Source organism: Saccharothrix luteola, assembly GCF_020859565.1.
Classification (GTDB): Bacteria; Actinomycetota; Actinomycetes; order Mycobacteriales; family Pseudonocardiaceae; genus Actinosynnema; species Actinosynnema luteola.
Map to the genome: position 1 here is coordinate 1 of NZ_JAJHUO010000047.1, position 57,671 is coordinate 57,671.

General features: G+C 72.2%; 48 protein-coding genes (1 of these 48 running past the window's edge). 18 read left to right on the forward strand and 30 right to left on the reverse strand.

From position 1 onward, the window contains the following. Nucleotides 1-141 precede the first annotated feature (141 nt). Nucleotides 142-546, reverse strand: a complete 405-nt coding sequence (locus LNK82_RS43380) for an SdpI family protein (protein WP_230572648.1) — start codon at nt 544-546, stop codon at nt 142-144. A 283-nt stretch (nt 547-829) separates the two neighbouring features. Here LNK82_RS43380 and leuS point away from each other — a divergent pair, with 283 nt between their 5' ends. Then, nucleotides 830-3,631 carry a leucine--tRNA ligase gene (leuS, locus tag LNK82_RS43385; protein WP_230572649.1) on the forward strand — a complete coding sequence of 934 codons (2,802 nt, stop codon included), beginning with the start codon at nt 830-832 and terminating at the stop codon, nt 3,629-3,631. A 35-nt stretch (nt 3,632-3,666) separates the two neighbouring features. Here leuS and LNK82_RS43390 read toward each other — a convergent pair whose 3' ends face one another. The 3 genes from LNK82_RS43390 to LNK82_RS43400 form a co-directional block, all read right to left on the reverse strand. Beyond that, nucleotides 3,667-4,320 (reverse strand): hypothetical protein, encoded by a 654-nt coding sequence (locus LNK82_RS43390; protein ID WP_230572650.1) that lies wholly within the window; start codon nt 4,318-4,320, stop codon nt 3,667-3,669. A gap of 148 nt (nt 4,321-4,468) precedes the next feature. Next, on the reverse strand, nt 4,469-5,074 hold the full coding sequence (locus LNK82_RS43395; protein ID WP_230572651.1) for a hypothetical protein: 606 nt from the start codon (nt 5,072-5,074) through the stop codon (nt 4,469-4,471). A gap of 163 nt (nt 5,075-5,237) precedes the next feature. Next, the gene (locus LNK82_RS43400) at nt 5,238-5,987 is read right to left on the reverse strand and encodes a TetR/AcrR family transcriptional regulator (protein ID WP_230572652.1); all 750 of its coding nucleotides are present in this window, start codon (nt 5,985-5,987) and stop codon (nt 5,238-5,240) included. Between the two features lie 122 nt (nt 5,988-6,109). On the opposite strand from LNK82_RS43400, the gene LNK82_RS43405 reads away from it, so the two are divergent. Then, nucleotides 6,110-8,212, forward strand: a complete 2,103-nt coding sequence (locus LNK82_RS43405) for an MMPL family transporter (RefSeq protein ID WP_230572653.1) — start codon at nt 6,110-6,112, stop codon at nt 8,210-8,212. A gap of 12 nt (nt 8,213-8,224) precedes the next feature. Here the strand turns inward: LNK82_RS43405 and LNK82_RS43410 are convergent, their stop codons facing one another. Both LNK82_RS43410 and LNK82_RS43415 read right to left on the reverse strand, forming a co-directional pair. Next, the gene (locus tag LNK82_RS43410; protein ID WP_230572654.1) at nt 8,225-9,238 is read right to left on the reverse strand and encodes a YncE family protein; all 1,014 of its coding nucleotides are present in this window, start codon (nt 9,236-9,238) and stop codon (nt 8,225-8,227) included. 284 nt (nt 9,239-9,522) lie between these two features. Beyond that, entirely contained in the window at nt 9,523-11,508 is a 1,986-nt protein-coding gene (locus LNK82_RS43415; protein ID WP_230572655.1) for a DUF2339 domain-containing protein, read from the reverse strand. A 123-nt stretch (nt 11,509-11,631) separates the two neighbouring features. On the opposite strand from LNK82_RS43415, the gene LNK82_RS43420 reads away from it, so the two are divergent. Both LNK82_RS43420 and ptsP read left to right on the forward strand, forming a co-directional pair. Beyond that, nucleotides 11,632-12,492, forward strand: a complete 861-nt coding sequence (locus LNK82_RS43420) for a ribokinase (RefSeq protein WP_230572656.1) — start codon at nt 11,632-11,634, stop codon at nt 12,490-12,492. 268 nt (nt 12,493-12,760) lie between these two features. After that, nucleotides 12,761-14,392, forward strand: a complete 1,632-nt coding sequence (ptsP, locus tag LNK82_RS43425) for a phosphoenolpyruvate--protein phosphotransferase (RefSeq protein WP_230572657.1) — start codon at nt 12,761-12,763, stop codon at nt 14,390-14,392. Here ptsP and LNK82_RS43430 read toward each other — a convergent pair. Beyond that, complete coding sequence (locus tag LNK82_RS43430) at nt 14,386-15,258, reverse strand: LysR family transcriptional regulator (RefSeq protein WP_230572658.1); 873 nt, start codon at nt 15,256-15,258, stop codon at nt 14,386-14,388. The genes ptsP and LNK82_RS43430 overlap by 7 nt on opposite strands. A 51-nt stretch (nt 15,259-15,309) precedes the next feature. On the opposite strand from LNK82_RS43430, the gene LNK82_RS43435 reads away from it, so the two are divergent. Further along, complete coding sequence (locus LNK82_RS43435; protein ID WP_230572659.1) at nt 15,310-15,504, forward strand: hypothetical protein; 195 nt, start codon at nt 15,310-15,312, stop codon at nt 15,502-15,504. A 4-nt stretch (nt 15,505-15,508) separates the two neighbouring features. Here LNK82_RS43435 and LNK82_RS43440 read toward each other — a convergent pair whose 3' ends face one another. Genes LNK82_RS43440 through macS form a run of 6 tightly spaced genes read right to left on the reverse strand, consistent with a single transcriptional unit; the run spans nt 15,509 to nt 21,590 of the window. Further along, the gene (locus tag LNK82_RS43440; RefSeq protein ID WP_230572660.1) at nt 15,509-16,687 is read right to left on the reverse strand and encodes a glycine C-acetyltransferase; all 1,179 of its coding nucleotides are present in this window, start codon (nt 16,685-16,687) and stop codon (nt 15,509-15,511) included. Then, a complete protein-coding gene (gene tdh, locus LNK82_RS43445) occupies nt 16,687-17,721 on the reverse strand; it encodes an L-threonine 3-dehydrogenase (RefSeq protein WP_230572661.1) in 1,035 nt (344 codons plus the stop codon). Before tdh ends, LNK82_RS43440 begins: the two co-directional genes overlap by 1 nt. 36 nt (nt 17,722-17,757) lie before the next feature. Next, nucleotides 17,758-19,221: an SDR family oxidoreductase gene (locus LNK82_RS43450; RefSeq protein ID WP_230572662.1), complete on the reverse strand. Its 1,464-nt coding sequence runs from the start codon at nt 19,219-19,221 to the stop codon at nt 17,758-17,760. A gap of 42 nt (nt 19,222-19,263) precedes the next feature. Continuing rightward, nucleotides 19,264-19,833, reverse strand: coding sequence for a DUF1707 SHOCT-like domain-containing protein (locus LNK82_RS43455; RefSeq protein ID WP_230572663.1), 570 nt, complete (start codon nt 19,831-19,833; stop codon nt 19,264-19,266). 3 nt (nt 19,834-19,836) lie between these two features. Continuing rightward, a complete protein-coding gene (locus LNK82_RS43460) occupies nt 19,837-20,487 on the reverse strand; it encodes a response regulator (RefSeq protein ID WP_123744858.1) in 651 nt (216 codons plus the stop codon). Next, nucleotides 20,484-21,590, reverse strand: a complete 1,107-nt coding sequence (gene macS / locus LNK82_RS43465) for a MacS family sensor histidine kinase (RefSeq protein ID WP_230572699.1) — start codon at nt 21,588-21,590, stop codon at nt 20,484-20,486. Before macS ends, LNK82_RS43460 begins: the two co-directional genes overlap by 4 nt. A 178-nt stretch (nt 21,591-21,768) precedes the next feature. Between macS and LNK82_RS43470 the strand changes: the two genes are divergently transcribed. Then, the gene (locus LNK82_RS43470; protein ID WP_308257525.1) at nt 21,769-23,010 is read left to right on the forward strand and encodes a GGDEF domain-containing protein; all 1,242 of its coding nucleotides are present in this window, start codon (nt 21,769-21,771) and stop codon (nt 23,008-23,010) included. A gap of 3 nt (nt 23,011-23,013) precedes the next feature. Here LNK82_RS43470 and LNK82_RS43475 read toward each other — a convergent pair whose 3' ends face one another. After that, nucleotides 23,014-24,204, reverse strand: coding sequence for an AI-2E family transporter (locus LNK82_RS43475; RefSeq protein ID WP_230572664.1), 1,191 nt, complete (start codon nt 24,202-24,204; stop codon nt 23,014-23,016). A 131-nt stretch (nt 24,205-24,335) separates the two neighbouring features. Here LNK82_RS43475 and LNK82_RS43480 point away from each other — a divergent pair, with 131 nt between their 5' ends. From LNK82_RS43480 to LNK82_RS43490, 3 genes are all read left to right on the forward strand, one after another. Next, complete coding sequence (locus tag LNK82_RS43480; protein WP_230572665.1) at nt 24,336-26,531, forward strand: translocation/assembly module TamB domain-containing protein; 2,196 nt, start codon at nt 24,336-24,338, stop codon at nt 26,529-26,531. A 188-nt stretch (nt 26,532-26,719) separates the two neighbouring features. Next, nucleotides 26,720-27,517 carry a hypothetical protein gene (locus tag LNK82_RS43485; protein ID WP_230572666.1) on the forward strand — a complete coding sequence of 266 codons (798 nt, stop codon included), beginning with the start codon at nt 26,720-26,722 and terminating at the stop codon, nt 27,515-27,517. A gap of 199 nt (nt 27,518-27,716) precedes the next feature. Further along, the gene (locus LNK82_RS43490) at nt 27,717-31,151 is read left to right on the forward strand and encodes a hypothetical protein (RefSeq protein WP_230572667.1); all 3,435 of its coding nucleotides are present in this window, start codon (nt 27,717-27,719) and stop codon (nt 31,149-31,151) included. 78 nt (nt 31,152-31,229) lie between these two features. Here LNK82_RS43490 and LNK82_RS43495 read toward each other — a convergent pair whose 3' ends face one another. The 3 genes from LNK82_RS43495 to LNK82_RS43505 form a co-directional block, all read right to left on the reverse strand. After that, nucleotides 31,230-32,012 carry a sensor domain-containing diguanylate cyclase gene (locus LNK82_RS43495; protein WP_230572668.1) on the reverse strand — a complete coding sequence of 261 codons (783 nt, stop codon included), beginning with the start codon at nt 32,010-32,012 and terminating at the stop codon, nt 31,230-31,232. 66 nt (nt 32,013-32,078) lie between these two features. Further along, on the reverse strand, nt 32,079-32,963 hold the full coding sequence (locus LNK82_RS43500; protein ID WP_230572669.1) for an exonuclease domain-containing protein: 885 nt from the start codon (nt 32,961-32,963) through the stop codon (nt 32,079-32,081). 25 nt (nt 32,964-32,988) lie between these two features. Further along, nucleotides 32,989-33,546, reverse strand: a complete 558-nt coding sequence (locus tag LNK82_RS43505; RefSeq protein ID WP_230572670.1) for a TetR/AcrR family transcriptional regulator — start codon at nt 33,544-33,546, stop codon at nt 32,989-32,991. Nucleotides 33,547-33,740: 194 nt separating this feature from the next. Between LNK82_RS43505 and LNK82_RS43510 the strand changes: the two genes are divergently transcribed. Beyond that, the gene (locus LNK82_RS43510) at nt 33,741-35,132 is read left to right on the forward strand and encodes a hypothetical protein (RefSeq protein ID WP_230572671.1); all 1,392 of its coding nucleotides are present in this window, start codon (nt 33,741-33,743) and stop codon (nt 35,130-35,132) included. 262 nt (nt 35,133-35,394) lie between these two features. Here the strand turns inward: LNK82_RS43510 and LNK82_RS43520 are convergent, their stop codons facing one another. After that, nucleotides 35,395-35,814: a VOC family protein gene (locus tag LNK82_RS43520; RefSeq protein WP_230572701.1), complete on the reverse strand. Its 420-nt coding sequence runs from the start codon at nt 35,812-35,814 to the stop codon at nt 35,395-35,397. A 127-nt stretch (nt 35,815-35,941) separates the two neighbouring features. On the opposite strand from LNK82_RS43520, the gene LNK82_RS43525 reads away from it, so the two are divergent. Continuing rightward, complete coding sequence (locus tag LNK82_RS43525; protein WP_230572672.1) at nt 35,942-36,325, forward strand: hypothetical protein; 384 nt, start codon at nt 35,942-35,944, stop codon at nt 36,323-36,325. A gap of 31 nt (nt 36,326-36,356) precedes the next feature. Here LNK82_RS43525 and dnaB read toward each other — a convergent pair whose 3' ends face one another. The 6 genes from dnaB to LNK82_RS43555 form a co-directional block, all read right to left on the reverse strand. Continuing rightward, entirely contained in the window at nt 36,357-37,718 is a 1,362-nt protein-coding gene (gene dnaB, locus LNK82_RS43530; RefSeq protein ID WP_073897890.1) for a replicative DNA helicase, read from the reverse strand. Nucleotides 37,719-38,130: 412 nt separating this feature from the next. Beyond that, the gene (rplI, locus tag LNK82_RS43535; protein WP_230572702.1) at nt 38,131-38,589 is read right to left on the reverse strand and encodes a 50S ribosomal protein L9; all 459 of its coding nucleotides are present in this window, start codon (nt 38,587-38,589) and stop codon (nt 38,131-38,133) included. 13 nt (nt 38,590-38,602) lie between these two features. Continuing rightward, nucleotides 38,603-38,842 carry a 30S ribosomal protein S18 gene (gene rpsR / locus LNK82_RS43540; protein ID WP_015805710.1) on the reverse strand — a complete coding sequence of 80 codons (240 nt, stop codon included), beginning with the start codon at nt 38,840-38,842 and terminating at the stop codon, nt 38,603-38,605. 53 nt (nt 38,843-38,895) lie between these two features. Continuing rightward, entirely contained in the window at nt 38,896-39,393 is a 498-nt protein-coding gene (locus LNK82_RS43545) for a single-stranded DNA-binding protein (RefSeq protein WP_123744870.1), read from the reverse strand. A gap of 10 nt (nt 39,394-39,403) precedes the next feature. After that, complete coding sequence (gene rpsF / locus LNK82_RS43550) at nt 39,404-39,745, reverse strand: 30S ribosomal protein S6 (RefSeq protein WP_123748234.1); 342 nt, start codon at nt 39,743-39,745, stop codon at nt 39,404-39,406. 296 nt (nt 39,746-40,041) lie between these two features. Further along, entirely contained in the window at nt 40,042-41,046 is a 1,005-nt protein-coding gene (locus tag LNK82_RS43555; RefSeq protein WP_230572673.1) for a chromosomal replication initiator protein DnaA, read from the reverse strand. 156 nt (nt 41,047-41,202) lie between these two features. Between LNK82_RS43555 and LNK82_RS43560 the strand changes: the two genes are divergently transcribed. Both LNK82_RS43560 and LNK82_RS43565 read left to right on the forward strand, forming a co-directional pair. Then, complete coding sequence (locus tag LNK82_RS43560; protein ID WP_230572674.1) at nt 41,203-41,973, forward strand: deoxyribonuclease IV; 771 nt, start codon at nt 41,203-41,205, stop codon at nt 41,971-41,973. Between the two features lie 23 nt (nt 41,974-41,996). Further along, on the forward strand, nt 41,997-43,376 hold the full coding sequence (locus LNK82_RS43565; RefSeq protein ID WP_372470808.1) for a glycosyltransferase family 87 protein: 1,380 nt from the start codon (nt 41,997-41,999) through the stop codon (nt 43,374-43,376). Nucleotide 43,377: 1 nt separating this feature from the next. Here the strand turns inward: LNK82_RS43565 and LNK82_RS43570 are convergent, their stop codons facing one another. From LNK82_RS43570 to LNK82_RS43580, 3 genes are all read right to left on the reverse strand, one after another. Then, nucleotides 43,378-44,973, reverse strand: a complete 1,596-nt coding sequence (locus LNK82_RS43570; RefSeq protein WP_230572675.1) for a glycosyltransferase family 87 protein — start codon at nt 44,971-44,973, stop codon at nt 43,378-43,380. Nucleotides 44,974-45,122: 149 nt separating this feature from the next. Beyond that, complete coding sequence (locus LNK82_RS43575; RefSeq protein ID WP_230572704.1) at nt 45,123-47,408, reverse strand: transglycosylase domain-containing protein; 2,286 nt, start codon at nt 47,406-47,408, stop codon at nt 45,123-45,125. A gap of 664 nt (nt 47,409-48,072) precedes the next feature. Next, complete coding sequence (locus tag LNK82_RS43580) at nt 48,073-48,477, reverse strand: DUF5318 domain-containing protein (RefSeq protein ID WP_230572676.1); 405 nt, start codon at nt 48,475-48,477, stop codon at nt 48,073-48,075. Between the two features lie 167 nt (nt 48,478-48,644). Here LNK82_RS43580 and LNK82_RS43585 point away from each other — a divergent pair, with 167 nt between their 5' ends. Beyond that, complete coding sequence (locus LNK82_RS43585; RefSeq protein WP_230572677.1) at nt 48,645-49,190, forward strand: PadR family transcriptional regulator; 546 nt, start codon at nt 48,645-48,647, stop codon at nt 49,188-49,190. Between the two features lie 41 nt (nt 49,191-49,231). Next, on the forward strand, nt 49,232-50,323 hold the full coding sequence (locus LNK82_RS43590; RefSeq protein ID WP_230572678.1) for an inositol-3-phosphate synthase: 1,092 nt from the start codon (nt 49,232-49,234) through the stop codon (nt 50,321-50,323). A 53-nt stretch (nt 50,324-50,376) separates the two neighbouring features. Here LNK82_RS43590 and LNK82_RS43595 read toward each other — a convergent pair whose 3' ends face one another. Both LNK82_RS43595 and LNK82_RS43600 read right to left on the reverse strand, forming a co-directional pair. Then, nucleotides 50,377-51,105, reverse strand: coding sequence for an SDR family NAD(P)-dependent oxidoreductase (locus tag LNK82_RS43595; RefSeq protein ID WP_230572679.1), 729 nt, complete (start codon nt 51,103-51,105; stop codon nt 50,377-50,379). An 11-nt stretch (nt 51,106-51,116) separates the two neighbouring features. Then, nucleotides 51,117-51,758 (reverse strand): HAD family hydrolase, encoded by a 642-nt coding sequence (locus tag LNK82_RS43600; protein WP_230572680.1) that lies wholly within the window; start codon nt 51,756-51,758, stop codon nt 51,117-51,119. A 149-nt stretch (nt 51,759-51,907) separates the two neighbouring features. Between LNK82_RS43600 and LNK82_RS43605 the strand changes: the two genes are divergently transcribed. From LNK82_RS43605 to LNK82_RS43615, 3 genes are all read left to right on the forward strand, one after another. Beyond that, nucleotides 51,908-53,902 carry a PhoX family protein gene (locus LNK82_RS43605; protein WP_230572705.1) on the forward strand — a complete coding sequence of 665 codons (1,995 nt, stop codon included), beginning with the start codon at nt 51,908-51,910 and terminating at the stop codon, nt 53,900-53,902. A 145-nt stretch (nt 53,903-54,047) separates the two neighbouring features. Then, nucleotides 54,048-56,129, forward strand: coding sequence for a PhoX family protein (locus LNK82_RS43610; protein WP_230572681.1), 2,082 nt, complete (start codon nt 54,048-54,050; stop codon nt 56,127-56,129). Nucleotides 56,130-56,229: 100 nt separating this feature from the next. Beyond that, complete coding sequence (locus LNK82_RS43615; RefSeq protein ID WP_230572682.1) at nt 56,230-56,910, forward strand: SDR family oxidoreductase; 681 nt, start codon at nt 56,230-56,232, stop codon at nt 56,908-56,910. A 14-nt stretch (nt 56,911-56,924) separates the two neighbouring features. Here the strand turns inward: LNK82_RS43615 and LNK82_RS43620 are convergent, their stop codons facing one another. Continuing rightward, nucleotides 56,925-57,671 carry the 3' portion of an amidohydrolase family protein gene (locus tag LNK82_RS43620; protein ID WP_230572683.1) on the reverse strand. 555 nt of this gene lie beyond the right edge of the window, so 747 of the gene's 1,302 nt are visible here — the last part of the coding sequence; the start codon falls outside the window, past its right edge; it ends in the stop codon at nt 56,925-56,927.

A 57,671-nucleotide genomic window follows, 5' to 3' on the forward strand; every position in this document is an offset into this window, starting at 1 on the left:
TACGGTGGAGCACGGACGGGTCTTTCTGCTCGGCGGACGAGTTGGTCGCACTTCTCATCCTGCCGCCGAAAGACCCGTCCCTCGTCTCAGGCCCTACCAGCCGTCACCAACGTCATGACCCGCAACAACTAGTGCGGTGACCTAGGCACGGGTGAGGACGCTGCAGCCGCCGCCACCGCACGCGCAGCCGCCGCAACCGGCGGGCGCCGCGGGCTCCGGCACGGCCTCGGCGGCCCGGTGGCCGAGCACGCCGCCCGCGCTCGCGACCACGACGCTGCCGACCAGCCCGACCAGGCCGATGACCAGCGCCAACGCCGGGTTCACGGCCGCCGCGAAGGCCGCCGCGAGGGCGATCGCGCCCGCGGTCGCGGTCGGCACGCCGGCGATCTTGTTGGCCAGCGCGAAGGTCTCGTCGTCGCGCAGCGTGGCCTTGGTGCGCACACCGAAGAAGCGGTTGCGCCGCAGCCGGCCACGCACGCCGAGGAAGCCGATGGTCGCGAACGCGACACCGATCAGACCCAGCACCACAGGCAGCACGATGTTCACCCTGACGAGGGTAGGCCGGTCCTCCGATCTTGGTCGGGCCGGCCCCGGGTTCACCCGGTCGTGGCCGCACGGGTGATCGGGCCGGTCGGCGAGCCGGGGAGTTCACCCGGTGCAACGGGCTTGCGCTGCGCTGATACCGTTGACGACATGAGCAAGGCCCGCCTGCTCCTTAGCTAGCCGCGCAGACCTCGTCGACCGGGTCCGCGCGGCAACCCCTCATGCCCTTCCGGGCTGGGGGGTTTCGTCATGTCAGGGGCAGGTACCGATGGAGAGGGACATCCCGATGAGCACCGACGCGGCGGACGCGACGCCCGCCTACCGCTACACCGCCGAGCTGGCGGGCGAGATCGAGCGGCGCTGGCAGCAGCACTGGGAGGAGCACGGCACCTTCCACGCGCCGAACCCGGTCGGACCGCTCAAGGGCGACGTGCCCGCGGACAAGCTGTTCGTGCAGGACATGTTCCCCTACCCGTCGGGCGCGGGCCTGCACGTGGGCCACCCGCTGGGCTTCATCGGCACCGACGTGTTCGCCCGGTACCACCGGATGAACGGCCGCAACGTGCTGCACACGATGGGCTTCGACGCGTTCGGCCTGCCCGCCGAGCAGTACGCCGTGCAGACCGGGCAGCACCCGCGCAAGACCACCGAGGACAACATCCAGACCTACCTGCGGCAGATCCGCAGGCTGGGCCTGGGCCACGACGAGCGCCGCCGGATCTCGACCATCGACCCGGACTACTACAAGTGGACCCAGTGGATCTTCCTGCAGATCTTCAACTCCTGGTACGACCCGGCGGCGGGCCGGGCGAGGCCGATCGCCGAGCTGGAGGCGCAGTTCGCGTCGGGTGAGCGGGCCACCCCGGACAAGCCGTGGGACGGGATGACGCGCCCGGAGCGCGAGACGCTGCTGGGCCGGTACCGCCTGGTGTACCTGTCCGAGGCGCCGGTGAACTGGTGCCCCGGGCTGGGCACCGTGCTGGCGAACGAGGAGGTCACCGCGGACGGCCGCAGCGAGCGCGGCAACTTCCCGGTGTTCCGGCGCTCGCTGCGCCAGTGGATGATGCGGATCACCGCCTACTCCGACCGGCTGATCGACGACCTGGACCGGCTGGACTGGCCGGACAAGATCAAGGCGATGCAGCGCAACTGGATCGGGCGCTCGCACGGCGCCCGGGTCAAGTTCGCCGTGGCCGGGCACGACGGCGTGGACGTCGAGGTGTTCACCACCCGGCCGGACACGCTGTTCGGCGCGACGTACATGGTGCTGGCGCCCGAGCACCCGCTGGTGGACGTGATCGCGTCCGCCGAGCAGGCCGAGGTGATCGCCGCCTACCGCGCCGAGGTCTCCCGCAAGTCCGAGCTGGACCGGCAGGAGAACAAGGAGAAGACCGGCGTCTTCACCGGCGCGCACGCGACCAACCCGGTCAACGGCGCGCGGATCCCGGTGTACGTGGCGGACTACGTGCTGATGGGCTACGGCACCGGCGCGATCATGGCGGTGCCCGGCCAGGACCAGCGCGACTGGGACTTCGCCAAGGCGTTCGACCTGCCGATCATCCGGACCGTGCAGCCGCCGGCGGACTTCGAGGGCGAGGCGTACACGGGCGCGGGCCCCGCCGTGAACTCCAGCCACGAGAGCAGCGTCAGCCTGGACGGCCTGGACGTCGACGAGGCGAAGAAGAAGATCATCACGTGGCTGGAGGAGCAGGGCCGCGGCGAGGGCACCGTGCAGTTCAAGCTGCGGGACTGGCTGTTCTCCCGGCAGCGGTACTGGGGCGAGCCGTTCCCGATCGTGTACGACGAGGACGGCACGCCGATCGCCGTGCCGGAGTCGATGCTGCCGATCGAGCTGCCCGACGTGGACGACTACTCGCCGCGGACGTTCGAGCCGGACGACGCGGACTCCGAGCCGTCGCCGCCGCTGTCGCGCGCCGAGGACTGGGTCACCGTCGAGCTGGACCTGGGCGACGGGCCCAAGCGGTACCGGCGCGAGACCAACACGATGCCCAACTGGGCGGGTTCGTGCTGGTACCAGCTGCGGTACGTGGACCCGACTGAGCCCGAGCGGTTCGTCAACGCGGAGAACGAGCGGTACTGGCTGGGCCCGCGCACCGACGAGCACGGCCCGTCCGACCCGGGCGGCGTGGACCTGTACATCGGCGGCGTGGAGCACGCGGTGCTGCACCTGCTGTACGCGCGGTTCTGGCAGAAGGTGCTGTTCGACCTGGGCCACGTGTCCGGTGACGAGCCGTACCGGCGGCTGTTCAACCAGGGCTACATCGAGGCGTACGCCTACCGCGACTCGCGCGGCACCCCCGTGCCCGCCGAGGAGGTGGAGGAGCGCGACGGCAAGTACTTCTTCGAGGACGAGGAGGTGCGCCGCGAGTACGGCAAGATGGGCAAGAGCCTGAAGAACGTCGTCACGCCGGACGAGATGTGCGAGAAGTACGGCGCCGACACGTTCCGGCTGTACGAGATGTCGATGGGCCCGATGGACGTCTCGCGGCCGTGGGCGACCAAGGACGTCGTCGGCGCGCAGCGGTTCCTGCAGCGGCTGTGGCGCAACCTGGTCGACGAGACCACGGGTGAGCTGCGCGTGACCGACTCCGACCCGGGCGAGGACGCGCTGCGGCTGCTGCACAAGACGATCGCGGGCGTGCACGACGACTTCGCGAACCTGCGCTACAACACGGCGGGCGCGAAGCTGATCGAGCTGAACAACCACGTCACCAAGCACTTCCCGGGCGGCGCGCCGCGCGTGCTGGCCGAGTCGCTGGCGCTGATGCTGGCGCCGCTGAGCCCGCACGTCGCCGAGGAGCTGTGGGCCAAGCTGGGCCACACCGACTCGCTGGCGCACGGCCCGTTCCCGGTGGCGGACGAGAAGTACCTGGTCGAGGACACGGTGGAGTACCCGATCCAGGTCAACGGCAAGGTGAAGGCGCGCGTGGTGGTGGCGGCGTCGGCGTCGGCGGCCGAGGTCGAGGCGGCGGCGCTGGCCGAGGAGAAGGTGGCCGAGCTGCTGAACGGCGGCACGCCGCGCAAGGTGATCGTCGTGCCGGGCCGGCTGGTCAACGTGGTGCTGTAGCGGGGTTCACCGACGGCGGGTCCACGGACGGCGGTTCACGGACGGGGCAACTGGGCGGCCACTTCGGTCATCGCGTCGAGCAGGTCCGGCTCGACGTGCCCGGTTGCCGGTTCGGACTCGGCGATGGTGATCGTGTTGCCCCTGGTCTCGGACCAGTAGTGGGCGGCGGTGAAGCGGATGTCGGCCAGGTCGAGCAGCGCGGCGCCGAGCGGTCTCACGTCGCCGGTGCCGTAGACGTCGATGAGCCGTTCGAACCGCTTGGTGCGGGCACGGTCGCCGAAGGACACCCACACCACCGACACGACGGCGACGTTGCCCGCGCCGTCGTCGACCGCGAGGACCCAGCGGTCGAGCGCGGTGCACGGCGTGTGCAGGAAGAACTCGCGGACCTGGCCGAACGAGTTCGTCAGGCACTCCAGGTCCTGCTTGACCGCCTTCTTCCGGATCCGCATGCCCAGGCGGTTCAACGCGTTGTCGGCGTCACCGTCGCGCGCGTTCTTCTTGCTGTCCGCCTTGCGGGCCTGGAGACCGGGCGTCGACCCGCTCGTCGCCGTGCTCGCGGACAGCGCTGCTTCACCCCCGATGCCTGCCGCACCGGCGAGCGCCACCACGGCCGCCGCGACCACCGCGCCGCCCTTGCCCCCTGCCGGGTCCGAGCCTCCGCCGCGGCCACCGATCCTGCGCGCCATGCTGCCTCCTGGTCACCCCCGTCGTGGGAGATCGACCATGCAAGCGCGGATCGGCCCGAGGTGTCGTGGATACCGACGGGTACCGCTCGAAAGGTGCAGCGATCTTCCGCAATAGTGCTGGTCCGCCGCGCGGAGTCGCCGATCCGACCTACGGACGGGGCAACTGGGCGGCCACTTCGGTCATCGCGTCGAGCAGGTCAGGCTCGACGTGCCCGGTTGCCGGTTCGGACTCGGCGATGGTGATCGTGGTGTCCTTGATCTCCGACCAGTAGTGCGTGGCGGTGAACCGGACGTCCGGCATGCCGACCACTCCGCCGGCGAGCGGCTTCACGTCGCCGGAGCCCGCGACGTCGACGACCCGGTCGAACTGCCGGGCCTGGTTGCGGCCCGGGAACGTCACCCACACCACCGACACCACGGCCGCGTTGCCCGCCTGGTCGCCGACGGCGAGCAGGAGGCGGTCCAGCGACGTGCACGGGTTCTGGGCGAGGAAGTCGCGCACCTGGCCGAACGAGTTCTCCACGCAGTCGAGCTCCTGCTTGACCGCCTGCTTGCTGATCCCGACGCCGAGGTGGCTCATCGCGCCTTCGGCGTCACCACCGCGCGCCGCGCGCTTGGCGTCCCACTTGCGGACGCCGATGCTCTCCACCGGGGCCGCCGCCCCGCCACCGCCGCTCGCGCCGGAGTTCAGCGCCGCGCCACCGGCCCCGCCCGCGCCCGCGAGGACGACGAGCACCGCGGCCACTAACGCCACGCCGCCGGATCCCTTGTCCGAACTCTTCCCCGCCACCATCCCCCCGCCCCGAGACGTTCTCGCCGTGCGGCCACCACATGCAACCCCGCCCGGGTGCCCCTGGTTGCGCCGCGAACGCGAAAAGCCCTCGAACGGCCCAGCAGGTATGCCCGGAAGTCGCAGCTCACGGACGCGCCAGGTGACGAAAACCCATCTCTCCCAGGATCTGGGCCAGCATCGAGTCGAACATCGGCTCGGGGTTGGACACCGCGAACGGGAAGCGGCCGAAGACCTCCAGGGCCACGTGGCCGTAGATCCGCACCCACGACTGCGTGATGTGGTAGACCGCGCCGAGCGGCAGCACGCTCTCGTCCACCGCGACGCCGCGGTCGTTCACGGTGGCCAGCAGCACCCGCTGGAACGCCGCCAGGTCGGCGTGCAGGTTCTCCGGCGCGTCGTGGCCGAGGTCGTCCGGCAGCGGGTGGCTCGCGATCAACCTGCCCGCGACCTCCAGGAACACCCGGCCGAACTGGTCGCCGACCTGGCCGCGGTCGTCCGGGGCGCAGGAGCCGAGCGCGTCCTCGGTGGAGGCGAACACCAGCGTGAACTCCTGCGGGTGCGCGAGCGCCCAGCGCCGGAAGCCCCGGCACACCGCGTAGACCTGCGCGCTGACGTCGTCGGGGTCGATGCCGTCGAGGTCGGCGTCGAGCTCGGCGGCCAGGTCCGTGCAGATGTCCTCGGCGAGCCTGCGGAGGAGGTCCTCGCGCGAGTCGTAGTACCGGTACAGCGCGGGGGCGGTGATGCCGACCTCACGTGCGATCGCACGTAGAGTGACGGCGTCCCGGCCGTGCTCCACGAGCAGGGCACGGGCCTGTCGCCGGATGTCACGCTCGGTCTCAGCGCGTAGCCGCTCACGGCGAGTGGCCTCGGTCATAAGTCACCCAATCAGGTTGTAAACGCTGTTCACCCGGGTATAACTTCGGGATGGGTGAGTGAACAGTGTTCACGAAGTTGACGCCATTCACCCAACCGTAACCCATCTGCCTGGGAGGACGCGTGTTCGCGAAGTGGGGATCGCTGGCGTACCGCCGCAGATGGGTGGTGCTGATCGCGACGGTGGCCCTCGCGGTGGTCGGCGGCATCTGGGGGCTCGGCGTGTTCGACCGGCTCAGCCAGGGCGGCTACGAAGCGCCGACGAGCGAGGCCGCGCGGGCGAACCAGGTCGCGCAGGACGCGTTCGGCCGGCAGGGCGGCGACGTCCTGGTGGTCTACAACACCACCGACCCCGCCAAGCTCCAGCAGATCGCCGGCGAGCTGGCCGACCTCCCGACCGACGCCGTGCTGAAGGTGCAGCCGCCGTTCCCGTCGCCGCAGAGCGGCAAGTCGCTCGTCGTGATCACGCTGACCTCCGGTGACTCGAACACGCAGCTCAAGCAGTACGAGCAGATCGCCGACCGGCTCCAGGTCGACGGGCTGGACGCGCAGGTGGGCGGCCTGGTGCCGACCCAGAAGGCGATCAGCGACATGTCCGCCTCCGACCTCACCAAGGCCGAGGCCGTCTCGCTGCCGATCGTGCTCATCCTGCTGGTGATCATCTTCGGCGGCCTGGTCGCCGCGTCGCTGCCGGTGCTGGTGGGCGGGCTCGCGATCATGGGCTCGCTCGGCGTGCTGCACGCCGTCTCGCTGGTCGCCGACGTGAACTCGTTCGCGGTCAACGTGGCCAGCCTGCTCGGCCTCGGCATGGCGATCGACTACGGCCTGTTCATGGTCGGCCGGTTCCGGGAGGAGCTGGCCGCGGGCCGGAGCACGCCGGACGCCGTGCGCCGGACGGTCATGTCGGCGGGCCGCACCGTGGTGTTCTCGGCGACGTTGCTGGTGATCGCGCTCGCCGGGCTCCTGCTGTTCCCGCAGGGCTTCCTGAAGTCCTTGAGCTACGGCGGCATGTCGGCGGTCGCCATCGCGGCGATCGTGTCGCTCACCCTGCTCCCCGCGCTGCTGGCCGTCCTCGGCCACCGCGTGGACAAGCTCGCCATGCCGTGGCGCAAGAAGAAGGAGCCGTCCGAGGGCGGCTGGCGCAGGCTGGCCGGTCGGGTGATGAAGCGCCCCGTGCTGTTCGCGCTGCCGATCGTGCTGGTCCTGCTCGCGCTCGGCTCGCCGTTCCTCGGCGTGAAGTTCGGCGAGGTCACCGAGAAGGTGCTGCCCGAGGGCAACCCGGCGCGCGTCGCCGCCGAGACGGTCAACCACGACTTCGCCGCGCTGTCCAACTCCGGCTTCAAGATCGTGATCACCGGTGACCCGTCGCAGGCCGAGGTGCAGGAGTTCATCGGCGAAGTCGGCGCGGTGCCCGGTGTCGGCGAGGCGCAGATCGCGGCGGAGCCCGCGAACGGCGTGTGGCTGCTCAACGCCGGGCTGGACCAGGACGCGTTGAGCGACGAGTCCAAGCAGGCGCTGCGGGACGTGCGGGCGCTCGACGGGCCCGGCGACGAGGTGCTCGTCGGCGGCAGCACGGCGATGGTGACCGACAGCCTCGACGCGATCGGCGAGAAGCTGCCGCTGATGGTCCTGCTGCTGGTGGGCGCGACGTTCGTGCTGATGTTCCTGGCGTTCGGGTCCGTGCTGCTGCCGATCAAGGCCGTGGTGATGAGCGCGCTGAGCCTGTCGGCCACGTTCGGCGTGCTGGTGTGGGTGTTCCAGGACGGGCACGGGGCGTCGCTGCTCGGCGTCACGCCCGCGCCGCTGGAGTCCGGGATCGTGGTGCTGATGGCGGCCGTGGTCTTCGGGTTGTCCACGGACTACGAGGTGTTCCTGCTGTCCCGGATGGTCGAGGCGCGCGGTCGCGGCGCGTCGACCGAGGAGGCGGTGACCGCCGGTCTGGCGAAGACCGGCCGGGTGATCACGGCGGCGGCGCTGCTGCTGATCGTGGTGACGGGCGCGTTCGCGTTCTCGCAGATCACGATGATGCGGTTCGTCGGCGTCGGCATGATCCTGGCGCTCGCGCTGGACGCCACCGTGGTGCGGATGCTGCTGGTGCCCGCCGTGATGAAGATGCTCGGCGACGCCGCGTGGTGGGCGCCGGGCCCGCTGCGGCGGATCCAGGAGCGGATGGCGATCCACGAGGACGCGCCGGTGGAGGACGAGCGGCTGCCGCAGCCCGTCTAGCCGGTCGTCGTTTCAGGAGGGGTCGACGGGTTCGAACGCGATGACGGTGGCCGTGACGCCGCGGCCGCCGTCGTCCAAGCCGCTGAGCTGGAACGTGTTCAGCACCCGGTTGTCGGCGCTGTCCAGCACGGTCGCGGTGTTGCCGCTCGACAGGAACACGCGGCGGTCGCCGGGCGCGATGGCCAGCGCCTTCGCCCTGAGCCGCAACGTCTTCGCGGCGCGGGTGGCGGTGTCGACGACGACCACGCGGCGGTTGAGCGCCACGTAGACGCGGCGACCGTCCGGGGTGACCGCGATGCTGCCCGCGCCCTTGCCGACCGGCACCGACCAGCGCAGCTCGTCGGTGCGCGCGTCGATCACGGAGACCGTGCCGGTGCCCTCGCCGACGTCGACCGAGCTGACGTAGACCGCATTGCCGTCCGGGCTGACCGCGACGTGCTGCGGCATGCCCTCGACGTCGATCGTGGTCCGGGGGCTCGCGGTCTCGGTGTCGAGCACGCTCACCGTGCCGTCCTGGGCATTGGCGACGTACAGCCGGCGGCCGTCCGGGGTGACCGCGATGCCCTGCGGCTGACCGCCCGCCCTGATCGCCGCGACCAGGCGGAACGTCACCGGGTCCACCACCGCGACCGCGCCGCTGCCGGTGACGTAGAGGCGCCGGCCGTCCGGGCGCAGCACCGCCTGCGCCAGCTGCGCGCGGGCGTCGATGCGGCCGACGACCTTGCCCGCCACCGGGTCGACCGCCGTGATCACGCCCGCCCAGCCGTTGACCACGTACACCCGCCGGCCACCCGGCCCGACCGCCGCGCCCGTGGTCCACGCGCCGGTGTTGGCGGTCGCCACGAGCCGGCCGTCGGTGGTGTCGAGCACCTGCACCCGGCCGTTGTGGGTGATCACGTACGCCTTGGGCGCGGGCGTGCCGGCGGCGGTGACGACGTGCGACCGCTCCTGGCCGGCGGCGGAGAGCGCGGCGGCGAGGAGGACGGCTGCGGTGCCCAGGGCTGCGGTGCTTCGTCGTCCCCACATGGCTGGATGGGAACACCGCCGCGCGGTCGGGTTCCACCCTCGTCCTACGGACGTGTGCCTTTTGGTGCCGGACCGGGTGATGGGTCTGGCTGCCGCCCGCGGCGGCGGGACGGGCGGCAACGGCGGCGGCGCCCTCGGCGGCGGTGCGCCCGGCGCCGGTCGCTCGGGGGGCGAAACGACCGACGCCGGACCCCTGCCGGTGCCGGAGCACCGGTGGTCCTACCCCGACGACGTAGACCTCTACACCAGGTTGACGCAGTCCGGGCCGTTTTGGATCCCGAGAGCTACGAATCAGCCGAAATTCGTCGAGTTGCCACCAGCTTGGCGTAACGCGTGCCCGCCGTCAGGAGGACGAGGCCGGCGCCGATGAACGCGAGCACGCGGGCGATGCCGTCCAACGCGGACATGTCGAACAGCAGCAACTTCGCCACCGCCGCGCCGACCAGCACCAACCCGGCCACCCGCAGGGACTTCCGGTCGATGCCGCGCACCAGCAGCACCAGCGCGGCGACCGTCCACGACACCGTCACGATCGAGTGACCGAAGAGGAATCCGGTCACGTCCTGCGACACCAGCAGCGCACCGCACAGCACGACACCGGCCGCCGCGTACAGCAGCACGAGACCCGTGACGATCCACGGGAACGGGTGCCTGCCCAGGACACCCAGGCCCGACGCGACCCACGGCAGCACGACCACGAGCACGCCGAGGACCAGCGCGGTGAGCATGCCGGACGCCAGGAACCCCGTGGTGTCCACGCGCCACGGTTCGTCCAGCAGCAGGCGCGGCGGCACGGCGTGCGCGGTGGTGAGCAGGAAACCGATGGCGCCGAACACGAGCGAGCCGAGCAGCGGGCCGCGCGACTCGAGGACCTTGGCCAGGAACGCCAGCGCCAGGGCCTCGGCCAGCACCACCGCGGCCCGCGTGCTGCCGTCCAGGGCGATCGTCGTGGCCTGGAACAACGCGAACACGCCGACCGCGCCGACCGCCGCGGTGAAGTTCTTCGGCAACGAGCGCCGACCGGCCGCCCACAACGCGAGCATCAGCACCGCGACCACGCCCGCGACCCCCGCGCCGAGGGTGCGGTCCAGGACAGCGGTGGTGAGCAGGGCCGGCAGCGGTGAGCCGACGGCGAGGGCGAGCGCGGTGACGTCGCCGGGTCGGGCGTGGATCGTGAGCACGGCGGCGGCCACGCCGATCACGGCGGCCAGCAGGGAGATGCCGGCCAGCGCGAACTCGTCCGTGCGGCCGATCACCAGGACCGAGGCGAGCAGCGGCGGCACGCCCGCGGTGACCGCGAGCCAGGGCCAGTCGCGCTTGAGGTGCACCGGGCTCGCCGCGATCTTCAGGACCAGCAGGAACGCCACGAGCAGCGGCGTGAACCCCTGCGTGAGGACGGGCGCGCACACGGCGCAGGCCGCGACCACGCCGATGGCGAGGGCGGCCGAGTCCCAGCGCAGGGCCAGCAGCAGCCCGCCGCCCGCGATGAGCAGGCCCGCGGCCAGGCCGCCGCCTTCGGGCAGGTACTCGTAGATCGAGGTGGCGGCGATGACGTCCAGGTAGAGCACGGCGATGCCGGTGGCGGCGAGGGCGAACGCGCCGGTGCGGCCGGCCGGGGTGCGGTGCAGCCACAGGCCGAGGCCGACCAGCACGCCGCCGAGCGCGGCGCCGCCGAGGACGCGGGGCAGGGGGCCGAGGTAGCCGCGTTGGACGGCCAGGACCAGGAGGAGGACGACGCCGAGCAGCGTGACCGCGCCGCCGACCCAGGCGAGTAGCTTGCTGCCCGCGCCGTCCTTGGCGAGGCGGTCGAAGAGGGTCGGGCCGGGTGGCGGCGGAGGGGTCGGCGGCCAGTACGGGGCTGGTCGGCCCCAGCCCGGGGCGCCCGGCGGCGGGCCCTGTGGTGGCGCGTAGCCGGGATGGGGCGCGGTGTAGGCCGCCGGGCCGTTCGGGTGGGCGGTCGGACGGGGTGCGGTCGGGTAGGGCGGCGGGGTCGGGGCTTGCACGGTATGGGCCGCCGCGGCAACGGGCTGGGCGAGTGCGGGCCGAGGGGCGACGGGTTGGGCGGGGACCGGCTGGGCAGGCTCGGTCTGCCGTGCGGCGGGCGCGATCGGCTCACTCGCGGGTGTTCCGGCTGTCGCTTCGGCCGCCGTGCCGGTGGCGGGCGGTGCGGTCGACGTCGCCACCGCCTGGGTGCTGCCGACCCGGTGCAGCTCCTGACCCACCGCCTCCAGGCGGCGGCCGAGGTGCCCGAGTTCGTCAGCGAGCCTCATCAGGGGGTCCAGCCCAGTACCGGTCATGTGACCAGCGTCGCCCGGATCGGGTGTATCCGGAATCCGTACCACTACTCAACCCGGTACCGAACCGGTCACGCCGGGACCTGGCACAGTGCCACCGTGACTGTTCTCGTGCTCGGTTCGGCCAACGCGGACCTCGTCGTCTCGGTGCCACGCCGACCCGCCGGCGGTGAGACGGTGCTCGGCGGTGACACCGTCGTCCTGCCCGGCGGCAAGGGCGCGAACACCGCCGTGGCCGCCGCTCGGCTGGGCGCGTCGGTGGCGCTCGTCGGCGCGGTGGGCGCGGACCAGTACGGGGAGCTGCTGTTGGCCTCCCTGTCGTCGTCGGGTGTGCGGACCGATTTCGTGCGCACGTCGTCCCGGCCGACGGGGTTGGCTTACATCACCGTGACGCCGGACGGTGAGAACTCGATCGTCGTCGCCCCGGGCGCGAACTCCGACCTGGGTGTGTCCGATGTGGACGCGCTGACCTGGGACGACGTGCCGGTGCTGGTGTGCTCGCTCGAGGTGCCCGTGCCGACGGTGTCGCACGCGGTGCGGGTGGCGGCGTCCCGCGGCGTCCGGCCGGTGCTGAACCTGTCCCCGGTGGTCGAGGTGCCCGCGGAGACGATGGCCCTGCTGGACCCGCTGATCGTGAACGAGCACGAGGCGGCGTCGCTGGCGGCGTCGTTCGACGGTCTGCTGGCGCTGGGCCCGAAGTCCGCCGTGGTCACGTTGGGCGCACGCGGCGCGGCCGTCGTCACGCCGTCCGGTGTGGTCGAGGTGGGTGCTCCCGAAGTGTCCGTTGTGGACACCACCGGCGCCGGTGACGCCTTCGCCGGCGCGCTGGCGGTCGCCCTGTCGTCCGGCTCGCCACTGCCGGCCGCCGCCGCCTTCGCCGCCCGCGTGGCCGCCGTGTCCGTGACATCGGCGGGCGCCCAACCGTCCTACCCGACCCTGGCGCAGGTGCCGCCCGGCTGAACCCGCACCGCCGACCACCCGGAATTGTCGGACCTCGCCGGCAGAATAAAAGCAAGGGATCCCCTTGGCGGGGACCCCTGCACAGCCTTTCCGGGCCGCCGGGTGGGAGCAGGGGCGTGTGCCGAGGCGACTCGGCACTGCTGCGTCCACGCGTCGGTGGGCCGCCACGGCCACGGGCTGCCGATGTCGCCGGCCGGGTAGCGGGTTCGAGGCCGGTGGCGTTGGCTTGTCCTTCACGTCCCGTCGACCTGAGGGTATGGTCTAGACCATGTCGAGTGCGCGGCTGAGTGGTGTCGGGGTGAGTTCCGGGCGGGCTTCGGGGCCCGTGGTCCGGGTCGCCGAGCCCCTGGGTGAACCGCCGGCCGGGCCCGCGCCGGCGGATCCGGCGGCCGAGGCGGCGCGGATCAGGCCCGCGGCGGACGTCGTCGTGGCCCGCTTGCGGGAACGGGCCGCCGCGGCGAGCGGTGACGCGAGGGACGTGTTGGAGACGACCGCGGCGATGGCGGCCGACCCCGCGTTGTTGTCCCAGGCCGAGAAGCTGGTGACGTCGGACTCCCTGCCCGCGGCGCGGGCCGTGCACCAGGCCGCCGGCGGCTTCATCACCGCGCTCGAAGCGGCGGGCGGGTACATGGCCGAACGGGCCCGCGACGTCCGCGACGTCCGCGACCGGCTGGTCGCCGAACTGCTCGGCGTGGCCGCGCCCGGTGTGCCGCCGCTCGCCTCGCCGTCCGTGCTCGTGGCCCGCGACCTGGCGCCCGCCGACACCGCCGGGCTGGACCCGGCCAAGGTGTTGGCGCTGGTCACCGAGGAGGGCGGACCCACCTCGCACACCGCGATCCTGGCCCGGTCGCTCGGCATCCCGGCCGTGGTGGCGTGCCGCGGCGTCCTCGACCTCGACGTGCCCGCCCTGCTCGTGGACGGCGACACCGGCGTGGTGCAGGCGTCGGACGGCACGGTCCGCGCGGCGCACGTCGCGGGCCGGGCGGAGTGGAACGGCGTCGGCGCGCTGCGCGACGGGTACCGGGTGAAGGTGCTCGGCAACGTCGGCTCGCCCGCCGACGCGGTCGCGGCGGCGGCGGGCGGCGCGGAGGGCGTCGGCCTGTTCCGGACCGAGTTCTGCTTCCTGTCCGCCGCGACCGAGCCGTCCGTCGCCGAGCAGCGCGAGGCGTACGCGGCGGTGCTCGCGCCGTTCGCGGGCAAGCCCGTGGTGGTCCGCACGCTGGACGCGGGCGCGGACAAGCCCTTGCCGTTCCTGGCACCCGAGCCGGAGCCGAACCCGGCGCTGGGCGTGCGCGGCCTCCGCGTCGCCTTCGACCGCCCCGACGTGCTGGAACGCCAACTCGAAGCGATCGCGCTCGCCGCCGCGGACACCGACGCCGACGTGTCGGTGATGGCGCCGATGGTCGCCACCGCCGCCGAGGCCGCGTGGTTCGCGGAACGGGCGCGTGCGGCCGGCATCCGGCGCGCGGGCGTGATGATCGAGGTGCCGGCGGCGGCCCTGAGCGCCCACGAGGTGCTGGCCGCGGTCGACTTCGTCTCCATCGGCACCAACGACCTGGCCCAGTACGTGTTCGCGGCGGACCGGCAGGTCGGCGCGGTGGCCGCGCTCAACGACCCGTGGCAGCCGGCGCTGCTGCGGCTGATCAAGCTGGTCGGCGACGCGGGCACGGCCGCGGGCAAGCCGGTGGGCGTCTGCGGTGAGGCCGCCGCCGACCCGCTGCTGGCGTGCGTGCTGACGGGGTTGGGCGTCACGAGCCTGTCGATGAACCACACGGCGCTCGCGGGTGTCGGCGCGAAGCTCGCCTCGACCAGCTTCGACCTGTGCCAGCTGGCGGCCCGCGGCGCGGTGGCGGCGGCGGACCCGGCCTCGGCGAAGCTGGCGGCCCGCGCCCCTCACTGACCGACGGCGTCCAGCAGCGCGTCCCGGACCAGCTCGATCAACGGGTGGCCCTCGCTGCCCGCGCGCACCGCCGCGACCACCCGCCGCAACGGCGCCGTGCCGCGCACGGGCACACCGCGCACGGCGTTGCGGGGCACCAGGGCCACCCCCGCGCCCGCCCGCACCAACGCGCCGATGGCCCGGAAGTCGTCGGACGTGTGCGTGATCCGGGGCGCGAAACCGGCGTGCTCGCACGCCAGCTGCACGACGTCGCGCACCGGGTTGCCGGGCAGCGTCACGACCCAGTCGTCGTCCGCGAGGTCGGCCAGGTCCACCTCCGCCCGACCGGCCAACGGGTGCGCGGGCGGCAGCACCACGTCGAACGGCTCGGTGTAGAGCGGGAACCGGGTCAGCCGCCGGTCGTCGGTGCGCAGCCGGTACTCCTCGGTGATCGCCAGGTCGATCTCGCCGTCGAGCAGCAACGGCACGCTGGCGTGCCCCTCGACGTCGCGCACCCGCAGCGTCACGTCCGGCGCGGACACCCGCAGCGCGGCCAGCGCGGGCGCGACGACCTGCGTGATCGCCGACGCGAAGCTGCCGACCTCGACCCGACCGGTCGCGCCGGAGGTGAACGCGGCCAGCGTCGCCTGCGCCCGCTCCAGCTCCGCGGCCACCGCGTTGGCGTGCCGGACCAGCAGCTCGCCGGCGGCGGTCAACGACACCCGCCGCCCTCGCCGCCGCAGCAGCTCGTGCCCCACCTCGGACTCCAGGGCGGCCAGCTGCTGCGACACCGCGGACGGCGTGAGGTGCAGGGCCTGCGCCGCCGCCGTCACGGTGCCGTGGTCGGCGAGCGCGCGCAGCACCCGCAGCCGTCGGGGGTCGATCACGGGCCCGTCGTCACGACGTGCACGCCCGGCCCGCGTGCGGTAACAAGAGCCATGCGTTCGCTCCGCGCCACCGAATCGGTCATCGCCGGTCTCGGCCTGCTCGTGCTGGTCGTCTTCGGCTTCGTCGTGCCCAGCGCCCGAGCGGGCGAGTTGGAGATGAACGGCGTCGTGGTGACCCTCTCGATCCTGGTGTCCGCGATCCTGCTCGTGTTCGCCGGCATCTGGGGCCCCGGCGGCAAGAGGTGAGGTCTCACATCCGGTCGCGGGCCGCGATGAACGCGTCCACGGCGCGGTTCACGTCGTCGGTCGAGTGCGCCGCCGACATCTGGGTCCGGATCCGCGCCTTGCCGTGCGGCACGACGGGGTAGGAGAAGCCGATCACGTAGATGCCCTGCTCCAGCAGCAGGTCGGCCATCCGGGACGCCTCCGCCGCGTCGCCGATCATCACCGGGATGATCGGGTGCTCGCCGGGCAGCAGGTCGAAGCCCGCCTCGGTCATCCGCGAGCGGAACAGCGCGGTGTTCTCGCGCAGCCTGGTCAGCAGCTCGCCTGACGAGGTGAGCAGGTCGAGCGCGGCGATGGCGGCGGCGGTGATCGACGGCGCCAGCGAGTTGGAGAACAGGTACGGCCGCGACCGCTGCCGCAGCATCTCCACGATCTCCGCCCGCCCGGACGTGTAGCCGCCGGACGCGCCGCCCAGCGCCTTGCCGAGCGTGCCGGTGACGATGTCCACCCGGTCCCGCACGCCGAACAGCTCGGGCGTGCCGCGACCGTTCGGGCCGGTGAAGCCGACCGCGTGCGAGTCGTCGACCATCACCAGCGCGTCGTACCGCTCGGCCAGGTCGCAGATGTCGTCCAGCGGCGCGAGGTAGCCGTCCATGGAGAACACGCCGTCGGTCGCGATCAGCCGGTAGCGGGCGTCGGCGGAGTCCTTGAGCTGCCGCTCCAGGTCGTCCATGTCGCGGTTCTTGTAGCGGTACCTGCGGGCCTTCGACAGGCGCACGCCGTCGATGATCGACGCGTGGTTCAGCTCGTCGGAGATGATCGCGTCGTCCGCGCCGAGCAGGGTCTCGAACAGGCCGCCGTTGGCGTCGAAGCACGAGCTGTAGAGGATCGTGTCCTCGGTGCCCAGGAACTGTGAGAGCCGCAGCTCCAGCTCCTTGTGCGGTTCCTGCGTGCCGCAGATGAACCGCACCGACGCCATGCCGAAGCCCCACCGGTCCAACGCCTCGTGCGCGGCCTCGACCAGCCGCGGGTGGTCGGCCAGGCCCAGGTAGTTGTTGGCGCAGAAGTTCAGCACCTCGGCGCCGGAGCCGACGCGCACGGCGGCGTTCTGCGGTGTGCCGATCACCCGTTCCGCCTTGTAGAGCCCGGCCGCGCGGATCTCGTCCAAGCCGGTCCGCAGGTCCTCGCGCATCGCGCCGTACATCAGTGAGCTCCCGTCCAGTCGAGGATGACCTTGCCGCACTTGCCCTCGCGCGCCGTCGCGAACGCCTCGCCGAAGTCCGCGTGGTCGAACCGGTGCGTGATCACCGGCGTCAGGTCGAGGCCGCGTTGCAGCAGCACGGACATCGAGTACCAGGTCTCGAACATCTCCCGGCCGTAGATGCCCTTGATCTGCAGCATCTTCAGCACGACGCTGCTCCAGTCGACCGCGAACCCCTCGGCGGGCAGGCCGAGGATCGCGACCCGGCCGCCGTGCGCCATGTTGCCGATCATCTCCTGCAACGCGACGGGCTTGCCGGACATCTCCATGCCGACGTCGAAGCCCTCGGACATGCCCAGCTCGGCCTGCGCGTCGGCGATCGTGCGCTCGGTGACGTCCAGGGCGAGGTCGACGCCGACCTTGCGGGCCAGGTCCAGCCGGTGCGCGCTCACGTCGGTGATGACCACGTTGCGCGCGCCCGCGTGCTTGGCCACGGCCGCCGCCATGATCCCGATCGGGCCGGCGCCGGTGATCAGCACGTCCTCGCCGATGACCGGGAACGACAGCGCGGTGTGCACGGCGTTGCCGAAGGGGTCGAAGATCGCCGCCACGTCCAGGTCGACGGGCGCGCGGTGCACCCAGGCGTTCTGCTCGGGCAGCACCACGTACTGCGCGAACGCGCCGTCGCTGTGCACGCCGAGGCCGCGGGTGTTGGCGCACAGGTGCCGGCGGCCGGCCTTGCAGTTGCGGCACGTGCCGCAGACCAGGTGGCCCTCGCCGCTGACCAGGTCGCCGACCTCGACCCCGGTCACCGCCGCGCCGGTCTCCACCACCTCGCCGACGAACTCGTGCCCGAGCACGAGCGGCGCGCTGATGTTGTGCGCGGCCCACTCGTCCCACGAGTCGATGTGCAGGTCCGTGCCGCAGATGCCGGTGCGCAGGACCCGGACCACCACGTCACCGGGGCCGGGGGTGGGGTCCGGGACGTCGGTCAACGACAACCCCGGCCCGGCGGTCGCCTTGACCAGTGCCTTCATGCGGGCGAGTGTGCTCCCACCCCCTTGTGCAGTCCATCAGGACTTTCTGAATTCACTCGTAAGTTCAGCTTCATTGGCGATGTTGCGCACCATGCCGCCGAACACCAGCCCGTGGAACGGCCACACCAGCCACCAGTACACGTGCCCGGCCAGCCCGCGCGGCACGAACACCGCCCGTTGCCGGTACGTCGACCCGCCGCCGTCCGCCTCCGAGACCCGCAGCTCCAACCAGGCCAGGCCCGGCACCCGCATCTCCGCGCGCAGCCGCAGCAGCCGGCCGCGGTCGAGCTCCTCCACCCGCCAGAAGTCCAGCGCCTCGCCGACGTGCAGCCGCCGGGGATCACGCCGCCCGCGCCGCAGCCCGACACCTCCGACCAGCCGGTCCAGCCACCCGCGCACCGCCCAGGCCAGGGGGCACGAGTACCAGCCGTGCTCGCCGCCGATGCCCTCCACGACCTGCCACAGCCGTTCCGGCGAGGCGGCGGTCCACCGTTCCCGCACGTCGACGTACGACGAGCCGCCGGACCAGTCTGGGTCGGACGGCAGCGGTTCGGCGGGCGCGCCCGGCACCGACGCGCCCGACCAGCGGGTCTCCACGTCCGCGTCGCGGACCTTCGCCAGGGCGAGCGCCACCGCCCGGTCGTAGCCGGTGTTCTCGCCGGGCAGGCACGCCTCGACGTCGTGCTCCCGGCACACCACCTCGTGCACCAGCGACTCGATCAGCGGCGAGGCGATCGACCGCGGCACGGGCGTGACCAGGTCGACCCAGTGCGCGGACAGGCGTGGCGTCAGCACCGGAACGGGCAGCACGCGCCGCCGGCGCAGCCCGGCCACCTCCGCGTACCGGAGCATCATCTCCAGGTAGGTCAGCACGTCCGGGCCGCCGATGTCGAACGTCCGGTTCACCTCGGCCGGCAGCCCCACCGCGTCGACCAGGTACCGCAGCACGTCCCGCACCGCGATCGGCTGGACCCGGTTGCGCACCCAGCGCGGCGTCACCATGACCGGCAGCCGTTCGGCGAGGTAGCGCAGCATCTCGAAGCTCGCCGAGCCGGACCCGATGACCACCGCCGCCTGGAGCACCACCGCGGGCACCGGGCCGCGCAGGAACACGTCCCCGACCTCCTTGCGCGAGGCCAGGTGGGGTGACAGCACCGCACCCGGTGGGTGCAGTCCGCCCAGGTAGACGATCCGCCGCACGCCCGCGTCCGCCGCGGCGCGCGCGGTGTTCTCCGCGGCGCGCCGGTCCGCGTCGACGAAGTCCGGATCGCTCAACGAGTGCACGAGGTAGTGCACGACGTCGACATCGCGCATCGCCGCGTCGAGGGAGGCCGGGTCGAGCACGTCGCCGCGCACGACCTCGACCTGCCCGGCCCACGGCACGTCCCGCAGCTTGCGCGGGTCGCGGACCAGGCACCTGACCCGGTGGCCCGCCGCGACCAACCGGGGCACGAGCCGTCCGCCGAGGTAGCCGGTCGCGCCGGTGACGAGGCAGTGCACACCACGATCCTCACCGTGCGACGGCGGGACCGCACGACGGGATCAGGCGTGCCGGAACCAGCGGGACTTCTTCTTGATCTCCACGTTGCCCGCGCGCACGAGGCCGTGCACGACGAAGTGCGGTCGGCCGTTCACGCCCGTGCCCACCTTGTCCTTCAGGTTGCTCGCGGCCAGCTCGACGCCGTCGGCGTTGACCGTCGCGCCCTCCGGCAGCACCAGCTTCACCGAACCGGCGGTCACGTCCAGCTCGATGTCCACCACCGCGTGCGGGATGGACGCCTCGCGGAAGTCCAGGTCCGTCGTCCCCATCCGGCTGCGCACGACGAGCTGCCGCGGCACCGTCCAGTTGCCCTTGCGGTTGACCGTCGACATGGTGGCCTTCAGCTCCTGCCGGTCGGCCGGCATGGCGAGCACCTGCTCGTTGTGCACCATGCCGGGCAGGTCCAGCAGCACGGCGTTCAGCTCGCCGCGGGTCCGCGCGGCCAACGCCGTGTCGGTGCGCTCGGTGAACTCGTCCAACGTGATCAGGCCGCGGCCGATCGCCTTCTGCAACAGGCCGACGACGTGCTCCCGCTCGGCGTCGGACACCCGGAAGTCCTTGGGGTCGGTCATGGGTCAGCCCTCCGGCTCGACGTCGAGCCCGTGCTCGATCGCGTACCGCGCCAGCTCGACGCGGTTGTGCAGTTGCAGCTTGCGCAGGGTGGACTGCACGTGGTTCTCCACCGTGCGGTGCGAGATGACCAGCCGGTTCGCGATCTGCCGCGCCGTCAGCCCCTTGGCCACCAGCCGCAGCACCTCGGTTTCGCGCTCGGTGAGCTGCGGCTTGTCGTCGTCCGGCGTGGCGGCCATCCGCCGGTACTCGCCGAGCACCAGCCCCGCGAGCCCCGCGGTGAACACCGCGTCACCGGCCGCGGTCCGGTTCACCGCCTCCACCAGCTCCTCGGCCGACGCCGACTTCACCAGGTAACCGGACGCGCCCGCCTTCACCGCCTCCAGCACGTCGCTGTGCTCGCCGCTCGCGGACAGCACCAGCACCCGGGTGCCCTCCAGCGACCCGGTGATCAACGTGGTCGCCTCCACCCCCGTCGTCTCACCGAGGTTGAGGTCCATCAGCACCACGTCGGGCCGCACCGCGCGGGCGATCCGCACCGCCGACGCGGCGTCGCCCGCGGTCGCGACCACCTCGAAACCGCGTTCGGCCAGGTCGCGCGCCACGCCGTCGCGCCACAGCGGGTGGTCGTCCACCACCATCACGGAAACGCTCATCTGTAGACCCGCACCTCCCACTCGGCGCCCTCCCCCGGCCCCGTCTGCAGCTCAAGGGTGCCACGCAGCGCCTCCACCCGGCCCCGGATGGACTGGGCGACGCCCATCCGCCCCTCCGCCTCGGCGGAGGCCAGCCGCCCCTCGGGGATGCCGGGGCCGTCGTCGCGGACGCTGATCACGACCTCGTCGCCGAGGTCCTCCAGCAGCACCCACGCCCGCGCGTCCGGGCCGGCGTGCTTGTCCACGTTGGACAGCGCCTCGCGCACCACGGCGGTCAGCTCGAACGCCGTCGCGGCCGGCACCATCACCTGCGTGGCCGGTGTGGACACCTGGAACCGGGACGTGGCCAGCAGCTGCAACGCCGGCCGCAGGTCCGCGTCGCCGTCCACGGTGGACTCGGTCGGCGCGGCGGCCACCAGGGACCGCAGCGCGACTTCCTGCTCACCGGCCAGCTCCGCCAGTTCCGCCGCCTCGCCGCCGAGCTCCGTGCCGCGCTTGCGCACGCGCGCCAGCACTTGCAACACACCGTCGTGAATGGACCGCGCCAGCCGCTCGCGCTCCGCCGTGGCGGCCTCGGTCCGCAACGCCTGCGCCAGCCGCACCGCCGAGCGGCGCGCCGTGGACGACGCCATGCCGACCACGAAACCGGCGCCCGCCAACAGGACCACGTCCCGCACCAGGTCCACGGTGAGCCCGCCCCGGTTGAGGTAGGTGCTCAGCCCGACCACGAAGCCGGACACCGCGCCCGCGACCTGCCCGCCGAGCGCGCCCGCCGCCACCGGCGGTCCGGCCGCCCAGATCGTGGTGATCAGCGGGACGTCGAACAGGAACTGAGCATCCGTCATGATCAGTGGCGACAGTGACATCAGGCCGCACGTGATCGCGACGTCCGCCACCACGATCCACGGCCGGCGCCCGTCCTCCCGGCTGTACGCCTGGATGGTGAACACCGACCAGAGGGCCATCGCCGCGATCGTCGCCCACGCCAGCCACTGCCGCTCGTAGTAGTTGTGCTGGACGATCGCGTTGCCCAAAGCGAACAGGAACGTCACTACGCGTAGCGCTACCGTTCCCCGCCAGAGGTGCGCGACCGGGTCCTCCATGGCCGCTGTCCCCTGGTCGGATGGCTTTGTGTGCACGGTGTGCTCCCTTCACGCCCAATCTTGCCGTGTCGGAGTGGCGCAGCTAACCCCCAGGTGGCCGTCTGTTCCGATACCGACACCTGTGGAAGGCTGACGGGAGTCACCGAGCGTGATCTCACGGGGCTCGTCGCCTCCGGGGGTGAAGATCACGTCCGTGGACGGCTGCGGCGAGGGAGGGCCGAGCGTGCGCCACTGGCCATTGTGGACGCTGAAGCGCCCCGCGCTGGCCTACTGGCTGCTCGTGGACCTGCTCGCGCTGGCCGTCGTGGTCTGCGCGATCGTCACGTCGCCGCAGCCCACGCCCGGTGAGATCGGCCGGTTCGCGGCCATCGCGGGCACCGCCGGCGCGGTGATCATCGGCAGCTCGATCCACAGCCACCGGGTGGGCGAGGCCGCGCGCAACCCGTGGGCCGCCCACCTGTGCTACCTCACCGCGGGCCTGGTCGCCCTGCCGTGCAACCTGCTCGTCCTGCTGCTCTTCGGCCCCGCCCTGCACGGCGTGCTGACCCAGCGCCCCGAGTCGCACCGCTGGGTGTTCACCCTGTCCGCGACCACGCTGGCCGTGTTCACCACCCGCTACGTCATCGGCTGGGCCGAGCCGCGCACGGACCTCGTCGTCATGGTGCTCGGCGCGACTGTGCTGCTGGTGCTCCGCGCCGGCGTGATCGCGATCGGCCTGAAGCTGCGCAGCCCGCGCGCCCGCGGCGAGGAGGTCATCGGCGAGCCGATCGACGTGGTGCTCGGCATCGTCGCGGTGAGCATCGGCGGCCTGATGGGCTTCGTCGCCCTCACCACCCCGGTGCACGCGCTGATGGCCGGACCGCCGCTGGCCCTGCTGGAACGGGCGGCGCAGCTGCCGCAGTGGCGGCGTTCCGCCCAGCGCGACGCGAAGACCGGCCTGGCCAACGCCGTGCACTGGGACGGCCGGGCCAGGTATGAGCTGTCCAAGGCGCGGGTGCGCGAGCGGCCGATGGCCGTGATGCTGCTCGACCTCGACCACTTCAAGCGCGTCAACGACGAGGTCGGCCACCTGGCGGGCGACTCGGCGCTCAGCGCGGTCGCCCTGCTGCTGACCGGCACGGTCCGGCGCGGCGACCTGGTCGGCCGCTTCGGCGGCGAGGAGTTCGTCGTGCTCCTGCCGGACGCGGAGCCCGCCGTCGCCCGGTCCGTCGCCCAACGCGTGCGGCACGCCGTCGCCGGCCTGGCCGTGCCCACCGTCGGCACGGACGGCCGGGAGCACCTGCTCACCGGCCTCACCGTGAGCATCGGCGTGGCGACCACCCAGCGGTTCGGCTACGAGCTGCCGGACCTGCTGGTGGCCGCCGACGCCGCGCTGCTCGCGGCCAAGGGCTACGGCCGCAACCTGGTCGAGATGGCCTGACCGCTACTGCCTGCCGCTGTGCTCCGCGGTCGGGTCCTCGCGGTCGTCGATGTCCTCCACCCGATCCCCACCGGTGTCCACCGGACCGCTCTCCTGCGGTTCCAGCACGTCGACCTGGCGCGGCTCCACGTCGCGGTCCGACTCCGACAGCAACGACCTGATCCCCGAGTTCAGCACCGCCAGCAGCGGCACGGACAGCAGCGCGCCCGCGATGCCGCCCACGACGAGACCGGTGGTGATCGCCAGCACCACGGCCAGCGGGTGCAGCTTCACCGCGCGCCCCAGCAGCAGCGGCTGGAGCACGTGGCTCTCCAGCTGCATCACGCCGATCAGCACGGCCAGGATGATCAGCGCCTCGATCGGTCCGTTGGCCACCAGCGCCACCAGCACCGCCACCGCGCCGGTGATCACCGCGCCCACGATCGGGATGAACGCGCCCAGGAACACCAGCGCCGACAGCGGCACCACCAGCGGCACGTCCACGATCCACAGGCCGATGCCGACGCCGACCGCGTCCACGACCGCCACCAGCGCGGTCGCCCGCACGTAGGACACGAGCGAGGCGAATCCGCGCCGGCCCGCCACGTCGGCCCGACCGCGCACGTCGCGCGGCACGATCCGGATCAGGAACCGCCAGATCGCGTCGCCGTCGTGCAGGAAGAAGATGAGCGTGAACAGGGCGAGGATCAGCCCGGTCAGCAGCTCGCCGACGGTGGCCGCCGTGGTGAGCGCCCCCGAGGTGATCTCGGTCTGGTTCTCCTTGACCGTCTCCACCACCCGGTCCAGGTACTGCTGGAGCTGGACGTCGCTCAGGTGCAGCGGCCCGTCCTTGAGCCAGCCGCGGATGGTGTCCAGGCTCGCGCTGACCTGCTCCTGCAACTGCGGCAGGCCCTTGGAGAACTCGGTGATCACGAACGTCAGCACGCCGCCGACGACCGCGATGCCGCCGACGAGCACCACGCCGGTGGCCAGGCCGCGCGGGATGCCCGCCCGGTTCAGCTGCGACACCGCGGGCGACAGCAGCGCGGCCAGCAGCAGCGCCACCCCGGTCGGGATGACGATCGTGGCCATGAACCCGACCACGTGGAACACCACGTAGAGCGCCGCGACCACGGCCACGAACCGCCAACTCAGGGCAGCCGAGACGCGCAGCAGCCGCGGCACCCTCTCGCTGATCTCATCACTCCGCGTCACGCCGATCACGGTAGCCCGGCCGGCAGCCGGGAGTGGGCCGGTCGGAGACGGCGGCGGGCATGTCGAACCCCACGTTTCGGATTGCGGCAAACCCTGGCGGAACCGGCACGGCGGGTGATCGGATCGCACGCGTGACCGCCGAGGAGACCGTCGAGGACGCCGTCCGCGCCGCGTTCGCCGCCGGACGCCCGCTGCGGTTCGACCCGAGGACGCCCAAGCGCGAGCGCACGGTCCGCGGCGAGCTGCTGTCCGCGCTGCTCACCGACGGCGCCACGCGGACCGCCGCGCTGAGGCTGGTCGGCGCGAACGTCGTCGGCTCGTTCGCGCTGGAGGGCGCGCGGGTCGACCACGTGGTCGACTTCCTGGACTGCACCTTCGAACGGCCGCCGGACCTGCGCATGGCCCGCCTGGTCGGCCTGCGGATGCGCGGCTGCAAGGTGCCCGGCCTGTGGGGCCGCAACCTGCGCGTCGGCAGCGACCTGGTGCTGGAGGCGGGCTTCACCAGCGACGGCGTGGTCGACCTGACCGACGCCTCGGTCGACGGTACGTTCCGGCTGGCGGGCGCCGTGCTGCGGAACAAGGGCGGCGACCACGCCCTGCTCGCCGCGCGCATCCGCCTGTCCGGCTCGTTGCAGGCCGTCGCGCTGCGCGCGGGCGGCGAGGTGCGGCTGCGCGGCGCGGACGTCGGCGGCAACGTGCACCTCGGCGGCGCGCGCCTGCTCAACGCGGGCCGGAACGCCCTGGACGCCACCGGCGTCGCCATCGCGGGCACCCTGTTCTGCGACGCCGAGGGCGGTCGGTTCACCGCCGAGGGCCGCATCCTGCTCGACGGCGCGCGGATCGGCGGCAGCGCCGTGTTCTCCGGCGCCCGCCTGCACGCCAGCGTGGTCGACCGACCGGTCCTGGTGATCCCGCGCGGCACCGCCGACGAGGCCGCCGCGCTCGTCGCCGACCGGATGCGGGTGGAGGGCAACGTCGAGCTGGACGACGGCTTCACCTCCTCGGGCACGGTCCGCCTGCCCAACGCCCACATCGGCGGCTACCTGCGGCTGTCCGGCGCGGTGATCGGCCGCCGGGACGCCGTGGAGGACCCGGCGGAGCACGCCGGCGAGGCCGTCCAGCGCATCCCGGTCGCCCTGCACGCGGACGGCATCCAGGTGCGCGGCGACCTCGAAGCGCGCGGCGCGGTCAACGGCGGCTTCCACGGCGACGGCGAACGCGACGCCGCGTTGAAGGCCTACGGCCAGGTGCGCCTGGTGGACGCGCACGTGCGGGGCAGCGCGTCCCTGTCCGGCGTCGAGCTGCACGGGCCGGGCATCGACGTCCTGTTCGCCGACCGGCTGCGCGTCGGCGGCACGCTGTTCCTCCGCGACCTGCGCGCCAGGGGCTCGCTGCGCCTGCAGAACGCCGAGATCGGCTCCACCCTCGACTGCTCCGGCGCGTCCCTGCTCTCGCCGCGCCGCCGTCCCGACGGCACGGTGAAGCCGTCGCTGGACGCCCGCGTGGCCACCGTCGGCAAGGACTTCCTGTGCAGCCACGGCTTCACCGCCGCGGGCGGCGTGCGGATCCGGCTCGCCGAGGTCGGCAAGATGGCCACGTTCGCGGGCGCGCGCCTGGGCGGTCCCGGCAGCGACATCGCGTTGAACGCCTACGGGCTCACGGTGAGCCAGCTCGTGCTGCGGCTCTCGGAGGACCGGATCCCGGTGGGCCGGGTCGTGCTGACGCGGGTCGGCGCGACGACCGTGATGGACGGGCCGGGGCTGTGGGCCGCCACCGGCGGTGTCGACGTGGAGGACTTCACCTTCAGCTCGATCTCGTCCACGCCGCACGTGGACGTGCGCACCCGGCTGCGCTGGCTGCGCGAGGTGCAGCCGGACTTCGCGCCCGGGCCCTACGAGCAGCTGGCGGCGGTGTACCGCGACGGCGGCGAGGAGGAGCTGGCGCAGCTCGTGCAGCTGGAGAAGCAGCACCGGCGCTACTCCGAGCTCGGCGTCGCCGGCCGGGTCTGGGGCTTCCTGCAGCGCTGGACGGTCGGCTACGGCTACCGGCCGTGGCTCGCGATCGCCTGGCTGACCGCGTTCTGGCTGGCGGGCGCGGGCTGGTTCCTCGGGCACGAGATGCCGAAGCTCAACGAGGACGAGTCGCCGTCCTGGAACGCCTGGCTGCTGTCGATGGACCTGCTGATCCCGATCGTGGACCTCGGCCAGGACGGCAAGTGGAAGTTCAGCGGCGCCTCGCAGTGGATCTCCAGCACCCTGATCGCGGTCGGCTGGATCCTGGCGTCCACGGCCGCCGCCGGCGCGGCCAGGGTGCTCAAGCGCGTCTGATCACCCACCGTCACGCCTGGAAGCACAGAGTGTTCGTCACACGATCCGGCGAACCAGGTGTGAATGGAGTGCGCCCGCGCCCCGCCTGCTGGCAGTCTCTCGTCGTCGGCTTGATCACCTCGATCACGTCGCCGGCGAATCCCAGTGCTCTTCGGCAATCCCAGTGCTCTTCGGCGGAGGTTCCAGCGATGTCGTGCGTTGACCAGCGAGTGGGAACGGGGGCGGGCCGCGTTCGGCGGCTGCTCTCCCGCGCCCTGCTGGTCGTCGGCGGCACGCTGGCGGGCACCGCCGCGGCCTGGGCGTTGTCCGCCACGGCGGCGTCGGCGCAGATCCCGGTCGTCGACCCGGTCACCGGGATCGCGCACGACTCGCTGCCGCCCCGTGCGGCGGAGGGCCCGGTCGAGGCCGCGTTGGCCCCGGTCGGCCGGGCCGTGCACGACCTCGACACCGCGCTGAGCACCCCGCGGGTGCCCGAGCCGAGCCCGCCCGACCTGCGTCGGGTCGCGGAGGACATCCGCGGCGCCGTCGAGGGCGTGCGCGACTGGTTCCGGCACCCCGCGTCCGAGCAGGCGCCCGTCGACGTGGTCGTCGACGGCGCCGTGACGCGGCACGTCACCGAGACCACCCCGGCCGCCACCGCCGTGCCGGTTCCCGCCGGCACCCCGGTGGTGCACGGGGTGTTCGGCAAGCTCAGCCGGTCCTGGCTGGACGCGCCGCGGCCGCAGGTCGTCGCGCCGTCCGGCGACGACGGGCCCTCCCTGCCGGGAGACCCGTCCGGACTGCCGTCGATGCCGTTCGCGCCGCTCGGCGCGCCGGCCCACTGCTCCTGCGGTGGCGACGGCTCCGGCTCCTCCGGCGGCGGCAACGGCCCGTTCACGGCCGTCTCCGCCGACCGCATCGACTCCGCGGTGGCCCGGGCTCTGTTCCCCGCCACCGAGCGGAACACCGTGACGCCGGGCAAGCAGCCCGGCATCACGCCCGACTGACCACAGCGCGCGGTCCGCGGCAGCTCATCGACGAGCTGACCCGGTACTCGACCGTCGCGCCGCTCGCGTGCGCTCCCACACCGGTCGAGATGCCGCGCTCCCCCTGAAGAAGAGACCCGGGTGGTCGTCGTCCCCGACGCGGTCGCCGCGTCCGACCACCCCTCACCTCCCGCAAGGGACACCGGAAGAAGGAGAACCCATGCAAACCTGGGCCAAGCGCGGTCTCCAGACCGCACTTGTCACTGGTGGTTTGCTGATGCTCGGCACGGGCATCGCTTCAGCCCAGGAGAACGTCAACCCCGACGCGAAACCGAACCCGCTCGACGCGAAGGTGCGCGTGCCGGTCGACGTCGACCACAACAACCTGGGCACCCTGGTCGGCAACCACGACCTGCCGAGGATCCACGAGGAGATCGGCACGCCGAGCGCGGCCGACCTACCCGTCCGCGACGTCGCCGTCCCGGCCAACCCCCTGGTCCGCACCGCGCAGGAGAGGGCGGCCGGCGTCGAGGCCACGGGCCTGACCCGCGGCAACACCGCCGACGCCGACGTGGTCGTGCCGGTCAGCGTCTGCGGCAACGCGATCGCCGCCGGGGGCAACGCCTACAGCGACGGCGTGTGCACCCAGTCGGCCACCAGCGCCGGCGAGATCAGGACCGACGGCTCCCGCGGCACGCTGGCCGGCAACGTGGCGCACGCCGCCGCCGCCGTCTCGCCCCAGGCCAACGGCAACGCCGTCGCGGTCCTGGCCAACGCCGAGTCCCACGCCGCGTCCTACCAGCGCGCGGTCGCGGGCGACAGCGTCCGGACCTCGGGCGAGGACGGCTCGCTGTCGGGCAACATCGCCGCCGTGCAGGGCGCGGTGCCCGCGCAGGTCACCAACAACGCGGTCGCGGCGGGCGGCAACGCCTTCAGCGCGGCCTCGTCGTCGAACGACGCCCAGGCCACCGGCTCGCTGAGCACCACCGGCGAGCGCGGCACCGCCACGGGCAACGTCCTCGGCGCACCGGTCGCACCGGTCCTCGCGGTCACCGGCAACGGCATCGGCGCCGCGGGCAACGCGGACACCGCCACCGAGAACCGGGCGTCCGCCGACGCGGGCACCACCCAGCGCGACCGGACCGACCTCCCGATGTGGTCGTCCACCTCGGGCAACGACGGCACCCTCGCGGGCAACGTGGTCCAGCCCGCGTTCGCCGGCCCCGTCGCCGCGGGCGACAACGCCCTGACCGGCGGCGGCAACGCGCAGGTCGCCAACGCGATGGCGCACGACGCCGAAGCCGGCGGCCACAGCTACACCTCCGGCCAGGACGCGGTGCTGTCCGGCACGTTCGCCGACGCGCCCGTCGCCCTGCCGGTCTCCGGCGCGGGCAACGCGCTGTCCGGCGTGGGCACCACGTCGGCCCGGCACGCGAACGAGGCCACCGCGGTCTCCGGCGGCGACACCTACACCAACGGCGACCGCTCCGTGCTGTCGGCCAACTCGGCGAACCTGCCGCCGGCCGGCGCGGCCGACCTGTGCGGCAACGGCGTCGCCGGCGGCGGCATCGCCGACGCGGACTGCCACAACGACGTCGTCGCGGACTCGGGCGGCTACAACGGCACGACCGGCAACGACGCGGTCGGCTCGGGCAACGTCGGCCAGGTGCCGCTCGGCGCGCCCGCCGAGGCGTTCGGCAACGGCGTCGGCGCGGCGGGCACGCCCACCGGCCGGGCCACCGAGAACAAGACCCTGCGCTCCGGCAAGGTCGCGACCAGCGTCGACGACAACGGCACCGGCTCCAGCAACGTGGTGTCCACGCCGACCGCGCTGGGCGGCCAGGTGTTCGGCAACTCGGGCGGCGCGGTCGCCAACCCGACGTCGAAGACCGACAGCGACACCGAGATCGACCTCGGCAACGCGCCGACGGCCAACGGCAAGCACGGCTCCGTCTCGGGCAACATCGTGCACGTCCCCACCTCGAACCCGGCCCAGGTCTTCGGCGACTCCGCGGTCGTGGTCGGCAACGGCTCGTCCGAGACCGACAGCAAGCTCGACTCCCGCTCCGGCGGCGCCGCCACCACCACCGGTGACGAGGGCTCCCTGTCGGGCAACGTGCTGTCGCTGCCCGAGGCGTCCTCGCCGCAGGTGTTCGGCAGCGCGATCGGCGCGGGCAGCAACGTCGAGTCGGAGAGCCGCAACCAGTTCGGCTCGCACTCGGGCGGCGACGTGCAGACCTCCGGCGACGACGCGTCGTTCTCGGGCAACGGCATCGGCGCGCAGCCGTCGATCCCGCTGCAGGTGTTCGGCGACGCCGTCACCGCCGCGGGCAACGGCGAGTCCCGGACGGACAACCGGACCGGCCTGATCGCCGGTGGCGGGCACCTGACCTCCGCCGAGGACAGCGCGTGGTCGGGCAACCTGCTCACCGCGCCCGCCGCGGTCACGCCGTCGGTGCACGGTGACGCCGTGACCGTCGCCGGTCTCGCGGACGCCGCGACCGCCAGCCGGTCGAGCAGCAAGTCCGGTGGCGTGACCACCACGAAGGGCAGCGGCTCGGTCACCTCCTACGACGTCGAGGCGCCGACCGAGGCGTTCGCCCGCCTGTTCGGCATCCCGGTGGACGTGCTCGGCACCGCCACCACGAACGCGCAGGACAGCAACGACGTGCGCACCGGCGACGACCGGGGCGACACCAAGCCGGTCGCCGACGCGAACCGGGGCATCCAGCTCCCGGCGAGCCTCGACAGCCTGCTGCGGGTCACCGAGCTGCCGACGCTGGACCTCGTGAGCGGGCTGGCCGGGTACACGGTGCCGGTGGGCCTGCCGGGGATCGGCGAGCTGCGCGGCCTGCCGCTCGACCGCCTCCACCAGGTCCAGCTGCCGGGCAGCGGCCTGCTGGCCAGGGCGGTCCCGAAGCCGGACGCGCCCAACCTGGACGCGCCCGACCTGGACGCGCCCGAGGTGGGCCTGCCGAAGCCCGCGCTGGGCAAGCGGGAGCTGTCGAGGGCCGGCGCCCCGGTCGCCGCGCTGTCGCAGGCCGAGCTGCCCGAGGCGAGCGCACCGATCGGCGCGCTGTCCCAGGCCCGGCTGCCCGAGGCCGCCAGGCCGCTCGGCGCGCTGTCACAGGCCGAGCTGCCGACCCAGCAGCTGCCGCGGCTCGACAACATCGTGCAGGCGCTGCACTACGGCCTGCCCCCGGTCGCCGAGGCGACCCGCGCCGCCCTCGAAGCGGCACCCCTCGCGGGTGTGCTGACCCGGTCGGTGCAGCCGGAGTCGGACGAGCGCTCGTTCGGCGGCAGCCTGCCGCTGGTCGGTGACCTCACCGCGACCCAGGGCCTCCCGGTCGTGGAGAGCCTGCCCGTGCACGAGGTGCCCGCCGGTCTCACCCCGGACGGTCGCGCCGTGTCGTCGCTGCCGATCGCGGCGCCGGCCGGGTTGCCGTTCGTGCTGCCCGTGCCCGGTGTGGCGCAGCCCCGCAGCGCGTCCCCGGCGGTGCCGCCGCTGGCGCTGAGCGGCCTGAACGTCAACCCGGTGCAGGGTGGCGTCGGTCCGACGCGGTTCACCGAGGCCCAGGCGCCCGCCCTGGCCGGCATCGACGCGCAGAGCGTCTTCAGCCCGCTCGAGGACACCACCGTGATGCCGCGGATCTGATCCACCGATCCGCACCTCCCGCGACCGGGCCCCTGGCACCTCAGTGCCGGGGGCCCGGTCCCGTTCGCGGGGGGCGGCTCACCGCCGCAGGCGTTCCTCGACGTGCGCGATCACCGAGTGCAGCGGCGCTTCGCCGTCGCTGGTCACCCAGCACACCCGGACCCCGGTGCGCACGCGTTCGCCGCCGAGCCGCACCGCACGCCCGGTCAGCTCGCGCACCCGTGCCGCGACCGCCTCGCCGCTGCCGTTCGGGTGCTCCGCGACCACGGCGAACGAGTCGCCGCCGTACCGCGCGACCGTGTAGTCGGCCCGTAAACCCTGGCGCAGCCGTTTCGCCAGCACGGCCAGCAGCTCGTCGCCGCGCTTGAAGCCGTGGGCCGCGTTCACCGCCGCCATCCGGTGCACGTCCGCCAGCACCAGGGACGCCAGCGTGCCCTGGGTGCGCGCCCGGATCAACGCCTGGTCCAGCCGGTCGAGCAGCAGCACCCGTCCCGGCAGCCCGGTCAGCGCGTCGAGCAGCCCGGCGCTGTGCGGCACGTCCGCCTGCACCGGCCGCAGCAGCACCAACACCTGCCCGCGCGCGCCGATCGGGTAGTACTCGGCCCACACCTTGGCGTGCGGCAGCACCACCGGGATGGTCAGCGGTGATCCGGTGCGCAGCACCTGCGCGGCCAGTTCGGCGCAGCTGGGCAGCGGGGCGCCGGAGTCGTCGCGGGCGCAGGCGTCACCGAGCAGCGACGACGCCATCGGGTTCGCGGCGAGCACCACGCCGTTCTCGTCCTGGAGCAGTACCCCGACCGGCAGTTCCGAGACGAACTCGTCCCACACCGCACGGGAAGCCGTTGTCTGCACGGTACTCATAGGACTCGTGCCTTCCGCTGAGGCATGGCCTGTCCGTGAAGAGCCTCCCCGCAGGTAGCGGGCTTTTCAATAGGCTCGACGCCACCCGGTCCGGTGATCTTTGACCGGCGGTGTAACACCGAGCAGGTCCAGCATCCCGGCGAAGTCCTCTTCGGACACGATCGGCACCCGGTACGCCCGCGCCCGCCGCGCCTTGCTCGACAGCGTGAACGGGTCGGCGGCCACGACCAGGCGGGTCGCCTTGGTCACGTGCCCCTGGCTGACCAGCCCCGCCGACGCGGCGCGGTCGACCCACTCCTCGCGCGGCGCGTGCATCCGACCCGTGAACACGACCCGGTCACCGCGCACCAACGTCACCAGTTCCGGCCGCCGCGACACCGGAGCCGCCGTGCCACGACGCACCTCGACCACGTCGCCGGCGAGCGGCACGCGCGGCACGGGCTCGGCCTCCGGCACGCCGGACCTCAGGTAGTGGGCGAACAACCGGGCCGTGGCGCGGGCGTCGTGCAACGCGGAGTGCGCCGAGTCGAGCACCACGCCGACCGCCTCGCAGCACGCCGCCAGCGATCGACCGGCCCGGCCCGGCAGGTACCGGTCGGCCAGGCGCATCGTGCACAGGCCCGTCACCGGCAGGTCCACCCCGGCGCGGGCGAACTCGGCGGTCAGGAACCGGGCGTCGAACGACAGGTTGTGCGCGACCACGACCCGTTCGGCGAGGCGTGCCGCCAGCGCGCCCGCGGCCTGCGCGAACGTCGGCGCGTGCCACACGTCGGCCGCGCGGATCCGGTGCACGTGCTGCGGCCCGAGGTCGCGCCCGGGGTTGAGCAGGGTGCACCACTCGTCGGTCACCCGGCCCGCGTCGTCCAGCCCGACGACGGCCACCTCGACCACCCGGTCCGCACCGCGCGCGGCGAACCCGGTCGTCTCCACGTCGACCACCGCGTACCCCATGATCGACGAACCCTACCGATCATGGTCACGTGCGCAGCGCGCGGAGCACGAGATCGACGACCGCGTCGGCGAAGTCCTCGGTCAACGGCGCCGTCCGCAAGAACCACCGCTGGTAGACGGGTCCCAACAACAACTCCACCGCCGCCGACAGGTCGACGTCGGGCCGTACGTCCCCCAACCGCCGGGCCGCGTGTAATCGCTCTTCGAGCGCCATCCGGCGCGGCATCAGCAGCAACGTCACCAGGTCCGTGCGGGACTCGTGCACCAACAGCCGGCACACCTGGTCGAACCGCCGTTCGGCCAGCTCCTCGGCCGCGGCCCGCAACTCCCGCTTGAGGTCGACGGCCAGCACGCCGCTGGGCAACTCGTCCGTGCCGGCCGGCCCGAACTCCAGGAAGGCGTCGAACAGCAACGGCCCCTTCGAAGGCCACCACCGGTAGATCGTCTGCTTGCCGACCCCGGCCCGGGCCGCCACCGCCTCGATGGTCAACCGGGAGTGGCCGAGCGCCTCGACCAACTCCAGTGCGGCCAGGAGGATCGCCCGCCTCGAACGGTCGCTGCGCCGCGCCGCGTCGGGTGGCATCCCTCGATCGTATGCGCAGTTCGATGGTGGGGGAATGACTCACCACGGGCGCAACCGGTGGCCTCGGAGCACCCGGAACGCCGACCGCGGTGTCGGTAGTTCGCCTGACATCGCGGCCGTCGCGGAGATCGTATGGTGCCGAAGTCGCCCGGCTGCCCTACCCGCACGCCGTGAATCCCAGGGGGATCGCAGCTTTGTCCTACCAGCCTCAACGTCCTCAGCACCGCCCGCAACCGCCGTACCCGCAACCGCAGTTCCCGCCACCGCACCACCCGCAGCCGCCGGCGCAGTGGACCGGGGCGCCGACCGGCCCGCCGAAGAAGCGCACGGGCCGGTTGGTCGCCGTGATCATCGTCGTGCTGGTGGTGCTCGGTGGCGCCGGCGGCGTGTGGTTCCGGCAGTCGGGTGGGGGCTCGTCGGCGGTGGGCGAGGACCTCCCGAAGAACTCGGCGCTGGGACAGCTGGCGTTCCCCGACCTGGGCGCCCTCCGGCACGGCGAGGGGGTCGACGCGCTGTGCGGCGCGCTGGAGGGGGCGATGACCGGCCGCGGCTACCGGCCGATCTCCCGGGCGGAGACGGAAGGCGGGATCAACTGCCGCTTCATCACGCCCGGCCTGTCCTTGTTGACCGACGGCGCGATCATGATGAGCTCCGACATCGCCAGTTGGCGAGGCGACGCGGACGACCGCTACCGGCGCTTCTTCGACCTGGCCGTGCGGCAGCGGGACGCGCAGCTGAAGAACCCCGGCTACGCGTCGAGCAAGATCGAGCACTTCCCCGCCGGCGACGGCGGGTACGTCTTCCACCGGGTGACGAAGGCGGTCGGCGCCAACGGCGCGCGGACCGACACAGAGGCGGTGTTCCGGTCGGGCGAGGACCTCATGTGGGTCGCGCTGTGGGGCAACGTCCACCGTGCCGCGAAGGACGGCGAGCGCGTGCCGGCCGACCCGCTCACCGAGGAGGTCACCTACGGGGAGATCTCCGACATCGTCAAGTCGCTCAGCGGCGACGGGCAGCCGGGCGAGCCGCGGATCACCAAGCCGGAACTGGCGCAGCACCCGACCCTGGCCGCGACGAAGGCGAACCCGGTTGCCGGTGGGACCACGACCGGGGACGTGTGCGGGAAGTTCGACGCGGCGGCCGGCCGACTGGGTGTCGCCCCCGTGCCCAAACGCGGTGGTTGTGCGTACGACCCGCCGGAGGGTGCGTCCTACGGCGAAGGTTCCGTGCACCGCACCGTCGAGATCGCCGTCGGAGTGGAGGAGGAGGACTCCAACACCCCCGCCGAGGAAGAGCTGGCGAGGGAGCTGAGGAGCCTGCTGGGACGGACGTCCGACGGGACGTACACCTTCGGGAAGGTGTACGACCTCCCGGTGGGCGACACCGGTTACGCCGTCTACTACACCGTGAAAGGTGGCGGGGGCAGCAGCTCGGGTTACGTGCAGGCCGGTTACGCGGTCGACGGCACGACGCACGTCCTGGTCAAGCTCGCCGGCAGGGTCAAGAAGGGCCGTGACCTGGTCGCACCGTCCGAGGAGGCCTTGGTCGCGGACCTGGTGACCGTCCTGACCGCGATGGGCGGCTGACGCGGAGCGGTTCGCGCCCGCTCGGCGCGCCGCGCCACCAGGTAGGAGTACGGGGACATGCCGTAGGCGTCGCGGAACTCGCGGCTGAGGAGTCCGGCGGGCAGGTCCACGGCGCGGGCGAGCGCGAGGACGTCCAACGGCCGCGCGTGCTCGCGGTCGATCCGGTCGCGCACGCGGCGCAACCGCGCGAGGTCTTCGAGTCGCTTCGCCTCGGCGCGTGCGCGCGCCCACGCGGGGTGGCACATGGCGTGGACCTCCCCGTTCAGCGGAGCTCTTGGATGCGGATCAGGTTGCCCGCGGGGTCGCGGAAGGCGCAGTCGCGGACGCCGTACGGCTGCACGGTGGGCTCCTGGACCACCTCGGCGTCGCCGGCCTGCACCTTCTCGAACGTCGCGTCGAGGTCCCGGGTGGCCAGCAGGATCCAGCCGTAGGTGCCCTTGGCCATCATCTCGGTGATGGTGCGGCGCTCGTCGTCGGTGACGTTGGGGTCGGCGGCGGGCGGCGCGAGCAGGATGGACGTGTCGGGCCGGCCGACCGGACCGACCGTGATCCAGCGCATCCTGCCCTGGCCGACGTCGCTGCGGACCTCGAAGCCGAGGGTGTCGCGGTAGAAGGCGAGGGACGCCTCGGGGTCGTCGTGCGGGAGGAAGCTCGTGTTGATCGTGAGGTCCATGGCGGTCAGCCTAAGCACGCCTGTTGACCTGCGCTTCTCGATTCGTGATCGCCTCGCGTGCACGGCGGCGCCTGACATGATCACCAGCCGGCCTCGGGCCGACCGACGGCTTCTTCGACCGGAAGGGGACGGTGCCGTGCAGACCGGCATCCTGTCGCTCGGGCTGCACCCGGGCGCGATCGACTACAGCCGGTACCCCGGCCTCGACGAGGACACGCTGACGGCCCGGATCGCCGCGGGCGAGGCGGCGCTGCGCGCGGAGGGGTTCGACATCGTGCCGTGCCAGGTCACCGCCGACCCGGACGAGGCCGAGCGCGAGGTCCGCGCGTGCGTGGCCGACCACCCGGTCGGGGTCGTGATGATCGGCGCGGGCGTGCGGATGGCGCCGGAGCACACCGTGCTGTTCGAACGCCTGGTGAACCTGCTCAACCACCTCGTGCCCGGCATCGTGTTCTGCTTCAACACCTCACCGGAGACCACGGTCGACGCCCTGCGCCGTGCGGTCCGCCCCACCCGCTGACCGTGGCCGCCGAGCTCCTGGACGGGCGCCGTCAGCCCTGGGCCAGGTCGGCGAAGCGGCTGTAGTGCAGCTGGTGGGCGACGGTGATGGTGGCCGTCGGGCCGGCGCGGTGCTTGGCGATGATCAGGTCCGCCTCGCCCGCGCGCGGGTCGTCCCGTTCCCAGGCGTCCGGGCGGTTGATCAGGATCACCATGTCCGCGTCCTGCTCCAGCGAGCCGGACTCACGCAGGTCGGACAGCTGCGGGCGCTTGTCGGTCCGCTGTTCGGGGCCTCGGTTGAGCTGGCTGATCGCGATCACCGGCACCTCGAGCTCCTTGGCGATCAGCTTCAGGTTCCGGGAGAACTCGGAGACCTCCTGCTGGCGGGACTCGGTGCGCTTGCCCGACGACATCAGCTGGAGGTAGTCGACCACCACCAGCCGCAGGTCGTGGCGCTGCTTCAACCGCCGCGCCTTGGCCCGGATCTCCATCATGGTCAGGTTCGGCGAGTCGTCGACGAACAGCGGCGCCTCGCTGATCTCGCTCATCCGCCGCGCCAACCGGGTCCAGTCGTCGTCGCTCATCCGGCCACCGCGCATGTCGCCGAGCCGGATGCGGGCCTCGGCGGAGAGCATGCGCATGACGATCTCCGTGCGCGACATCTCCAGCGAGAAGATCGCGCTGGTCAGCCCGTGCTTCACCGAGCAGGACCTGGCGAAGTCCAGTCCCAGGGTCGACTTGCCGACACCGGGCCGGGCCGCGACGATGATCATCTGACCCGGGTGCAGCCCGTTGGTCAGCTCGTCGAGGTCCGCGAAACCGGTCGGGATGCCGAGCGACGAGCCGCCGCGCGAGGCGATGGCGTCGATCTCGTCCATGGTCGGCTGGAGCAGCTCCTCCAGCACCACGTAGTCCTCGGTGGTGCGGCGCTCGGTGACCTCGTAGATCGCCGCCTGCGCCCGGTCGACCACCTCGTCCACGTCCGCGCCCTCGGCGCCGTTGTAGCCGAGCTGCACGATCCTCGTGCCCGCCTCCACCAACCGCCGCAGCACGGCCTTCTCCGCCACGATCTCGGCGTAGTAGGAGGCGTTGGCCGCCGTCGGCACGGTGGCGATCAGCGTGTGCAGGTACGGCGCGCCGCCGACGCGCAGCAGCTCGCCCCGGCGCTCCAGCTCGGCGGACACCGTGATCGGGTCGGCCGGCTCGCCGCGCCCGTACAGGTCGAGGATGCAGTCGTACACGGCCTGGTGCGCGGGCCGGTAGAAGTCGTTGGGCGCGAGGACCTCGACCACGTCGGCGATCGCGTCCTTGCTCAGCAGCATCCCGCCGAGCACCGACTGCTCGGCGGCGAGGTCCTGCGGCGGCTGCCGTTCGAAGCCGGGCTCGGCCATGCCCCGGTCGTCCACCAGCGCCACCGTGAGCTCACCCCAATCTGCTGCCGTGCGGATGTTGTACCTCGTGGGTCCGACAATGTCCGCCACGCCACGCCCCGTGGTCCAGCGACGCTAGAGCCACCTGGATGGCGTAGGCAAACCCACCTGTGGACAACTCGGTGGACAGCTTGGGGATGGCCGCGCCCAGCTGACCACAGGCCTGGGGAAACCTGTGGACAACCTGGGTACAACTCGGGCCCAGACAAAAGTTCGCGCAGGTCAAGGCCTGTGGATAAGTTTGTGGAAAAGTAGTGCGTCACACCTTCGGCGTGTCGCGTGTAACCAGCGGCACGGCGTGTCGCGCACAACGTGTCACAAGAGTTGTCCACAGCCGGACGTGCGAAAGCGCCGCCCGACCAGAACACCTGGTCGAACGGCGCTTCCGGGGAAAACGTCAGACCGCGCTCGCGACCTCGACCGAGAGCGACACGGTGACCTCCGGGTGGAGCCGGACGTTCACCGAGTGCTTGCCGAGGGTCTTGATGTGGCCCGCGATCTCGACGGACCGCTTGTCCAGCGTCGGGCCGCCGGCCGCGCGCACGGCCGACACGACGTCGGACGAGGTGACGGAGCCGAACAGCTTCTTCGAGCCGGCCGCGGACTTGGCCTTCAACGTCACGGAACCGAGGCCCTCGAGCGTGGCCTTGATCTCCTTGGCGTGGTCCAGGTCGCGCACCCGGCGGGTGTCCTGCGCCCGGCGGATGACCTCGACCTGCTTGGTCGCGCCCTTGGTGGCGACGATCGCCAGGCCGCGCGGCAGCAGGTAGTTGCGGCCGTAGCCGTCCTTGACCTCGACGATGTCGCCGGGGCCACCGAGGCCGGTCACGTCAGCGGTGAGGATGAGCTTCACGATGCCGTCCCCTTTCTCAGCGAGCCGTCGAGGTGTAGGGCAGCAGCGCCATCTCGCGGGCGTTCTTGACGGCGACCGCGACGTCGCGCTGGTGCTGGGAGCAGTTGCCGGTGACCCGGCGGGCGCGGATCTTGCCCCGGTCCGAGATGTACTTCCGGAGCAGGGTGGTGTCCTTGTAGTCGATCAGGTTGGCGTTCTTGTCCTTGCAGAACGCGCAGACCTTCTTCTTGGGCTTGCGCACAGGCGGCTTGGCCATGTGTGAACTCCTGGGTATTACGCAGTGAAGTGTGGAGTGGACCGGTGCCGGGTCTAGAAGGGGGGCTCGTCGGCGAAGCCACCGGAGCCGGCCGGGGGCGCGGAGCCCCACGGGTCGTCGGCCGGTGCGCCGCCACCGCCACCGCGAGACTGACCGCCGCCGCCGAAGCCGCCGCCGCCGTCTCCACGGCTCACCTTGTTGACCTTCGCGGTCGCGTAGCGCAGCGAGGGGCCGATCTCGTCGACCTCAAGCTCGATGACGGTGCGCTTCTCGCCTTCCTTCGTCTCGAAGGAACGCTGGCGCAGTCGCCCGGACACGAGCACGCGCGAACCGCGGGTGAGGGACTCGGCCACGTTCTCCGCGACCTGCCGCCACACGTTGCACCGCAGGAACAGCGCTTCGCCGTCCTTCCACTCGCCGCTGTTCTTGTCGAACGTGCGGGGGGTGGAGGCCACGGTGAAGCTCGCCACCGCGGCGCCGGACTGGGTGAAGCGGAGTTCGGGATCGGCGGTCAGGTTCCCGACCACCGTGATCGTCGTCTCGCCTGCCATGGTTGGGCTCCTAGGCCTTGGCCGCGGCCTTGGCGGCGATCCTCGCCGCGGTCTTCGCGGCCTTGGCGGGGTCGCGCCGGATGACCTTCGTCCGGAGCACCGTCTCCTGCAGGCCGAGCTGGCGGTCCAGCTCCTTCACCGCGTCGGGGGTCGAGATCAGGTCGAGGACGGCGTAGATGCCCTCGGCGCTCTTGTTGATCTCGAAGCTCAGCCGGCGCTTGCCCCAGACCTCGACCTTCTCCACGTTGCCACCCGTGGTGCGGATGACGTTGAGGAACGTGTCAAGGGACGGCGCGATCGTGCGCTCGTCGAGACTGGGGTCGAGGATGACCATCACTTCGTAATGACGCATGAAGACCACTCACCTCCTGTGGACTCGGCGGCCACGGACGTTCCGTGGCAGGAGGGTCGTCGCGTCAGCAACCCGTGAAGGGTAACAGGCCGCCGGGTCGCACCTCCCGGCGGCCTGTTCGAGCAGGTCAGAGGCCCCGGCTGAGGAGGTCCTGGCGGACCTCTTCGATGATCCGCGTGCCCCGGTTGTGGGACGTGTAGCCGTACGTGTGGATGGCCACCGCGCAGGACGCGGAGCAGCCGCTGTTGTGGGCGGAGAACGCGGCCGCGGTTCGCCCTTAGGGGGACTTACGTGACTCAGGCCACGGCGCGGCGCAGCACCCAGGTGCGCACGAGAGCGCCCGTCACGCACGACAGCAGCAGCACGGCCAGCAGCACGGGGGCCGCCACACCGCCGCCCATCCGGCCGGAGCCGGGCAGCGCCTGGGCCCGGCCCGCGGTCTGCACGCCGTCGGAGTCGTCGGCGTTCGGCACGCCGTAACCGGGCCGGTAGCCGCTCACGCCGCCGCCGTAGCGCACGCCGGGCGACGGCGCGTACTGGCCGGGCACGGCGAACGGCAGGGCGCCGTAGCTGAACAGCGGCACGCGGCCGAAGTTGCCGCCCCACGGGTTCGAGCCGTACAGCGGCACGTCGAGCCCGCCGCCGACGCCGCCGACCGGGCTGTTCGCCGGCTGCTGCTCGTTCGGGGCGGCACCGGGGTTCGAGGTGCCGGGGTTCGCGCCCGGCTGACCGGTCTGCGGCGGCTGGTTCGGCGACGGCTTGTCGCCGGGCAGGCCCGGCAGTTGGCCGGTGGCCTGCTGAGAGGCGTCCGCGAGCGCCTTCGACCCGTCCTGGACGGGCGCGGCGGCGGCGTTGACGCCCTGCACGGTGACGCCGCACAGCTTGGTCAGCTCCGCGCGCACCCCGTTGGAGAGCGTGACGATGATCGGCCCGAGCAGCGGCAGCTTGACCAGCTCCGCGTTGACCTTGTTCGCGATGTCGCCGCCGGTGATGACGCCGGACCCGGTGGGGATCGCGCCGATCGCGATGGGCGGCAGCGCCGAGAACGCCTGGCGGAACGGCTCCGCGAGCGGCGGGCCGAGCAACGGGATCGCCCGGATCAGCTGCACGATCGGGTCGAGGACCGCGGCCGGGCTCAGCGCCACCGGTGTGCCCGGCGCGCCCTGCACGGTGGTCGCGCAGCTGCCCACCACGACGGGTTCGGCGGCCACGGCCGAACCGGAGCCCGCGGCGGCGCCGGCCGTGCCGACCGCGAGCACGACGGCCGCCGCGCTCACCAGCCGAATGAGCCGGATCCGCATGTCTGCCCCCCTGGCGTGCCGGCCGCGCTTCCCGTTTCCTACTTGCAAGTAACGAGCGTAGGTGCTCATCGTGACGTGGGCCATCCCCCTCGACGACAAATTTCCTATCGGCGGCGGGCGGCGATGCGTTTCGGCGCCCGACTACCCTCCACACCCATGCGCATCGGGGCCCACGTCCGCGACGACGACCCGCTCGGCGCCGCCGTCGACCGCGGCGCCGACGTCGTGCAGTTCTTCCTGGCCGATCCCCAGGGGTGGAAGGCGCCGAAGCCGCACCCCCAGACCGAGGGGTTGCTGGCCTCCGACCTGGACGTCTTCATCCACGCGCCGTACCTGGCCAACGTCGCGTCGCTCAACAACCGCATCCGCATCCCGTCGCGGAAGATGGTGCTCCAGCACGCCGAGGGCGCGGCCAAGGTCGGCGCCAAGGGCCTGATCGTGCACGGCGGGCACGTCGCCAAGGGCGAGGACCCGAACGACGGCATCGCCAACTGGCGCAAGATGTTCGAGCGCCAGGCCGACAGCGGTGGCTTCGCGGTCCCGATCCTGATCGAGAACACCGCGGGCGGCGAGAACGCCATGGCGCGGACGTTCGACATGCTCGGCAGGCTGTGGGACGCGGTCGGCGAGTTCGGCGCGGGGTTCTGCCTGGACACCTGCCACGCGTTCGCCTCGGGCGAGGACCTGGTCGGCGTCGTGGACCGGGTGAAGGCCATCACCGGGCGCGTCGACCTGGTCCACCTGAACAGCTCCCGCGACGAGTTCGGCTCCTCGCGGGACCGGCACGCCAACATCGCGTCCGGCACCATCGACCCGGAGCAGCTGGTCGCGGTGGCCGCGGCCGCCGGTTCGCCGGTGCTGGTCGAGACACCGGACGAAGGGCAGGCGGCGGACATCGCGTTCCTCCGCGAGCACTTGGGCCGCTGAGCGTGACCCGGGAGGTGGTGGCCGTGCCTGAGCGCGCGGACGCCGGGTCGTCCCCGTCGCGGTTCGGCCGGGTGGCGCTGGCCGCGGTCGTGCTCCTGTGCGGGCTGACGATGTTCGCGGGTTTCCTCAACAAGGACCGCTGCACCGGACCGGAGTTCGACCAGTGGGGCCGCAGCGCGCCGGACTACGAGCGGCGCAACAAGGCCGAGGTCTGCTACTCCGACATCCAGCACCTGTGGATCGGCCGTGACATCGACCGGCACGTCTTCCCGTACGTGAACGGGAGCATCAACAGCAAGGGCGTGCTGGTCGGCGGCGTGGTCGAGTACCCGGTGCTGACCGGGCTGACGATCTGGGCGGGCGCGATCCTCGCGGACAACGACGCCGCGTTCCTGCTGTTCTCGGCGCTGCTGATGGCGCCGTTCGGGTTGGTCACCGGGTGGCTGCTCGGCAAGCTGAGCCGGTGGCGCGCGCTGATCTGGGCGTTGGGCCCGCCGGTGGTGCTGTACGCGTTCCACAACTGGGACCTGCCGGTCGTGCTCTGCGCGGTCGCGGCGGTGTACGTGGTGCACCGGGGCTGGGGACGGCGGGAACGGCCGCTGGTCGACCGCGCGGTGGTCGCGTCCGTGCTGCTGGGCCTCGGGTTCGCGTTCAAGATCTACCCGGCGATCTTCGTGCTGCCGCTGTGCCTGTACGTGCTGACCGGCGGTCCCGGCGGCCGTTCCCTGCCGCGCGGTGTCCGCTACGACCTGGCCGGCGCGGTGAAGGTGGCGCTGGCGGCCGTGGTGACGGTGGTGCTGGTCAACCTGCCGTTCGCGGTGGCGGGGCCGGAGGGCTGGAAGGCGTCGTTCGCGTTCCAGGGCCTGCGGCGGGTCGACATCACCACGAATTCGATCTGGTTCTGGTCCATGCGGCCGTTCATGCCCGACGACGTCATGCAGTCGCTGGTGGCCGTGCTGTCGCCGATCGGGATCCTGCTGTCGTTCGGGCTGGCGTGCCGGATCGGGTGGCGGCGGTACCTGAGCGAGGGCAGCTACCCGTGGGTGCCGGTGTCGGCGGCGATGCTGTGCGGTTTCCTGTTGCTGCACAAGGTGCACTCGCCGCAGTACACGCTGTGGCTGGTGCCGATGTTCGTGCTGCTGCGGGTGGACTGGGGCTGGGTGGCGGCGTACTTCGTGGCGGACTTCGCCATGGGCGTCGGCATCTTCCGCTGGTTCTACGCGATCGAGTTCGGCGAGCCGTCCGGGATCTACGACGGTTTCGCGGCGCAGGCCGTGGTGATCGGGGTGTGGGGCCGGGCGGCGCTGCTGGTGGCCTTGTTCTTCGTCTTCCTGCGCTCCGAGGTCACCTTCACCGACCGGACTCCGACCCGCCGACGTCCGGCGCCCACGACCTCCGCGTAGGTCAGCCGCCCACGCCGGCGGGCACCGGCGCGTCGTCCCGGCGCCGTCGGCCGAACCGCAGCGCGAACCGGTCCGGCGCGCCGTCGATGAATCCGCCGCACGGGTCGTCGTCGCCGGTCTGGCGCACCTTGTCCAGGGCCGGCCGGTAGATCTCGCGCACGATGAACCCGCACACCACGATCACCGCGATGTCGCGCGCCACCACCGCGCCGAGGAACCAGTCGATCGGCAGGCCCTTGTGGTCCACGCCCAGGTAGAAGAACATCCGGGGCACCCAGACCAGCGCGTCCACCGCCATCCACGCCAGCAGCAGCTTCCACCGCGGCAGCGCCAGCACGGCCAGCGGCACGAGCCACAGCGAGTACTGCGGGCTCCACACCTTGTTCGTCAGCAGGAAAGCGGCCACCACGAGGAACGCCAGCTGCGCGAACCGCGGCCGCCGCGGCGCGGACATGGCCACGAAGCCGACCGCCGCGCAGCACACCAGGAACAGCACCGCGCTGACCGTGTTCAACACCTCGGGCGCCTGCCCGTGCGCCAGCCCCGGGTCGAAGCCCTGCCACCCGGTCCACTGCGCGACCACGTTGTAGAGCGAGTCCGGGTCGACGCCGCGCTCGGTGTTGAGCCGGAAGAACTCGCGCCAGCCGTCCGGGTAGAGCCACGCGATCGGCGCGTTCACCAACCCCCACGTGGCCAGCGTCGCGCCGAGCGTGGTCCACCCGGCCCGCAGCTTGCCCGCCCGCCAGCACAGCAGCAGCAACGGCCCGAGCAGGAACAGCGGGTACAGCTTCGCCGCGCCGCCCAGCCCGAGCAGCACGCCCGCCAGCACCGGCTTCTTGCGCGCCCACGCGAGCATGCCCGCCGTCGCGAACGCCGTGGCGAGCGTGTCGAAGTTGGTGAACGCGTGCACGACCACCAGCGGTGAGACCGCCACGAGCACCGCGTCGTACGGCCGTCGCCTGGCCAGTTGCGCCACCGCGAACGCGGTCACCAGCCACGCCAGCGCCAGCCAGATCGCGGTGATGTTGAAGTACACGATCACGGTCATCGGGTTCGGCAACCACCCGGACGAGGCGATCACCGTCCAGCCCTGCGCCATGCGCGCGTTGAGCAGCTGGAACATGCCCGTCAGCACGGGGTACTCCATGTACCGCACGTGCGCCGTCGGCTTGCCCTCGTCGTCCACCCACGAGGTCTTGTAGGGGAACGTGTCCGGCTTGTCCAACCGCTCCGCCGTGTACAGCGGCACGGTGTCGGAGTAGCACATCGCGGTGAACTGCTTGCTGCCGCGCCAGTCCAGCTGCACCACGCCGTTGTCGTCCACGTACTGCTGCACGCACGGCGACTTCTGGAACCACGCCAGCGCCAGCGTCACCACCGCGAACAGCAGCACGACCCGCAGCGGCGTCCAGAACCACTGCCGCCCGACCGACGCGTGCCGACCGACCGGTCCGCCGAGCGGCTTGCTCGCCGCCCGGGCCAACGGCTCGGTCCACGTCGGGTTGACCCGCTCGTCGGGGCCGAGCGAGTCGGTGTCGTCGGCGTTCGCCTGCGCGCCGTCGGGGGTCGCCTGCGAGTGCTGCGATGGGCTGGCCACGGTGACGGATGCTACGGGCCGGCGTCAACGGAAGTTGTGAGGTCTTCGCGAACCCGCGCCGGTTCGTCGCGACCCCGCTGGGGGACGGGCACGCGAAGAGGGGCCCGGCGCGTTGCCGGACCCCTCTTCACGTGCGTCGACCGCGGGCGCTAACCCGTTGGTCTGCTACCGCCGCCGCCGATCGGGTCGGGGCCGTTCTCCGGCGTCGTCGTGGTGGTGGTGGGCGGGCAGGCCAGGCCCACGCACGGACGGGTCGAGGTCGTCGGCTTGGTGGTCGTCGGCTTGGTCGAGGTCGGGTCGGTCGTCGTCGACCGGTTGTCCTCGTCCCGCTTCTGCGTGGTGGTCGTGGTGGTGGTCGTGGTGGTCGGCTTCGGGTCGTCGAACTGGTTCAACTTCCTCGGCTTCGGGAACGGCTCCGGCGGCGTCCCCTCCAAGGCCCGGTCCATGAACTTCTTCCAGATCTGACCGGGCAGGCCACCACCGAAGATCGGCCGGTTCTGCGCGTCCTTCAACGCCACGTTGCCCTCGTCGCGACCCAGCCACACCGACGTGGCCAGCGACGGCGTGTAGCCGACCATCCAGGCCTTCGAGTTCTGGTCGGCGTGGTCGGGGAGCTCGTGCGTGCCGGTCTTGCCGGCGCACTCGCGGCCCGCGCAGGCGAGGCCGGTCGACGGCTTGACGACGGGCTTGAGCGCCTCGGTGACGTTGTCGGCGATGTCCTGGTTCTTCTGCGGGTCCGGGTCGAACGCCTGCCGCGACACGTCGACGTGCTGGTAGACGGCCTTCTCCTCGGAGTTGGTGATCTTCGAGATGAAGAACGGCTCGTGGTAGATGCCGCGCGCGGCGAACGTGGCGTAGGCCGAGGCCATGTCGAACGGCCGGACCTGCGCCTCACCGCCGCCGATCGCGATACCGACGTTCGGCGGGCCGCCGGTCTCGTTGACCAGCAGGTCCTTCTTCGCGCCCTGGACCTCGACCGACTTCGGGATGCCCGCGGCGTGCGCGGCGTCGGCGACCGGCTGGGTGCCGACCTCGATCACCATCTCGTAGAACACCGTGTTCAGCGACAGCTCCATCGCCTTGCGGATGGGGCACTTCTCGCCGCAGGTGTCGTTCGGGTCGGACGCGTTGCGGATCGTGATCTGGGTGCCGCCGAGGTTGAACGTCTTCGGCGACCGGCCGTCGTAGGTGGAGCCGAGGCCCTTGCCCGCCTTCAGCGCGGCGACCAGGTCGAACGCCTTGAACGACGAGCCCGCTTCCTGGAGCGTGTCGGTGGCGTAGTCGAGGCCCGTGCCGTCGGAGCCCGCGTAGTACGCGCGCACCGCGCCCGACTGCGGGTCGATCGCGGTGAGCGAGGACCTCAGCTCCTTGGGCTGGTTGCCGAGCACGTCCTGCACCGCCTTCTCGGCCGCCAGCTGCTTCGGCGGGTCGATGGTGGTGTGCACGGTGACGCCGACCGACTGGGACTTCTTGACGTCCCACCCGACCTTGTCCATCTCCTTGAGGATCTGGTCGCGGATGTGCAGGCGCGGGCCCTCCAGGCCCGAGTCGTCGGTCTGCTCGACCGGCGTCGGGAACGGCTCGCTCTGGCGGTAGGACGGCTCGATCCACTTGTACTCGAGCATCTGGTCCATCACGTAGTTCCAGCGCTCTTGCTGGTACGCGGGCTGCCAGTCGCGGCCGGGGTTCTGGACCATGCCCGCCAGCAGGGCGGCCTGCGAGTAGGTCAGGTTCTTCAGGTCGTCGTGACCGAAGTACGCCTTCGCCGCGGTCTTGATGCCGTACGCGCCCTTGCCGAAGTAGATCGTGTTCAAGTACGCGGTGAGGATGTCCTTCTTGTCCTGCTGCTGCGACATCTTGTACGCGGTGACCGCTTCGGTGAACTTGCGGGACAGCGTCATGTCGGTCTGGTCGGTGGCTTCCTTCACGTACTGCTGCGTGAGCCCGGAACCACCGCTCTGCTCGCCCTTGAGCTGGTAGTAGGCCGCGCGGGCGATGGCCTTGAGGTCGAAGCCGACGTTCGTCTCGAACGTCGGGTCCTCCGCGGCGAACAAGGCGTGCTTGATCGACTCCGGCAGGTCCTCGTACTTGACCATGGTCCGGTTCGCCTCGCCGGGGGCGTACTTCGTCATCACGGAGCCGTCGGCGTAGAGGATCGTGATCGCCTTGCCCTGCTCGGCCGCGAGGGCCTCGGGGTTCGGGACCTCGACCACCTGGTAGGCGATGGCGAACGCGACGACCGGCGCCAGCAGCATCAGGCCGAAGGCCACGTAGGTGGTGCGGCGCACGCGGCGCCAGATCTTCTTGCGACGCACGGCGCGAGCCTCCTCCTCGGTCAGCTCCTCGTCGTACTCGTCGTCGTAGAACGGCTCGAGCTCGACCTCGTCCTCGCGGTGCGTGAGGAGCTCGGGCTCGCGCGGCGTGGTCTGGTACACGGGCGGCAGCAGGTCCGTCGGTTCCTCGCCGGGACGCCGCTGCGGACCGCCCGGGCCGGCGGGACCGCCGGGTCTGCGCGGACCACCCGGAGCACTCGGACCACCTGGACCGCCGAAGGGTGGCCGGCCGCCGGGCGGCACGGGACCGCCGGGGCCGCGCAGGCCGCCGGGAGGCGTGTTCGGGCGCTGGCCGGGGCCGCCGGGGACGCTGCCCGCGGCGGCGGGACCGGTCGGCGGGCCACCGGGCCTGCCGCCGGGGCCGGGTGCGCCGGGACCGGCGGGTCGCCGCGGCGGCGGGCCACCGCGGGGGATGCCGCCGGGAGGCGTGCCCCCTGCCGGCCGGCCTCCGCCGGGCGGCGTGCCGGGGCGGGCGAACCCGCCCGGCGGGGTGCCGTGCCCAGGGCCGGGGCCGTCGAGCGGGGAGCGCGCGAAACCACCTGGCGGGGTGTTCGGACGCTCCGGCTGATCCCCGGCTCCGTGGCGCGGTGGGTGCCCGCCGCCGTCCGGGTCCTCCCCGGTCGGCCATTGCGGCTCCGCGCCACGATGCCTGTCGTCATGCTGGTCGTTCACGAAATGGCCTCCCAGACCGGCGTGCCGTTGCACGCGGTTCGGTGGTCGTACGCCGCTGCTCCTCGCCGGAGCGGCGCCCGTGGTCGGAGCAGGTTCACTCCGCCGCGGTCCTCCTGCGCGGCTTGCGAGAGTTCAGGCCGCGCGTTCCCAGGACGTATGACTGCACCAGGTGGTTCCAACTACATGTGCGGCAAACTTCGACCACGTACACGGTGAACTCCTCGAAGAGGGTCGCCATGCGGGCCAGCTCGTCGGTGGTGCGCGCGGACCCGGCCGCGTGCTTGAGCTCGTCGCCGTAGACCCAGGACACGTGGGTGAGCGGTTCCTTGCGGCACACCGGGCAGGTCACGTCGCTCGGTCGGCCGTGGAACTTCGCAGCTCGCAGCAGGTACGGGCTGGCGTCGCAGACCTCCATCGTGCCCACTCGGCCCGCGTAGACCTCCGCCAGCAGCGCACGGCGCTGCAAGGCGTAGTCCACGACCTGGCGTTGGGTCGACACGACGACCAGAGTACGTGCCGCCCCAACCGCGTCGATGGGCCGTTCAGGGCAGTGGACCGAAGGCAGGGGTCGCTGTGTGCGACGTGACACAGCGTCGGCGTGCGCGGATGTATCGCACCGATATACTGACCGCACCCATCGGCGCTCACCGGAGCGAGGAGGTGCTCGTGCTGGAGTTCGCGGTGCTCGGCCTGCTGCACGAGGCGCCAATGCACGGCTACGAGCTGCGCAAGCGCCTGCACGAGTTGCTGGGTGCGTTCCGCGCGTTCTCCTACGGGACGCTTTACCCCACGTTGCGCAAGCTGCAACGCGGGGGCCTCATCGTCGAGGAGGTGCCCGAGGACGACTCGGCCCGGTGGGGCCGTCGGGCGCGCAAGGTCTACCGGCTCACCGCGGAGGGCAAGGAGAGGTTCGCCGAACTGCTGGTCAACGCCGGGCCCCAGACCTGGGACGACGACTCGTTCGGCGTGCACCTGGCGTTCTTCTCCCGGACTCCGGCCGAGATCAGGATGCGCATCCTCGAAGGCCGCAGGCGTCGCGTCGAGGAGCGCCGCGAGGGGCTGCGCACCTCGTTATCGGCTACCAGTGAACGCATCGACCGGTACACCCGGGAGCTGCACCGGCTCGGGCTCGAGAGCACCGAGCGCGAAGTGCGGTGGTTGAACGAGCTGATCGCCCATGAACAGGCCGAACAGCGCGAGCGGGACCAATAACCCCCGGAATACGAGCACGGAAGAACTAAGGAGGACTCGGCATGGGCGACAACCGCCGCACCGTTCGAGTGGCCATTGTCGGGGTCGGCAACTGCGCGGCGTCGCTGGTGCAGGGCGTCCACTACTACCGCGATGCCGACCCGAGCACCCGCGTGCCCGGTCTGATGCACGTCCGGTTCGGCGACTACCACGTGCGCGACGTCGAGTTCGTCGCCGCGTTCGACGTGGACGCCAAGAAGGTCGGCTCGGACCTGTCCGAGGCCATCGGGGCGAGCGAGAACAACACGATCAAGATCGCCGACGTGCCGCCGCTGGGCGTCACGGTGCAGCGCGGTCACACCCTCGACGGACTCGGCCGGTTCTACCGGGAGACCATCGAGGAGTCCGACGAGGAGCCGGTCGACGTGGCGCAGGCGCTGCGCGACGCGTCGGTGGACGTGCTCGTGTCCTACCTGCCGGTGGGCTCGGAGGAGGCGGACCGCTTCTACGCGCAGGCCGCCATCGACGCCGGTGTGGCGTTCGTCAACGCGCTGCCGGTGTTCATCGCCTCCGACCCGGAGTGGGCGGAGAAGTTCCGCGCGGCCGGCGTGCCGATCGTCGGTGACGACATCAAGTCGCAGGTCGGCGCCACCATCACGCACCGCGTGCTGGCCAAGCTGTTCGAGGACCGCGGCGTCCAGCTCGACCGGACGATGCAGCTCAACGTGGGCGGGAACATGGACTTCCTGAACATGAAGGAGCTGGAGCGGCTGGAGTCCAAGAAGGTCTCCAAGACGCAGGCGGTGACCTCGCAGGTCGACCGCGAGATGGGCAAGCGCAACGTGCACATCGGACCGTCGGACTACGTGGCGTGGCTCGACGACCGCAAGTGGGCGTACGTGCGGCTGGAGGGCCGCGCGTTCGGCGACGTGCCGCTGAACCTGGAGTACAAGCTCGAGGTGTGGGACTCGCCGAACTCGGCGGGCATCATCATCGACGCGGTGCGCGCGGCGAAGATCGCGCTCGACCGGGGCATCGGCGGCCCGATCCTGTCGGCGTCGTCGTACTTCATGAAGTCGCCGCCCGTGCAGTACTCGGACTCCGAGGCGCACGAGGCGGTCGAGGCGTTCATCCGCGGCGACGTGGAGCGCTGAGTCCTGCTGCGAACCGACCCCCCGCACCCGGTGCAGGGGGGTCGGTTCGCACGTCAGCGCTTCGACAGCCGCAGCGACTGCCACGAACCGTCGGCCGTCCAGCCGCCGTCCACCGGCAGCGCGACGCCGTTGACGAAACCGCTCCGGCCCGGGTCGGCCAGGAAGGCGACGGCCTGCGCGATGTCGTCCGGGACCGCGAACCGGCCCATCGGCACGTGGTCGGTGATGTCGGTGTCGTCGTAGTGCCCGCCGGCCTGCGACTCGACGTCCATCTCGGTCTTCACCCAGCCGGGGCACACCGCGTTGACCCGCACCCCGCGCCCGCCCCACTCCACGGCGAGCGTGCGCGTCATGCCGATCAGCCCGTGCTTGGTGGTGTTGTAGACGGCCCGGTCGGCGACACCGCGCAACCCGGCCACGGACGCGATGTTCACCACCGCGCCCTGCCCGCGCGCCAGCATCACCCGGCCCAACGCCTGCGTGAGCAGGAACGGCCCGGTCAGGTTGACCGCCACCATCCGCTCCCACAGCTCCAGGGACGTGTCCTCGAACGGCACGATCCCCGCGATCCCGGCGTTGTTGACCAGCACGTCGACCCGGTCGCCGACCCGCTCGAGGACCCTGGCCACGTCGTACGGCGACGACACGTCCCCGACCACGCCACCGTCGGTCTCGGTGAGGTCGAACCCGATGACCTCGTACCCGTCCCCGCGCAGCACCTCGGCCACCCGCAGCCCGATCCCCTGCGCCGCCCCCGTGACCACCGCAACTCGTCGCTCCATGGTGGGCAACGCTAGGGCGTGCGCAGCGCGGCGGGCAGGTCCGAGAGTCGGGGCAACACCGTGACCTGGGCCAACACCGCCGGATCCGGCGGGAAGTGCTCGTTCGGGACGGCGTAGACGGTCATGCCGGCGGACAGGGCCGCGCGCAGGCCGTTGGTCGAGTCCTCCACCGCCGCGCTGCGGGTCGGGTCGACGCCCAGCTTCGACGTGGCCAGCAGGTAGACGTCCGGCGCCGGCTTGCCCGCGCCCGCCTGCTCGCTGGAGACGGCCACCTGGACGACGTCGGTCAGGTCGGTCGCCGCGAGGAACGACTTGATCAGGACCGGCGGCGAGGAGCTGGCGATGGCGACCGGGTAGTGGGCCGCCACCTCGCGCACGACGTCCACCGCGCCCGGCAGCACGGGCGGGCCCTCGGCGTAGCGCTCGGCCATCTCGCCGATCACGCCCGCCGCGGCCTCGGCCGGGGTCAGCCGCACGCCGACCTCGGTCACCAGGTACGTCGCCCACTCGGGTGTGCTCATGCCCTGCATCGCCCTGGTCGCCGCAGGCCGCCACGTGCCCCCGTGCCGGGCGGCGAAGGCCTGCCGCACCTCGTCCCACATCCGCTCGGAGTCCACCAGCACGCCGTCGAGGTCGAACACCACCGCATCCACACCCATGACCGTAGTGCGATCGTCGCGCCCGGCCGCCGACCGGACCCCGAAGGAATTCGCGCCGATCAGGGAATGACGGGTTAACAACAGGTGAACGCCGGCCTACTGTCGGTTGGTCCCGCACTGATCCGTAGGAGGTCCGCGACGTGGTGCGACACCTTCCGCTCCTGGCCAACCACTCCGCCGGCCGCGCGGCCGTCACCTGCGAGTACCGCTGCGGTGACGCGTGCTTCCACGACGTGCCGAACACCTCGGGCAACCCGTCCTTCGGCGACCTGGTCGACCGCCGCACGGCCGTCAAAGCGGCGCTGGTCGTGGCCGCGCTCGGCGGTGGCGCGGTCGCCGGCACGGGCAGCGCGGCGGCCGGACCTCGTCCCGCCGGCCTGGACTTCGAACCGGTCGCGCCGAACGCGCTGGACGCCGTCGTCGTCCCCGAGGGCTACCGGCACGAAGTCGTGATCCGCTGGGGCGACCCGCTCTTCCCCGACGCGCCGGAGTTCGACTTCGACCACCAGACCGCCGCCGCGCAGGCCCGCCAGTTCGGGTTCAACTGCGACTTCGCCGCGCTGCTGCCGCTGGACCCGACGGGCCGGACGAGCCTGCTGGTGACCAACCACGAGTACACCGGCGAGCCGTTCATGTTCCGCGGTTACGACGCCGAGAACCCCACCCGCGAGCAGGTCGAGATCGCGTGGGCGGCGCACGGCCTGTCCGTCGTTCAGGTCCACCAGTCCCGCGACGGCCGCCTGAGCACGCGGTTCTCCCGCTACAACCGCCGGATCACGGCCACGACACCGTTCCGGCTGACCGGGCCGGCGGCGGGCTCGGAGTACCTCAAGACCTCCGCCGACCCGACCGGCACGAAGGTGTTGGGCACGCTCAACAACTGCGCGGGCGGCGTCACGCCGTGGGGCACGATCCTGTCCGGCGAGGAGAACTTCAACCAGTACTTCGGCAACGCCGACGCGCTCGCCGACCCGCGACTGACCCGCTACGGCATCACCGGCACGGCCACCACCCGCAAGTGGGAGCGGTTCGACGAGCGGTTCGACCTCGCGCGGGAGCCCAACGAGGTCAACCGGTTCGGCTGGGTCGTCGAACTCGACCCGCTCGACCCCGACTCCACGCCGGTCAAGCACACCGCGCTCGGCCGCTTCAAGCACGAGTGCGCGAACGTCCGCGTCGCGGGCGACGGCCGGGTGGTCGCCTACTCCGGCGACGACGAGCGGTTCGAGTACGTCTACAAGTTCGTCTCCACCGGCAAGGTGCGTCGCGGCGACAGCAAAGCCGCCCGCCGGCACAACATGACCCTCCTCGACGACGGCACGCTGTACGTCGCCCGCTTCACCGGCGACAGCCCGCCCGTCGAGATCGACGGCTCCGGCAAGCTGCCCTCCGACGGCCGGTTCGACGGTCACGGCGAGTGGATCCCGCTGGTCAGCGGCACGCGGTCGTTCGTGCCGGGCATGACCGCCGAGGAGGTCTACGTCTTCACCCGGCTCGCCGCGGACAAGGTCGGCGCGACCAGGATGGACCGCCCCGAGGACATCCAGACCCACCCGCGCACCGGCGTCGTCTACCTCGCCCTGAGCAACAACGTCGACCGCGGCAAGGAGGGCAAGGAGGGCGCGACCGAGCCCAACCCGCGGGTGGCCAACAAGCACGGGCAGGTGCTGGAGCTCGCCGAGCGCGGCGGCGACGCCCTCGCGCTCACCTTCTCGTGGAACCTCATGCTGGTGTGCGGCGACCCGGCGTCACCGGACACCTACTTCGCGGGTTACGACAAGACCCGCGTGTCGCCGATCTCCAGCCCCGACAACGTGGCGTTCGACCGGCACGGCAACCTGTGGATCTCCAGCGACTCGGCCGGCGCGCTCGACGGCCACAACGACGGCCTGTACGCGGTGCCGGTGGCCGGGCCGCACCGCGGGCGGCTCCAGGCGTTCCTCACCGTGCCGCGCGGCGCGGAGACGTGCGGGCCGGTGATCGGCGAACGCGTGGTCACGGTGTGCGTGCAGCACCCCGGCGAGGTGGACGGCGCCAGTGCGGACAACCCGGTCTCGCACTGGCCGGACGGCGGCGACTCGCAGCCGCGCTCCGCGGTCGTCGCGGTGTGGCGCGAGCACCACCGCATCGGTGAGTGACCACCCGACGACACGCGGTGTGAGCTGCTGGTATCGGGCGGTTAACGATCGAGGTGTTCGCCTCGCGTTCACCTCGACGTCCGCTGGCGGAGTGGTTGCCCTCTTACGGTCGCCCGGTTCCCACTGAGCGATTTCGGAGGTCCGCGTGTCCTCATCCACCGATCGGGGGCGGCGCCTGCTGCCCCTGCTGCCCAACCACCCCCTCGGGCGGTCGGCGATCACCTGCAAGTACCGCTGCGGCGACGCCTGCGCCCACGAGGCGCCCAACACGTCCGACAACGCCTACTTCGGTGACGTCGTCGGCGAGGTCGTGCGCCGGCGCGGCCTGCTGAAGGCGGGCGCGGTGCTCGCCGTCGCGGGCGCGGGTGTCGGGCTGGTCGGTGCCGGCAGCGCCGCCGCGAAGCCCGAGGTCGAGGTCGACACCGACCTCGGCGGTGGTCGTCGACGTGACGGCCTGAACTTCGCCGCCGTCGCGCCCAACACCGAGGACCGCGTCGTCACGCCCGAGGGCTACGAGCAGGGCATCGTGCTGCGCTGGGGCGACCCGGTGGTGCCCGGCGCGCCCGCGTTCGACTTCGACCGCCAGACCCCGGCGGCGCAGGCGAAGCAGTTCGGCTACAACTGCGACTTCCTCGGCCTGGTCCCGGTCGGCAGGCACGACCAGTGGGTGCTCGTGGCCAACCACGAGTACACCTCCGAGGAGTTCCTGTTCAAGAACTGGGACGCGGCCAACCCGACCCGCGAGCAGACCGAGATCGCCTGGGCCGCGCACGGCGCGTCGGTGGTGCTGGTCGAGCGAGACCGGCGCAGCGGCAAGCTCGTGCCCAAGCTGGACCGGCGCTACAACCGGCGGCTGACCGCGACCTCGGAGTTCAAGGTCACCGGTCCGGCGGCGGGCTCGAAGCACCTCAAGACCTCCGCCGACCCGACCGGCACGAAGGTGTTGGGCACGCTCAACAACTGCGCCGGCGGCGTCACGCCGTGGGGCACGATCCTGTCGGGCGAGGAGAACTTCAACCAGTACTTCGCCAACGCGGGCTCGGTCACCGACCCGGTCGCCAAGGCGCGGCTGGCCCGCTACGGCCTGTCCGGCGCGGCGTCCACCCGCAAGTGGGAGCGGTTCGACAAGCGCTTCGACGTGGCGCAGGAGCCCAACGAGGTCAACCGGTTCGGCTGGGTCGTCGAGATCGACCCGCTCGACCCGGACTCGACCCCGGTCAAGCACACCGCGCTCGGCCGCTTCAAGCACGAGGGCGCGAACGTGATCATCGCCCGGGACGGCCGCGTGGTCGCGTACATGGGCGACGACGAGCGCTTCGACTACATGTACAAGTTCGTCTCGGACGAGAAGTACAAGCCGGGCAACAGCAAGCACGCGCGTGAGCACAACAAGAAGCTGCTGGACAAGGGCACGCTGTACGTCGCCAAGTTCACCGGCGACAGCCCGGTCGCCGAGATCGACGGTTCCGGCAAGCTGCCCGCCGACGGCGGGTTCGACGGCTCCGGCGAGTGGATTCCGCTGGCCGCGGGCGACCGCTCGTTCGTGCCCGGCTTCACCGCCGAGGAGGTCTACGTCTTCACGCGGCTCGCGGCGGACGCCGTCGGCCCGACCAAGATGGACCGCCCCGAGGACGTCGAGCCGAACCCGCGCAACCGCCGGGTGTACGCGGCGCTGACCAACAACACCGACCGCGGCAAGGCGGGCAAGGAAGGCCCGACCGAGCCGAACCCGCGCCCGAACAACCGCCACGGGCACGTGCTGGAGCTGGAGGAGCGCCGCGGCGACAACACCGCCACGTCGTTCTCGTGGAAGCTGCTGCTGGTGTGCGGCGACCCGACGTCGGCCGACACGTACTTCGGCGGCTACGACAAGACCCAGGTCTCGCCGATCTCGTGCCCGGACAACGTGGCGTTCGACGCGCGGGGCAACCTGTGGATCTCCACCGACGGCAACGCCCTGAAGTCCAACGACGGCCTGTTCGCGGTGCCGGTCGAGGGCCCGTACCGCGGCCGGGTGAAGCAGTTCCTGACCGTGCCGAAGGGCGCCGAGACGTGCGGCCCGGTGGTCGAGGACGACTTCGTGCTCGTCGCCGTGCAGCACCCCGGCGAGATCGACGGCGCGTCGGCCGCCAACCCGCTGTCGCACTGGCCGGACGGCGGCACCTCCCAGCCGCGCCCGTCCGTGGTCGCGGTGTGGAAGAAGGACAAGGGCCGCATCTGCGGCTGACCCCGAGGTGGAGGGCTCGCGCCGAGCCCGAGCCCTCCACACCTCGCGCGTCGGACCTCCAGCGGGCGCCGGGGGTTCGACCCGCGGTTAGGGTTTCGGCATGAGTCGACCCGTTGCGCTGATCACCGGAGCGTCGCGAGGCATCGGCGCGGCGGTCGCCCGTGCCCTCGCGCCCACGCACGACCTGCTGCTCGGCGGCCGGGACGAGGACGCGTTGGCCCGACTGGCCGCGACGCTGGAGTCCGCCCGACCGTGGCCGGTCGAGTTGACCGACACCGACGCGCTGGCCAACGCCACGGCCGGCCTCACGCGCCTGGACGTCCTCGTGCACAGCGCGGGCATCGCCGAACTCGGCCCGCTCGCCGACGCGACCGCCGACGTCTGGCGCCGCACCCTCGACGTCAACGTGGTCGCGGTCGCGGAGCTCACCCGGCTGGCGCTGCCGCTCCTGCGCGCCGACCGGGGCCACGTCGTGCTGATCAACTCCGGCGCCGGGCTGCGCGCCAACCCCGACTGGGGCGTCTACGCGGCCAGCAAGTTCGCCCTGCGCGCCTTCGGCGACGCCCTGCGCGCCGAAGAAGAAGACCTCCGCGTCACGTCCGTCCACCCCGGACGCGTCGACACCGACATGCAGCGCGGCGTCCGCGAGCAGGAGAACGGCGACTACCAGCCGAACCTCTACCTGAACGCGGACTCCGTGGCCCGGGCCGTCGCCACCGCCGTGAACGCGGGCGAGGACGCCCACTTCACCGAGATCGTGGTCCGCCCCCGCCCCCGCTGACCCACCGCGACGGACTACCGCAGCCGGGCCGCCACCTCGCGCACGCCCGCCTGCGCCTCACGCCGGTCCACGTTCGTGGTCTCGCCGTCGGCCACGACCTGCTTGCCCGCCACCCACACGTCCTTGACCCGCCGCGTGCCCGAGGCCCACACCAGGTTCGCCAGCACCTGCTCGTCCGGCGCGTCCAACCCCGTGGCGAACGCCGGGTCGTCCACGTCCACGTGCACCACGTCGCCCCACCGGCCGGGCTCCAGCGCGCCGAGGTCCTCACGGCCCAACGCCGCCGCACCACCGCGCGTGGCCAGCAGCAACGCGTCCGCCGCCCGCATCGCGGTCGCGTCCTGCGTCGTCACGCGCGCCAACAGCGCCGCCAACCTGGCCTCCTCGAACAGGTCGAGGTCGTCGTTGGACGCCGGCCCGTCCGTGCCCAACCCGACCGCGACGCCCGCGTCCAGGTAGGACCGCACCGGCGCGATGCCGGACGCCAGCTTGGTGTTCGAGCCGGGGCAGTGCGCGATGCCGACGCCGTGCCTGGCGTAGATCGCCACGTCCTCCGGCGACAGGTGCACGGAGTGCGCCGACAGCACCCGCCCGCCCAGCACGCCCGCCTGCTCCAACAACCGCGGCACGGACCCGTGCGACGCCCGCTGCTCCAGGTCCTCCTCCGCCGACTCGGCCACGTGCACCTGCACCAGCGCGCCGCGGTCACGCGCCTCGCCGCCGATCTCGCCGAGCGCCTCCGGCGACAGGATGTACGCCGA

Bases quoted from the DNA above. Each gene is read 5' to 3' on its own strand.
- LNK82_RS43595 (WP_230572679.1), bottom strand. From the start codon at position 51,105: ATGGAGCGACGAGTTGCGGTGGTCACGGGGGCGGCGCAGGGGATCGGG.
- tdh (WP_230572661.1), bottom strand. From the start codon at position 17,721: ATGAAGGCACTGGTCAAGGCGACCGCCGGGCCGGGGTTGTCGTTGACC.
- LNK82_RS43560 (WP_230572674.1), top strand. From the start codon at position 41,203: ATGCGCATCGGGGCCCACGTCCGCGACGACGACCCGCTCGGCGCCGCC.
- LNK82_RS43495 (WP_230572668.1), bottom strand. From the start codon at position 32,012: ATGAGTACCGTGCAGACAACGGCTTCCCGTGCGGTGTGGGACGAGTTC.
- rpsR (WP_015805710.1), bottom strand. From the start codon at position 38,842: ATGGCCAAGCCGCCTGTGCGCAAGCCCAAGAAGAAGGTCTGCGCGTTC.
- LNK82_RS43615 (WP_230572682.1), top strand. From the start codon at position 56,230: ATGAGTCGACCCGTTGCGCTGATCACCGGAGCGTCGCGAGGCATCGGC.
- LNK82_RS43505 (WP_230572670.1), bottom strand. From the start codon at position 33,546: ATGCCACCCGACGCGGCGCGGCGCAGCGACCGTTCGAGGCGGGCGATC.
- LNK82_RS43590 (WP_230572678.1), top strand. From the start codon at position 49,232: ATGGGCGACAACCGCCGCACCGTTCGAGTGGCCATTGTCGGGGTCGGC.
- LNK82_RS43390 (WP_230572650.1), bottom strand. From the start codon at position 4,320: ATGGCGCGCAGGATCGGTGGCCGCGGCGGAGGCTCGGACCCGGCAGGG.
- LNK82_RS43485 (WP_230572666.1), top strand. From the start codon at position 26,720: ATGTCGTGCGTTGACCAGCGAGTGGGAACGGGGGCGGGCCGCGTTCGG.
- leuS (WP_230572649.1), top strand. From the start codon at position 830: ATGAGCACCGACGCGGCGGACGCGACGCCCGCCTACCGCTACACCGCC.
- LNK82_RS43410 (WP_230572654.1), bottom strand. From the start codon at position 9,238: ATGTGGGGACGACGAAGCACCGCAGCCCTGGGCACCGCAGCCGTCCTC.
- LNK82_RS43400 (WP_230572652.1), bottom strand. From the start codon at position 5,987: ATGACCGAGGCCACTCGCCGTGAGCGGCTACGCGCTGAGACCGAGCGT.
- LNK82_RS43555 (WP_230572673.1), bottom strand. From the start codon at position 41,046: ATGCGGATCCGGCTCATTCGGCTGGTGAGCGCGGCGGCCGTCGTGCTC.
- ptsP (WP_230572657.1), top strand. From the start codon at position 12,761: ATGTCGAGTGCGCGGCTGAGTGGTGTCGGGGTGAGTTCCGGGCGGGCT.
- LNK82_RS43460 (WP_123744858.1), bottom strand. From the start codon at position 20,487: ATGAGCGTTTCCGTGATGGTGGTGGACGACCACCCGCTGTGGCGCGAC.
- LNK82_RS43545 (WP_123744870.1), bottom strand. From the start codon at position 39,393: ATGGCAGGCGAGACGACGATCACGGTGGTCGGGAACCTGACCGCCGAT.
- LNK82_RS43500 (WP_230572669.1), bottom strand. From the start codon at position 32,963: ATGGGGTACGCGGTGGTCGACGTGGAGACGACCGGGTTCGCCGCGCGC.
- rpsF (WP_123748234.1), bottom strand. From the start codon at position 39,745: ATGCGTCATTACGAAGTGATGGTCATCCTCGACCCCAGTCTCGACGAG.
- LNK82_RS43435 (WP_230572659.1), top strand. From the start codon at position 15,310: ATGCGTTCGCTCCGCGCCACCGAATCGGTCATCGCCGGTCTCGGCCTG.
- macS (WP_230572699.1), bottom strand. From the start codon at position 21,590: ATGGAGGACCCGGTCGCGCACCTCTGGCGGGGAACGGTAGCGCTACGC.
- LNK82_RS43440 (WP_230572660.1), bottom strand. From the start codon at position 16,687: ATGTACGGCGCGATGCGCGAGGACCTGCGGACCGGCTTGGACGAGATC.
- LNK82_RS43415 (WP_230572655.1), bottom strand. From the start codon at position 11,508: ATGAGGCTCGCTGACGAACTCGGGCACCTCGGCCGCCGCCTGGAGGCG.
- LNK82_RS43490 (WP_230572667.1), top strand. From the start codon at position 27,717: ATGCAAACCTGGGCCAAGCGCGGTCTCCAGACCGCACTTGTCACTGGT.
- LNK82_RS43455 (WP_230572663.1), bottom strand. From the start codon at position 19,833: ATGACCGACCCCAAGGACTTCCGGGTGTCCGACGCCGAGCGGGAGCAC.